The organism is Pseudomonas sp. A6, from assembly GCF_052367875.1.
In the GTDB taxonomy this organism is placed as follows: domain Bacteria; phylum Pseudomonadota; class Gammaproteobacteria; order Pseudomonadales; family Pseudomonadaceae; genus Pseudomonas; species Pseudomonas citronellolis.
In genome coordinates, this window is sequence record NZ_CP198970.1 from 669,877 (window position 1) to 725,445 (window position 55,569).

The following is a 55,569-nucleotide window of genomic DNA, read 5'->3' on the forward strand; positions in this document are numbered from 1 at the left end:
ATGATGCCGTGGGAAAAATCAGTGGGCTGGCGTCGCGGTTAGACCAAAGAACGCATCTCAGTCACGTAGCAGCAATAATGTTCGCAAAGAATTGGTGGATTGTTCCAGATAAATCTGAAAACAGTACACGATTTATTCGGCGAGAGACCTGCGACGCCCCGTCGCAGCTGGCTCCGCGTCGCAGCCTATACTCAGGCTTCAGCCTCGGAGGATCACCATGCCCATCGCCCGCGCCACCCTTGCCGACCTCGACGACCTGGTACCGCTGTTCGCCGGCTACCTGGACTTCTACGAAGTGCCGGCGCCCCCGGCGGACATCCGCGACTTCCTCGGCCAGCGCCTGGAGCGCGGCGAATCGGTGATCTACCTGGCGCGCAGCATCGACGGCGTGGGCCTGGGCTTCGTCCAGTTGTACCCCTTCTTCGCCTCCCTGGCACTGCGCCCGGCCTGGCTGCTCAGCGACCTCTACGTGATCCCCGCGGCGCGCCGCGACGGCTATGGCGAGGCGCTGATGAACGCCGCCCGCGCCCACGCCGAGGCCAGCGGCGCCTGCGGCCTGCAGCTGGAAACGGCGAAGGACAACCGCAACGCCCAGGGCCTGTACGAGCGCCTGGGCTACCAGCGGGACGAACGTTTCTACACCTACTGGCTGGACCTGGGCCAGGCCCGGGGCTGACGCATCGACTCTGGAGGCTGCCATGAATCATCTCGTGCTCACCATCATCGCCCAGGACCAGCCGGGGCTGGTGGAACGCATCGCCCAATGCATCGCCGGCCACGGCGGCAACTGGCTGGAGAGCCGCATGTCGCGCATGGCCGGGCAGTTCGCCGGGATCCTGCGGGTGGCGGTGCCGGCCGAAGGCTACGACGAACTGGTGGAAGGCCTGCAGGAACTGGGCGACCACGGCATCCGCGTGCTGCTGGCTGACAGCGGCATCGAGCCCTCCTGCAACTGGAAGCCGATCCACCTCGACCTGGTGGGCAACGACCGCCCGGGCATCGTCCGCGACATCACCCGCCTGCTGGCCGAGCACGGCGTCAACCTGGAGCGGCTGACCACCGAGGTGCTGCCGGCGCCCATGAGCGGCGAACCGCTGTTCCACGCCGACGCGGTGCTGGCGGTGCCGCTGACGTTGCCGCTGGAGCAGTTGCAGCAGCACCTGGAGGACCTGGCCGACGATCTCATGGTGGATCTGAATTTCCACAAGGAGGACTGACGCACAGGTGAAAGGCCTCCAGCCTGTGCATAAGTCTGTTGAGGAAATGTGCGTGAAGCGCTGCGAGGCCCGCCAGGCAGTGCTTTAGAGCGCAACGCTCGGCTGTGAACAGCCTGCCCGGCATTGCCCACAATTACCGTGGGTTGTCCTGTTGGTGGGCTGTGGATGGATGGCTGTAAGCCAAGCAGTACGAGGACTTTGGCGGATCGGTCAGAAAATGATCCGTGCATGGGGCGGGTTGCATGGGCGGCGATTTATCCACGTCTTTGCACAAAAACCGTGGGTCGCGCTGTGGGCAACTGCTGTATGCCTGGCTACAGGTGGCGTGGACGCTGGGTTTGCGGGAAGTGATCAAAAATGCGCCAGGGCCGTCGCAGCCCTGCACAGAAACCCGGGAAAGCCCTGTGGAAAACCCCTGGGTAGATCGCCAGAGGCCTTTATCTTCGAGCCCTGCAGGCGTTTGTACGAGTTCTGAGCAGCCATTCTCGCCGCCGTTAGGGTGTTCCGGTCGTGCGGCGGCGTTGTGGGGTTATCCCCGGCAACGCTGGATGAAGCTGTGGAAAAGTTTCGGATACCTGGCTGCAGGCCCTGCCCGTCGGGGCCTGCAGCTGGTCGCTCAGGAAATGATCAGGCGCGCCGCAGGCGGTACCAGATGTCCACGCTGTACACCACCAGCGCCAGCCAGATGCAGCCGAAGGCCACCAGGCGGGTGGAGTCCAGGTGTTCGCCGAACAGCAGGACGGCCTGCAGCAGCACCAGGGTCGGCGCGATGTACTGCAGGAAGCCCAGGGTCGCGTAGGGCAGGTGGCGGGCGGCGGCGTTGAAGCACACCAGCGGCACCAGGGTGATGGGGCCGGCGGCGGCCAGCCAGAGCGCCTGCGGAGTGGTCCAGAAGGCCAGGTGGGCGCTGGGGCCGTCGGCGAACAGCAGCAGCCAGCCCAGGGCCAGCGGCAGCAGCATCCAGGTTTCCACCACCAGGCCGGGCAGGGCGTCCACCGGCGCCTGCTTGCGGATCAGCCCGTAGAAGCCGAAGGTCAGCGCCAGCACCAGCGACACCCAGGGCAGGCTGCCCAGCTGCCAGACCTGCTGGGCCACGCCCAGGGCCGCCAGGCCCACGGCCACCCATTGCAGCGGGCGCAGGCGCTCGCGCAGCACCACCAGGCCGAGCAGAACGTTGATCAGCGGGTTGATGTAGTAGCCCAGGCTGGCTTCGAGCATGTGCCCGTTGTTCACCGCCCAGACGTAGACCAGCCAGTTGCTGGCGATCAGCACCCCGCTGGCGCCGAGCACGGCCAGGCGCCGCGGGTTGTCCAGCAGCTCGCGCCACCAGCCGGGGTGTTTCCACACCAGCAGCAGGGCGGCGCCGAACAGCGCCGACCAGATGGCCCGGTGGGTGATGATTTCCAGGGCGGGAATGCGTTCCAGCAGTTTGAAGTAGACCGGGAAGAGTCCCCAGATGACATAGGCGGTCAGGCCCAGGGCATAGCCCCGGCGGGGATTGGCGGTGGCCATCGGACGTCCTTGCGGCAGAAGAAAAGAGAGGCCGCGCCATTCTAGGGGGCGCGGCCGATGTTGTCTGTGCGTTCAGTTTCCGCCGCCGGGCGGCGCGGGGAATTGGCCGTAACGCGGACGTTACGCTTCGGCCAAACCGTAGGAGCAACCGTCTATTGGGTTATTCCCCTTCGGGCCAGCGCTTGCGCTGGCCCGAAGGGGAATAACCCAGAAAACAGCGTAAGCGGGCCCTGCCCGCGATTTCGCGCGCAGGGCGCGCTCCTACAGGGAATGGCATCGGCGCTCGGGCTTTCCCCTCACCCCAGCCCTCTCCCGGAGGGAGAGGGAGCTAGTCCGTGCCGAGAGGAGGCCTGGTTTCAGCCGGCGATCCCCGTGCTAGCCGGCTAACGCCGAAACACCCATGTACTCCGAACGGTCCCCTCTCCCTTCGGGAGAGGGTTAGGGTGAGGGGGCCGCAGGCCTGCTCGCTCGATTCCGTGCCCCTATGCGCTCCGTGAGGCACGGCGTTTCTCCCGCACCTGTAGGAGCGGGCCCTGCCCGCGAAATCGCGCGCAGGGCGCGCTACTGCATGGGCACGATGGGATGGCTCAGAACAACCGCAGCGGCTCTTCGTCCAGCGCCGCCAGCTGCTCGCGCAGCACCAGCACCTGCTCGCCCCAGTAGCGCTCGCTGCCGAACCAGGGGAAGCTCGGCGGGAATGCCGGGTCGTCCCAGCGCCGCGCCAGCCAGGCGCTGTAGTGCATCAGGCGCAGGGCGCGCAGGCCCTCGATCAGCGGCAGCTGGCGCGGGTCGAAGTCGTGGAATTCCTGGTAGCCATCGATAAGCTCGGAGAGCTGCAGCAGGCGCTCCTGGCGCTCGCCGGCCAGCATCATCCACAGGTCCTGCACCGCCGGGCCCATGCGGCAGTCGTCGAGGTCGACCATGTGGTAGACCTCGTCGCGGCACAGCAGGTTGCCCGGGTGCAGGTCGCCGTGCAGGCGGATGGAGGTGTAGCGGTTGTCGGCGAACAGGGCGTCCAGGCGCTTGAGCAGGTCGCGGGCCACCGATTCGTAGGCCGGCAGCAGGCTCTTGGGCACGAAGTTGCCTTCCAGCAGGGTGGCCAGGGATTCATGGCCGAAGTTATCCACAGTCAGTTGCTCGCGGTGCTGGAAGGGGCGGATGGCGCCCACCGCGTGCAGGCGGCCGAGCAGCTGGCCGAGGCGGTACAACTGGTCCAGGTTGCCCGGTTCCGGCGCGCGGCCGCCGCGGCGGGGGAACAGGGCGAAGCGGAAGCCGGCGAACTCGAACAGGCTTTCGCCGTCGCGCACCAGCGGCGCCACCACCGGCACCTCGCATTCGGCCAGCTCGGCGGAGAAGGCGTGTTCCTCGCGGATGGCCGCGTCGCTCCAGCGCCCGGGGCGGTAGAACTTGGCCACCAGCGGCTCGCTGTCCTCGATGCCCGCCTGGTAGACGCGGTTCTCGTAGCTGTTGAGCGCCAGCACCCGGGCGTCGCTGAGGTAGCCCAGGCTTTCCACCGCGTCGAGGACCAGGTCGGGCGTGAGGGCGGAGAAGGGATGGGACATGGCGGCGATCCAGGGCAGTGAACAGGCCCCTAGTCTACGCACACCGCCACGGGATTGCTGGCCCCTGCGCCATTACGCCTGGGGGACAAAACGATGGGTATCGCTTCGCTCAACGCCATCCTACGTTGGGGTTCTCCTGCGGGCCTGGCTTCTCGTAGGAGCGAGCTTGCTCGCGAACGGGCCCCGCAGCGGAGTCGGTTCGCGAGCAAGCTCGCTCCTACGGCGTCAGTTGCCGCAGGCGCTGAACCGGAAGCCGGCCTTTGCCAACGCCTCGGGATGCGCCTTCAGGTAGCTGAAGAAACGCTCCGCCAACTCGCGCCGCGGGCCTTCCACCAGTACCACGTAATACTGCGCGTGCGGGGCGCAGGCATAGGGCAGCGGCGCTTCGCCGCGGCCCCGGGTGTGCAGCACCTGCACGCTGTGGGCGCCGTCGTCGGCGAAGAACAGGTCGAAGGCCATGCCCTGGCCGATGTCGCGGGCCAGCTCGGCGCTGTCGCCCTCGATCAGCAGGACCTTGTTGCCGGTCTGCAACTGGTACTGGTCGGCCAGCGCCTCCAGCGCCGCCATCGGCTGGTGGCCGCTGGCTACGCGCAGGACGTCGGGGGTGGCCTGGCCGAGCGACGGCAGCAGGGCGCTGCATGTCAGCAGCAGGGGGATCAGGAAGCGGCGCATGGGCGGGGGGCTCCGGCAGTGGGATGGCCTATTGGAACCCCACGGCCGGCGCCGGCCCTTGACTCAAGGCAGGCTTCGCTCAGACCGGCGTGCCGAGGATCACCTGGGCCGGGGAGAATTGCGTGCGCACCCGGCTGCCGGGGACCAGGCGCAGGATGTCGATGCGTTCCTGGTCCACCAGGGCGCAGAGCATCTGCCCGCCGGGCAACTGGATGCGCACTTCGCTGGGGCCGTCGCCGGCCTCGCGGATGTCCTCGACCCGCCCTTCCAGGGCGTTGAGCCCGGCCGGGCATTCGATCTGCGGCAGGTCGACGTAGAGCCAGCCGGCCTTCATCAGCGCGATCACCGGCAGGCCCTCGCGCAGCTCCAGCTTCTCGGTGCTTTCGCGGGTGATGCGCGCCTGGATGCGCGCGCCGCCGGGCAGGTCGACGCCGATCCGGTCGTTCAGGCCCGCCGGCTCGATGCTGCAGACGCGCCCGTGCAATTGGTTGCGCGCGCTGGTGCGCAGCATCAGGCGGCCGATCAGCTCCAGGTCCTCGCCGTCTTCCTCGATGCTTTCGAGCATGCGCTCGCGCAGTTCCTCCAGACGCTGGTACAGCGCCAGCAGGCGTTCGCCGGCCGGCGTCAGGCGCGCGCCGCCGCCGCCCTTGCCGCCGACGCTGCGTTCCACCAGCGGGCGCTCGGCGAGGTTGTTCAGCTCGTCCACCGCATCCCAGGCGGTCTTGTAGCTCATGCCGGCGGCCTTGGCGGCCTGGGTGATGGAGCCCAGCGCGGCGATCTGCGCGAGCAGGGCGATGCGTTGCGGGCGGCGGGTGACGTGCTGGGTGAGGAGGCTGAGGCTGGTCATCGTTTTCGTTGTTGTGTTCGCGATAGGGCGAGGCTGGTAGCTGCGCGGGCAAAAGGCAAGTGGAATCCGTCGGCTGCCTACGGCGGGGTCAGCCCGGCTTCGGCGTGCGGGCCAGGCAATAGACGTCCACCCGCGCGGCGCCGGCACGCCGCAGCAGCTGCGCCAGGGCCGCGGCGGTGGCGCCAGTGGTCAGTACGTCGTCCACCAGCGCCAGGCGCAGGCCGCGCAGGGCCGCGCCGTCGTCCAGGGCGAAGGCCTGGCGCAGGTTGCGCTTTCGCTCGGCCTTGTCCAGGCCCTGCTGCGCTGGGGTGTCGCGCACCCGGCGCAGCGGCTGGCGACAGGGCAGGCCAAGGTCTGCGGCCAGGCGCCGGGCCAGCAACTCGGCCTGGTTGAAGCCGCGCTGGCGCTGCCGACGCGGAGCCAGGGGCACCGGCAGGAGCAGGTCGGGCAGCGGCAACCCCTCGGCGAAGGCGTGGCGCAGGTGGCGCCCCAGCAACTGGCCGAGCAGCCGGCCCAGGGGGCGGTCGGCTTGGTGCTTGAAGCGGGTGATGGCGCCGTCCACCGGGAAGGCGTAGCGCCAGGGCGCCAGGACCTGGTCGAAGGGCGGCGGCCGGCGCAGGCATTCGCCGCAGGTCAGGCCGTGTTCCGGCAGCGGCAGGGCGCAGGTGTTGCAGTGACTGCCCAGCCAGGGCAGGTCGGCGTCGCAGCCGGCGCACAACGCCAGGCCGGTGTCGGCCGGGCCGCCGCAGAACAGGCAGTCCGGACGCGGAACGAGGAGGGCGCGCAGGCGATCGAAGGTGAGCAGGGTGGCGTCCTCCGGGTGAAGCCCCGGCGGACGCTCAGTGGATCAGCCAGCTCATCACGATCAGGCCGAGCACGGTGAGCAGGATGCCGCCGAAGAAGGAGCGCCGGACGAAGGCGCGGATGCCACTGTAGAGCAGCAACAGGCCGAGGAAGAGTAGGACGAAGCTGAAGATCGACACGTCCATTCCGATGGCCCGGGCCAGGCCGTGGAGGAACTGGTCCATGGCCGCCCAGATGGCGCCCAGCAGGCCGGAAAGGAGGTCGACGACGAAGCGGATCGCCTTGCCGAGTGTCTGGCCGAGCCAGTCGAAAGTGCCTTCTGTTTCCATGTCCGTAGCGGTTCCCGATTGTTCCGTTCATTGGAGTGGCGCAGGGGCCGCCGGGTTCAGCGCCGTGTGCTGCTCAGCTGCGGGGCCAGGAAGGACTGCCGGAAGTATTCGCGGAACGCCTTCATCGCCGGGGTGAACTCGCGGTCGCGGTGCCAGGCCAGGCCGACGCTCATCGAAGGCACCGCGTCGACCAGGGTGAGCGTCTCGATGCGTTTGCCTTCCAGCGACCAGGGACGGTAGACGAGGTCGGAGAGGATGGCCACGCCGGAGCCGTTGGCGACCATGCTGCGCACCGCCTCCACCGAGCTTGTGCGCAGGATCACCCGTGGCTGCTGGCCGCTGTGCTGCCAGTAGCGCATGGAGGATTCGCCCGCCTCGTCGACGGTCAGCATGATGTACGGCTCGCTGGCCACGTCGGCCAGGCCCACGGCCGTGCGCTCGGCCAGCGGGTGGCGCAGCGGCAGCCAGAGGCGGCGGGTGGAGCTGAACAGCGTCTCCGCGGTTATCTGCGGCTCGGTGAGGTTGCCGGTGAGCACCACGGCCATGTCGTAGCGTCCTTCGAGCAGGCCGCGCTCGATGTCCACCCGTTCCTGCTCGTGCAGGTGCAGGCTCAGGTCCGGGTACCACTGCGCCAGGCGTTGCAGGTGGTGCGGCAGGAAGTAGCCCATCACGGTGTAGCTGGCCGCCACGTTCAGGCTGCCGCTGAGGTGGGTGTCCGGCAGCGGGCTGTTCAGGGCGTCCTCGACGCTGCGCAGGATGGAATAGGCGTGGTTGAGGAAATGCCGGCCGTTGTCGGTGAGGGTCATGCCCTGGGCCGTGCGGGTGAACAGCGCGGCGCCCAGCAGGCTCTCCAGTTCCTGGATGGCGCTGGTCACGGCCGACTGCGAGATGTGCAGGTTCAGCGCCGCCTGGGAAATCTGCCCGACTTCGGCGGTGGCCACGAAATAGCGCACCTGGCGCAGGGTGAAAGCCATGGGGCCGTGCTCCGAGAGGTATCTGTTTTTCAGAATCTACTGTATCGGATAATAAATCTACCCAATGCCACCCCTGCGACTTAAGGTCACCCCAACGACCTCAACAACAACGCATACAGGGGCCTGCGGCGATGCGGACAGTCGATCTCAATTCCGACATGGGCGAGGGCTTCGGCCCCTGGACCATCGGCGATGGCGTGGACGCGGCGATCATGCCGCTGATCAGCAGCGCCAACATCGCCACGGGCTTCCATGCCGGCGACCCGAACATCATGCGCCGCACCGTCGAGCTGGCCCTGGAACATGGCGTGGGCATCGGCGCGCACCCCGGCTTCCGCGACTTGGTCGGCTTCGGTCGGCGGCATGTGAACGCGCCGGCCACCGAGCTGGTCAACGACATGCTCTACCAGCTCGGCGCGCTGCGTGAGTTCGCCCGCCTGCAGGGCGCTAGCCTGCAGCACATCAAGCCCCACGGCGCGCTCTACATGCACCTGGCCCGCGACGAAGAGGCGGCCCACGAGTTCGTCGCCACCCTGCAGCGCCTCGACCCGCAGCTGGCGCTGTTCTGCATGGACGGCTCGGCTACCTGGCGCGCTGCCCAGGCGCTCGGCCAGCCGGTGGTGCGCGAGTTCTACGCCGACCGCGACTACGACCGCAGCGGCTCCATCGTCTTCATCCGCCGGGTGCGCGCCCTCGACCCCCGGGAGGTGGCCGCCAAGGTCCTGCGCGCCTGCCAGGAAGGCAAGGTACGTACGGTGGACGGCGGGGACATCGCCATCGCCTTCGACTCCATCTGCATCCACAGCGACACCCCCGGCGCCCTGGCGCTGGTCGAGGCCACCCGCGCCGCCCTGCTGGGCGCCGGCATCCGCATCGAGGCGCCGCGCTGAGCGCCACTCCCCATCACTGCATCTGCCATCCACACATTCGAACAATGAGGAACAGTCATGGCCGAACATCATGTGCAGTCGCCCTTGCCGGGCACCTTCTACCGCAGGCCGAGCCCGGATGCGCCCAACTACGCCGAGGTCGGCCAGCGTGTCGAGCCGGGCAGCGTGATCGGCCTGGTGGAGGTGATGAAGCAGTTCTCCGAGGTGCAGGCCGAATGCGCCGGCACCCTGAACGCCTTCCTGGTCGAGGATGGCGAGCCGATCGAGCCCGGCCAGGACCTGGCGACCATCGACGGCGACGCGTGAGGGCACGACCATGCTGAAGAAACTGCTGGTGGCCAACCGCGGCGAGATCGCCGTGCGCATCATCCGTGCCGCGCGGGCGCTGGGGATTCCCACGGTCGCGGTGTGCAGCGAGGCGGATGCCGACTCCCTGGCCGCGCGCCAGGCCGACGAGGTGCGCATCATCGGCCCGGCCCGCGCCGATCGCAGCTACCTGAATGCCGAGGCGCTGCTGCAGGCGGCGCGCGACAGCGGGGCGGACTCGATCCACCCCGGCTACGGCTTCCTTTCCGAGAATGCCGCCTTCGCCGAGGCGGTGGCCGCTGCCGGGCTGGTCTTCGTCGGCCCCAACGCGCGGACCATCCGCCGCATGGGCGACAAGGCCGAGGCGCGGCGCACGGCGATGGCGGCCGGGGTGCCGGTGGTGCCGGGCTCGCCGGGCGAGTTGGAGGATATCGAGGCGGCTTTACGCTGTGCCGAGGACGTCGGCTACCCGCTGCTGATCAAGGCTTCGGCCGGTGGCGGCGGCCGTGGCATCCGCATCGCCCACGACGCCGAGGAACTGCGCCGCGAGTTCCCCATCGCCCAGCGCGAGGCCCAGGCGGCCTTCGGCTCCGGCGCGGTGTACCTGGAGCGCTTCATCCGCCAGGCGCGGCACATCGAGGTGCAGATTCTCGGCGATGGCGAGCGGGTGGTGCATCTGTTCGAGCGCGAATGCTCGCTGCAGCGGCGCCGGCAGAAGGTCTTCGAGGAAGCACCCTCCGCGGCGCTCGACGATGCCCAGCGCGAGGCCCTCTGCGCCAGCGCCGTGCGCCTGGCCGAAAGCCTCGGCTACCGTGGCGCCGGCACCCTGGAGTACCTGTTCGATTCCCACAGCGGCGAGTTCTTCTTCATCGAGATGAACACCCGCATCCAGGTCGAGCACCCGGTCAGCGAGATGATCACCGGTGTCGACCTGGTCCAGGCCATGCTGCGCATCGCTGGCGGCGAGCCGCTGGCGCTGCGCCAGGAAGACATTCGCCTGAACGGCGCGGCGCTGGAAATGCGCATCAACGCCGAGGACCCGGCGCGCAACTTCTTCCCCTGCCCGGGCGTGGTCGAGAGCCTCGGCTGGCCCCAGGGCGACGGCGTGCGGGTGGATAGCCACCTGTACCCCGGCTACCGTGTGCCGCCTTACTACGACTCGCTGCTGGCGAAGATCATCATCCATGGCAGGGACCGCGAAGAAGCCTTCTTCCGCGCCGAACGAGCCCTGGAGGAAACCCAACTGAGCGGCATGGCCACCACCCTGTCGCTGCACCGCTGGCTGCTGTCGGAGCCGCGCGTGCGCGCCGCGCAGTTCGACACCGGCACCCTGGAAACCTGGCTGGCCGAACGCGCGGCCGCCCTGGAGGTGTGACATGCACGAGCAGATCCGCTACAGCTTCGGCGGCGACGAGCACCTGTTCGCCGAGGTCGCCGAATCCATGTCGCTGGAGGCCTTCTTCCGTGGCATGGCGGTGACCCGCGCCGTCGAGCGCCAGGCCATCCCCGGCGTGCTGGACGTGTGCCTGGCCAACGCCTCCTTCCAGATTCGCTTCGACCCCGACCAGGTGGCCCCGCAGGCGCTGCTGGAGCAGGTGCGCGAGCTGGAGTCCCATGCCACCACCGAGCGCAGCATCCACACGCGGATCATCGAGATCCCGGTGCTGTACAACGACCCCTGGACCCACGAGACGCTGATGCGCTTCCGCGACCGCCACCAGGACCCGGCCTCCACCGACCTGGAATACGCCGCGCGGATCAACGGCTACCAGGACGCCCAGGCCTTCATCGAGGCGCACAGCGGCACGCCCTGGTTCGTCTCCATGGTCGGCTTCGTCGCCGGCCTGCCGTTCATGTACCAGATGGTCGAGCGCGAGCGGCAGCTGCAGGTGCCCAAGTACCTGCGCCCGCGCACCGACACGCCGAAGCTGACCCTCGGCCACGGCGGCTGCTTCGGCTGCATCTACTCGGTGCGCGGCGCCGGCGGCTACCAGATGTTCGGCGTCACCCCGGCGCCGATCTACGACCCGCAGCAGCGCCTGGGCTACCTGCAGGACTCCATGGTGTTCTTCCGCGCCGGCGACATCGTCCAGTTCCGCCCCATCGACCGCGAGGAATACGACCGCTCCGTGGCCGAGGTGGAGGCGGGCAGCTTCGCGCTGCGCATCCGCCCGGTCGAGTTCGACCTCGACGCTTTCCTCGCCGACCCGCAAGGCTGCAAGCAACGACTGCAGGAGGTGCTCCATGTCGCTTAAGGTGCTCAAGCCCGGCCTCGCCACCTCGGTGCAGGACGCCGGCCGCGAAGGCTACTACCACCTGGGCATCCCGCCCTCCGGCGCGCTCGACCAGTACGCCCTGCGCGCGGCGAACCTGCTGGTGGGCAACCCGGCCACCGCCGCGGCGCTGGAATGCACCCTGCTCGGGCCGCAACTGGAATTCCAGCGCGACGCCCTGGTAGCGGTCTGCGGCGCGGCCATGACGCCACGCCTGGACGGCGCCGAGATGCCGCTGGATTGCGCCTTCCGCGTGCGCGCCGGGCAGGTGCTGGGTTTCGACTTCATCAAGGCCGGCGCCCGTGGCTACATCGCCATCGATGGCGGCATCGACGTGCCGGAAGTGCTGGGCAGCCGCTCCACCTACGGCCTGGGCAGCATCGGCGGCTTCGCCGGGCGGCGCCTGCAGGCTGGTGACGAATTGCCCCTGGGCGCTCCCACCGGCGCCGGTCGCGAGGGCCTGGCGCTGCCGCGCTCGTTGCAGATCAAGGTCGGTGGCGAAGTCAGCCTGCGGGTGGTGCCGGGGCTCTATCACCATCGCCTGACGGCCCGGGCCGCCGAGCAGTTCTTCGCCGACACCTGGACCGTCGGCTCTGAAGCCGACCGCACCGGCTTCCGCTTCAAGGGCGGCACGCCGCTGGCCTTCGAGCCGCGCGAGCAGCCGTTCGGCGCCGGCTCCGATCCGTCGAACATCGTCGACGCCTGCTACCCGATCGGTTCCATCCAGGTGCCCGGCGGCCTGGAGCCCATCGTCCTGCACCGCGACGCCGTGTCCGGCGGCGGCTACGCGATGATCGGCACGGTGATCAGCGCCGACCTCGACCGCATGGCCCAGCTGCAGCCCAACCAGAAGGCCCGTTTCGTCGCCATCACCCTGGAGGAGGCGCTGGCGGCGCGGCGTCGCTACAAGCAGCAGGTCGAAAACCTGTACCGCTTCTTCCTTGCCTAGATGAGCGCGGCGGCGCCTGTGCCGGGTGCCGCCTGCGTCGTGGTGCAGGCTGGTCAATTAATAGTCACTTGTCGACTTGTGACTTCAACTTGGTTGACAGCGACCAAGGCTTACATATCATGCCTCCAAAGCCTGAACCGCCACGCCCTGCCGTGGCGGCCGAGAACAACGAGGCGTCAGCCCGCGTCCGAAGGAACTCCCCATGAGTGCAACCGCATCCATCGCCACCCGCCACGACTGGACCCTCGCCGAAGTGAAGGCGCTCTTCGAGCAGCCTTTCAACGACCTCCTGTTCCAGGCGCAGACGGTGCACCGCGCGCACTTCGACCCGAACCGCGTGCAGGTCTCGACCCTGCTGTCGATCAAGACCGGCGCCTGCCCGGAAGACTGCAAGTACTGCCCGCAGTCCGGCCACTACAACACCGGCCTGGACAAGCAGAAGCTGATGGAAGTGCAGAAGGTGCTGGAAGCGGCCGCCGAGGCCAAGGCCATCGGCTCCACCCGCTTCTGCATGGGCGCGGCCTGGAAGCACCCCTCGGCCAAGGACATGCCCTACGTGCTGGAAATGGTGAAGGGCGTGAAGAAGCTCGGCCTGGAAACCTGCATGACCCTCGGCAAGCTGACCCAGGAGCAGACCCAGGCCCTGGCCGAGGCCGGGCTGGACTACTACAACCACAACCTCGACACCTCGCCGGAGTTCTACGGCAACATCATCACCACCCGCACCTACGGCGAGCGCCTGCAGACACTGGCCTACGTGCGCGAAGCGGGGATGAAGATCTGCTCCGGCGGCATCCTCGGCATGGGCGAGTCGGTGGCCGACCGCGCCGGCCTGCTGATCCAACTGGCCAACCTGCCGGAACACCCGGAGTCGGTGCCGATCAACATGCTGGTCAAGGTCAAGGGCACCCCGCTGGCCGAAGAGAAGGACGTCGATCCCTTCGACTTCATCCGCACCCTGGCCGTGGCCCGCATCATGATGCCGAAGTCCCACGTGCGCCTGTCCGCCGGCCGCGAGCAGATGAACGAGCAGATGCAGGCCCTGGCCTTCATGGCTGGCGCCAACTCGATCTTCTACGGCGAGAAGCTGCTGACCACCCGCAACCCGCAGGCCGACAAGGACATGCAACTGTTCGCCCGCCTGGGCATCAAGCCCGAGGAGCGCGAGGAGCACGCCGACGAGGTGCACCAGGCCGCCATCGAGCAGGCCCTGGTCGAGCAGCGCGATTCGCAGCTGTTCTACAACGCCGCATTGTAAAGCCGCTGAAGGCTAGAGGCTGAAGGCTGGACGAGGTCGCTCTTTCGTTTAGCCTTCAGCCTCCAGCCGCTTTTATCGAGGCGCCTCATGTCCTTCGATCTCGCCGCCCGTCTGGCCCAGCGCCAGGCGGACGATCTCTACCGCCAGCGGCCGTTGCTGGAGTCGCCGCAGGGCCCGATGGTGCGGGTGGACGGCCGGCCGATGCTGGCCTTCTGTTCCAATGACTACCTGGGCCTGGCCAACCATCCCGAGGTGATAGCCGCCTTGCGCACCGGCGCCGAGCGCTGGGGCGTGGGCGGTGGCGCCTCGCACCTGGTCAACGGCCACTGCGGGCCGCACCACGAACTGGAGCTGGCCCTGGCCGAATTCACCGGTCGGCCGCGCGCGCTGCTGTTCTCCACCGGCTACATGGCCAACCTGGGCGCGGTGACCGCGCTGCTGGGCAAGGGCGATACCGTGCTGGAAGACCGCCTCAACCATGCCTCGCTGCTGGACGCCGGGCTGCTCAGCGGCGCGCGCTTCTCGCGCTACCTGCACAATGACGCGGCCAGCCTGGCGCAGCGCCTGGGCAAGGCCGAGGGCAACACCCTGGTGGTCACCGACGGCGTGTTCAGCATGGACGGCGACCTCGCCGAGCTGCCTGCGCTGTGCGCCGAGGCCAAGCGCCACGGCGCCTGGGTGATGGTCGATGACGCCCACGGCTTCGGCCCGCTGGGCGCCCACGGCGGCGGCATCGTCGAACACTTCGGCCTGGGCCTGGACGACGTGCCGGTGCTGGTCGGCACCCTGGGCAAGGCCTTCGGCACCGCCGGCGCCTTCGTCGCCGGCAGCGAGGAACTGGTGGAGACGCTGATCCAGTTCGCCCGCCCGTACATCTACACCACCAGCCAGCCGCCGGCGCTGGCCTGTGCCACGCTGAAGAGCCTGGAGCTGCTGCGCGCCGAGAGCTGGCGCCGCGAGCACCTGGGCAGGCTGATCGCGCGCTTCCGCCGTGGCGCCGAGGCCATTGGCCTGACGCTGATGGACAGCTTCACGCCGATCCAGCCGATCCTCATCGGCGGCAGCCGCCAGGCCATGGCGCTGTCGGCCGCGCTGCGCGACCACGGCATCCTGGTCGGCGCCATCCGCCCGCCCACCGTGCCGGCCGGCAGCGCGCGGCTGCGCGTGACCTTCAGCGCCAGCCACAGCGAGGAGCAGGTCGACCGCCTGCTCGAAGCCTTGGAGCAGAGCTGGCGCCAGGTCTCCACCAGCCTGCTGGCGGAACTCGACGCCGAGGAGGGCGAGGATGCGTGACCAACTGATACTGCTGCCCGGCTGGGGCCTGGGTACCGCGCCCTTGGAGCCGCTGCGCGACGCGCTGCTGGAGCAGGCGCCGCACCTGCACGTCCACATCGAGCCGCTGCCGCGCGAGGCCGACCCGGCGCTATGGCTGGACGAACTGGACGACGAGCTGCCCGAAGGCAGCTGGCTGGCCGGCTGGTCCCTGGGCGGCATGCTCGCCGCCGAGCTGGCCGCACGCCGTGGCGACGCCTGCCGCGGGCTGATCACCCTGGCCGCCAACGCCAGCTTCCGCCAGCTCGACGACTGGCCGCAGGCCATGCCCAACAGCGTCTTCGAGGACTTCTTCGAAGCCTTCCTGCTGGAGCCGGAGCTGACGCGCAAGCGCTTCACCCTGCTGGTCAGCCAGGGCGCCCGCGACGCCCGCACCCTGGCGCGGCAACTGCAGGTGGCGCTGCCAGCGCTGGAGACCGGGGCGCTGAGCGCCGGCCTGCAACTGCTGGGGCGCCTGGACACCCGCGCGGCGCTGGAGCGCTACGACGGCCCGCAACTGCACCTGTTCGCCGGCAACGATGCGCTGGTCCCGGCCGGCGCCGCCGAGGCGTTGCTGGGCTGGTTGCCGGACGTGGAAGTGAGCACCATCGCCGGCGCCAGCCACGGCTTGCCGCTGGAACGCCCGGACGAGGTGGCCGCGGCCATCCTGACTTTCATCCACGAGGGCGACGATGTCTGATCCCCTGGGCGGCGCGCTGCCGGACAAGCGCCAGGTCGCCGCTTCCTTCTCCCGCGCGGCCGCCACCTACGATGCGGTGGCCGAACTGCAGCGCGGCGTCGGCGACAGCCTGCTGGCGCGCCTGCCGGCCGACCTGGCGGTGCGCCGCTGGCTCGACCTGGGTTGCGGCACCGGCCACTTCAGCCGCGCCCTGGCCCGGCGTTTCGGCGAAGCCGAAGGGCTGGCTGTGGATATCGCCGAAGGCATGCTGCGCCACGCCCGCGAGCACGGCGGCGCGCAGCACTTCATCGGCGGCGATGCCGAGCGCCTGCCGCTGCGCGGTGAGTGCTGCGACCTGCTGTTCTCCAGCCTGGCCATCCAGTGGTGCGCCGACCTGCCGGCGGTGCTCGGCGAGGCGTGCCGGGTATTGCGTGAGGGCGGCGTGTTCGCCTTCAGCAGCCTGTGCATCGGCACCCTGGGCGAGCTGCGCGCCAGCTGGCAGGCGGTGGACGGCTTCGTCCACGTCAACCGCTTCCGCGCCTTCGCCGACTACCAGGCGCAGTGCGCGGCCAGCGGGCTGGAAGTGCTGCAACTGGTCACCGAGGACCGCGTGCTGCACTTCCCCGATCTGCGCAGCCTGACTCACGAACTCAAGGCCTTGGGCGCGCACAACCTCAATCCCGGCCGCCCCGACGGGCTCACCGGGCGGGCGAGGGTGCGGGCGCTGATCGAGGCCTACGAACGCTTCCGCCAGCCCGAGGGGCTGCCGGCGACCTATAGGGTGGTCCACGCCATCCTGCGCAAACCCATCTCTTCGTAGGCGGGGACTCCGGCAAACATAACGTCCGTAGGATGGGTTGAGCGAAGCGATACCCATCACCGCCACCGCATGGGTTTCGCAAGCTCAACCCATCCTACGAAAGCCCCTCGGCGCAGCCGGCACCTACACGTATAGCCCTTGAGGAACCCCATGCCACACGCGTTTTTCATCACCGGCACCGACACCGAAATCGGCAAGACCACCATCGCCGCCGGCCTGCTGCACGCAGCGCGCATGGCCGGGATGTCCACCGCCGCCGCCAAGCCGGTGGCCTCCGGCTGCGAACGCCGCCCCGAGGGCCTGCGCAACGGCGACGCCCTGGCCCTGCTGGGCGAGTGCAGCCTGCCGCTGGCCTACGAGGAGGTGAACCCCTTCGCCTTCGAGCCGGCCATCGCCCCGCACCTGGCGGCCCGCGAGGTTGGCGTGGCGCTGAACGTCGACACCCTGGCCGGGCCGGTACGCCACGTGCTGGCGCGCGGCGCCGACTTCACCCTGGTGGAAGGCGCCGGTGGCTGGCGCGTGCCGCTGGCCGGCGAGGAGAGCCTGTCGGACCTGGCCATCCGCCTCGACCTGCCGGTGATCCTGGTAGTGGGCGTGCGCCTGGGCTGCATCAACCACGCGGTGCTCAGCGCCGAGGCCATCCTGCGCGACGGCCTGCCGCTGGCCGGCTGGGTGGCGAACATCGTCGACCCCAAGACCTCTCGCCTGGAAGAGAACCTGGCGACCCTCGCCGAACGCCTGCCGGCGCCCTGCATCGGCCGCGTGCCGCACCTGGCCGCGCCGACGCCCATGGCAGTGGCCGCGCACCTGGACCTGGGCATTCTCGATCTTCCGGACTGATGGCCTTTGAATATCATCGGCGATCCTGCTTGAATAGGCGGCAGGTTCCAGCGAGGAAGATCGACCATGGAAATCTCCGGTAACGCATTCAGTACCGGTCTGCAGGGGCTGCAACGCAGCCTGCAGCAGGTCGACCGTGCCGCCGCCCAGGTGGCCGCGCAGCCCGTGGCCAAGGACGACATCGCCCGGCCCATGGTGGACATGGAGATGAGCAAGTACGCCGCCCTGGCGTCCAGCCGCGTCCTGCAGACCGCCGACGAAACCCTCGGGACGCTGATCGACATCAGCGTCTGACGCCTTTCCTGCCTTCAGAATTTCCTTTCAGCAACCTCGGGTAGTCGCCTGTCGACGGCCCGCGGCTGGGCTTTACTTGTCCCTATCGATACCCGCAAACGCAGCGCTCTGGACCGTGCCCTCGCGCGTGACCGGGCGGTCGGTTGGCGCGCTTGACAAGGGTAGGGCGTAAACGTATGTTTCAAACGCCTGTTTGAGAGTCGAGGCGCGCGGCGCATCGGCTGGGCGGCCGGGAACGCTCCCGCACAGCGACCGCAAGCATCGGTCGCCCATTAACCAGAACCCTTCGTAGAGGTTTACCGCTATGCCTGATTACAAGGCCCCCTTGCGTGATATCCGTTTCGTTCGCGACGAGCTGCTGGGCTACGAAGCGCACTACCAGAACCTGCCGGGCGCCCAGGACGCCACGCCGGACATGGTCAATGCCATCCTCGAAGAGGGTGCCAAGTTCTGCGAACAGGTGATCGCCCCGCTGAACCGCGTCGGCGACCAGGAAGGTTGCACCTGGAGCCCCGAGGGTGTGAAGACCCCCACCGGCTTCAAGGCGGCCTACGAACAATTCGTCGAAGGCGGTTGGCCGAGCCTGGCCCATGACGTCGAGCACGGCGGCCAGGGCCTGCCGGAGTCCCTGGGCATGGCCATCAGCGAGATGGTCGGCCAGGCCAACTGGTCCTGGGGCATGTACCCGGGCCTGTCCCACGGCGCCATGAACACCCTGCACGCCCACGGCACCCCGGAGCAGCAGTCCACCTACCTGACCAAGCTGGTATCCGGCGAGTGGACCGGCACCATGTGCCTGACCGAGCCGCACTGCGGCACCGACCTGGGCATGCTGCGCACCAAGGCCGAGCCCCAGGCCGACGGCACCTACAAGGTCACCGGCACTAAGATCTTCATTTCCGCCGGCGAACACGACATGGCCGACAACATCGTCCACATCGTGCTGGCCCGCCTGCCCGACGCCCCGCAGGGCACCAAGGGCATCTCGCTGTTCATCGTGCCCAAGTTCCTGCCCAACGCCGAAGGCGGCGTGGGCGAGCGCAACGCCGTGTCCTGTGGCTCCATCGAGCACAAGATGGGCATCCACGGCAACGCCACCTGCGTGATGAACTTCGACGCCGCCACCGGCTTCCTGATCGGCCCGCCGAACAAGGGCCTGAACTGCATGTTCACCTTCATGAACACCGCTCGCCTGGGTACCGCGCTGCAAGGCCTGGCCCACGCCGAGATCGGTTTCCAGGGTGGCATCGCCTACGCCCGCGAGCGTCTGCAGATGCGTTCGCTGACCGGCCCGAAGGCCCCGGAAAAGGCCGCCGACCCGATCATCGTGCACCCGGACGTGCGCCGCATGCTGCTGACCGCCAAGGCGTTCGCCGAAGGCAACCGCGCCATGCTGTACTTCGCCGCCAAGCAGGTCGACATCGTCCAGCGCAGCCAGGACGAAGAGCAGAAGAAAGCCGCTGACGCGATGCTGGCCTTCCTCACCCCGATCGCCAAGGCGTTCATGACTGAAGTCGGCTTCGAAGCGGCCAACCACGGCGTGCAGATCTACGGCGGCCACGGCTTCATCGCCGAGCACGGCATGGAGCAGAACGTCCGCGACAGCCGCATCTCCATGCTGTACGAAGGCACCACCGGCGTTCAGGCGCTGGACCTGCTGGGCCGCAAGGTGCTGATGACCCAGGGCGAGGCGCTCAAGGGCTTCACCAAGATCGTGCACAAGTTCTGCCAGGCCAACGAAGGCAACGAAGCCGTCAAGGAACTCGTCGCGCCGCTGGCCGCGCTGAACAAGGAGTGGGGCGAACTGACCATGAAGGTCGGCATGGCCGCCATGAAGGACCGCGAGGAAGTCGGCGCCGCTTCGGTGGACTACCTGATGTTCTCCGGTTACGCCTGCCTGGCCTACTTCTGGGCCGACATGGCGCGCCTGGCTGCCGAGAAACTGGCTGCCGGCACCAGCGAGGAAGGCTTCTACAAGGCCAAGCTGCAGACCGCGCGTTTCTACTTCCAGCGCATCCTGCCGCGTACCCGCACCCACGTTGCCGCCATGCTGTCCGGTGCTGGCAACCTGATGGACATGGCTGAGGAAGATTTCTCCCTCGGTTACTGATGGCCAGCGGCCGCTTCCGGCGGCCGCTCCGCCTTCCGGCGTAATGCTGTTCAGTTAAGAAAGAATGCCGTTTCTCTGCTTAAGGGAAACGGCATTTTTCATTTGGGATGGGGCTAGGGCTTCGTTTGCGAATCCTGATCCCTCGCTCCGATCCTCACCCCCGTCATTCCCGCGAACGCGGGAACCCAGAGACTTCTTGTTTGGGTGTGTTTGCGCCGCTTCGGCGTGCTCGGATGTCTCTCGTTTCGCCCCCTCGGGCGAGTCCCTTTTGTCAAACGCCACAAAAGGAACCAAAAAGGCTTGCCCCAACATACGGGCCCGATGAAGCCGGGCTCCCCTCACGAATTCCCCCGCCACGGAGGCCCGCCCCGAGGGTACGTCCCTGTAGCCCGCGGGGCTCTCGCGACATCCATGTCGCATGACCTCCTGAGCGCGGGTTTCGCTCGGCCTTCTGAAGGGGCGTTTCGGTGCGTGTGGATGCTTCTTTGGAAGTCCAAAAGCCAGAGCTGAGCCGCTTTGCTCTTCGTAGGAGCGAGCTTGCTCGCGAACCCGCCAGTCACTGGGTTCCCGCGTTCGCGGGAATGACGGGCTGGGGTTAGGAGTATCAGGATGACTCCAAACTCCCCACCCACTCCGAACGGCCCCCTCTCCCTCCGGGAGAGGGCTGGGGTGAGGGAGCGGAGCCAGGCCTGGGCACCTCCGCTAATCCAACGCATCGCTTGAATGAACAACATTTCGCCATATGGCAGGCTTTTTTGCGCTGTTGCAGGCGGTGGGCGCCCTACAGCCAGAACTATCCCCGCACGCTGCGCAGCGCCTGGGACGGCGCCGGTTATGGCCGCGCATTCATCGCGCGCAGAGTGATTGCCGGGGCTTTCCGGCGCACAGTAGGTTCGGGGTTGATCCGCGCCGCTTTGGCGCCGAACCGACTGGAGAACCGCCATGCCCGAGTACAAGGCTCCCCTGCGCGACATGCGCTTCCTGATCGACGAAGTCTTCGACTTTGCCGGCCGCTACCAGGCCCTGGGAGCGACCGACGCCAGCCCGGACATGGTTTCCGCCATCCTCGAGGAGGGCGCCAAGTTCTGCGAGCAGGTGCTGGCCCCGCTGAACCGCTCCGGCGACGAGGAAGGCTGCCACTTCGACAACGGCGTGGTAACCACGCCCAAGGGCTTCAAGGAGGCCTTCGCGCAATACGTCGAGGGCGGCTGGAACGGTGTGTCCTCCGACCCGGCCTACGGTGGCCAGGGCCTGCCGCATTCCCTCGGCCTGCTGGTCAGCGAGATGATCGGCGCCGCCAACTGCTCCTGGGCCATGTACCCCGGGCTGACCAAGGGCGCCATGGCCGCCATCCACGCCCACGGCAGCGCCGAACAGAAGCAGGCCTATCTGCCGCGCATGACCGCCGGCACCTGGACCGGCACCATGTGCCTGACCGAACCGCACTGCGGCACCGACCTGGGCATCATCAAGACCCGCGCCGTGCCCAACGCCGACGGCAGCTATGCCATCAGCGGCACCAAGATCTTCATCTCCGCCGGCGAGCACGACCTGAGCGGCAACATCATCCACCTGGTGCTGGCCAAGCTGCCCGACGCGCCGGCCGGCACCAAGGGCATCTCGCTGTTCATCGTGCCCAAGTTCCTGCTCGACGCCAGCGGCGAGGCCGGCGCGCGCAACGCCGTGGCCTGCGGCTCCATCGAGCACAAGATGGGCATCAAGGCCTCGGCCACCTGCGTGATGAACTTCGACGGCGCCACCGGCTACCTGATCGGCGAGGCCAACAAGGGCCTGGCCTGCATGTTCACCATGATGAACCACGCGCGCCTGGGCACCGGCATGCAGGGCCTGTGCCTCGGCGAGGTGAGCTACCAGGGCGCCGTGAAGTACGCCCAGGAGCGCCTGCAGATGCGCGCCCTGACCGGGCCCAAGGCGCCGGACAAGCCGGCCGACCCGATCATCGTCCACCCCGACGTGCGGCGCATGTTGCTGACCATGCGTGCGTTCAACGAGGGCAACCGCGCCCTGGCCTACTTCACCGCGCAACTGCTGGACATCGAGCACCTGTCCGACAGCGCCGAGGAGCGCGAGCGGGCAGCCAACCTGCTGGCCTTCCTCACCCCGATCTGCAAGGCCTTCATGACCGACACCGGGCTGGAGGTGACCAACCACGGCATGCAGGTGTTCGGCGGTCACGGCTTCATCCGCGAGTGGGGCATGGAACAGCTGGTGCGCGACTGCCGCATCGCCCCGATCTACGAAGGCACCAACGGCATCCAGGCCCTGGACCTGCTCGGCCGCAAGGTGCTGGGCAGCCAGGGCAAGCTGCTGCTGGGCTTCACCAAGCTGGTCCACCAGCTGTGCCAGGCCAATGCCGAGCACCCGCAGCTCAAGGCCCAGGTGGCGCAGCTGGCGGCGCTGAACAAGCAATGGGGCGAGTTGACCCAGAAGGTCGGCATGGCGGCCATGAAGAACCCCGACGAAGTCGGCGCGGCGGCGGTGGACTACCTGATGTTCTCCGGCTACGTCACCCTCGGCTACTTCTGGCTGCGCATGGCCCTGGTGGCCCGGCAGAAGCTGGAGGAGGGCGCCGCCGAGGCGGACTTCTACCAGGCCAAGCTGGCCACCGCGGACTTCTACTTCGCCCGCCTGCTGCCGCGCGCCGCGGCGCACCTGGCGGCGGTGGAGGCCGGTGGCGAGACGCTGATGCGCCTGTCCGCCGAGCAGTTCGCCCTCTGATCGCGGCGCCAGCGGCCCCGGTTGCCCCAGGGTGGCCGGGGCCGCTGGCTGTCCGGTGGATAAATATTGTGACCAATAATTAATTATTCGTTCACAACATGACGCTATGTCTCTGAAGTGTTTGCGGAGTAAGCTCCGCCGGCGTACCCTTGCGTACCTTCTATCCTGAATACCGCTGGCTGCTTGTTCAGCCGTTGTTTCGCTCGAGGATTCCCAACATGGCTGACTACAAAGCACCCCTGCGCGACATGCAATTCGTCCTCAACGAAGTCTTCGAGGTCAGTAAGCTGTGGGCCGAACTACCCGGCCTGGCCGAGATCGTCGACGTCGATACCGCCGGCGCCATTCTCGAGGAAGCCGGCAAGGTCACCGCGGGCGTGATCGCCCCGCTCAACCGCAGCGGCGACGAGGAAGGCTGCAGCTGGAGCGCCGAGGGCGTGAAGACCCCGGCCGGTTTCCCCGAGGCCTACCGCACCTACGCCGAAGGCGGCTGGGTGGGCGTGGGCGGCTCGCCGGAGTTCGGCGGCATGGGCATGCCCAAGGTGATAGGCGCGCAGGTCGAGGAAATGGTCAACTCGGCCAACCTGTCCTTCGGCCTGTACCCGATGCTCACCGCCGGCGCCTGCCTGTCGCTGCTCAACCACGCCAGCGAAGAGCTCAAGGCCAAGTACCTGCCGAACATGTACGCCGGCACCTGGGCCGGTTCCATGTGCCTGACCGAACCCCACGCCGGCACCGACCTGGGCATCATCCGCACCAAGGCCGAGCCCCAGGCCGACGGCAGCTACAAGGTCAGCGGCACCAAGATCTTCATCACCGGCGGCGAGCACGACCTGACCGAGAACATCGTCCACCTGGTGCTGGCCAAGCTTCCCGACGCGCCGACCGGCTCCAAGGGCATCTCGCTGTTCCTGGTGCCCAAGGTGCTGGTCAACGAGGACGGCTCCCTGGGCGAGCGCAACGCCGTGTCCTGCGGCTCCATCGAGCACAAGATGGGCATCAAGGCCTCGGCCACCTGCGTGATGAACTTCGACGGCGCCACCGGCTGGATCGTCGACGCGCCGAACAAGGGCCTGGCGGCCATGTTCACCATGATGAACTACGAGCGCCTGGGCGTCGGCATCCAGGGCCTGGCCACCGGCGAGCGTTCCTACCAGAGCGCCGTGGAATACGCCCGCGAGCGCATCCAGAGCCGCGCGCCGACCGGCCCGGTAGCCAAGGACAAGGCCGCCGACCCGATCATCGTGCACCCCGACGTGCGCCGCATGCTGCTGACCATGAAGGCGCTGAACGAGGGCGGCCGCGCCTTCTCCAGCTACGTCGCCATGCAGCTGGACACCGCCAAGTACAGCGAGGAGCCGACCACCCGCAAGCGCGCCGAGGACCTGGTGGCGCTGCTGACCCCGGTGGCCAAGGCCTTCCTCACCGACATGGGCCTGGAAACCACCGTCCACGGCCAGCAGGTGTTCGGCGGCCACGGCTTCATCCGCGAGTGGGGCCAGGAGCAGCTGGTGCGCGACTGCCGCATCACCCAGATCTACGAAGGCACCAACGGCATCCAGGCGCTGGACCTGATGGGCCGCAAGATCGTCGGCAGCGGTGGCGCCTTCGCCAAGCTGTTCAGCGACGAAATCCGCGCCTTCACCGCCTCGGCCGGCGCCGAGCTGGCCGAGTTCACCGGCCCGCTGAACGCCGCCGTGCAGAACCTCGAAGAACTGACCGCCTGGCTGCTGGACCGCGCCAAGGCCAACCCCAACGAGATCGGCGCGGCCTCGGTCGAATACCTGCACGTGTTCGGCTACACCGCCTACGCCTACATGTGGGCGCTGATGGCCCGCGCGGCGCTGGGCAAGGAAGGCCAGGACGACTTCTACGCCAGCAAGCTGGGCACTGCGCGCTTCTACTTCGCCCGCCTGCTGCCGCGCATCCACTCCCTGACCGCCTCGGTGAAAGCCGGCAGCGAGTCGCTGTACCTGCTCGACGCTGCGCAGTTCTAAGTCGCTCAGCCTGACAGGGCCCCGCTTCGGCGGGGCCTTGTCGTTTCAGGGGCGCAACGGTTTTGTAAGCCTAGGCTTACACGCCGTGGTGTCATTTGGCGTCTATCGGCTCGTCGGCGCGAGGGGTAATCTTCTCCTCAGTCAGGACATTGCGCAGGAAGCGCCAACGACAAAACGGAAAGAAAGGGATTCCACCACGGACGGTGGCTAGCACGGACGTCAGGATATCGGTCTGCAAAACCCCGCTCGCAAGGCGGGGTTTTCTTTTGCCTGCGATTTTTGTAGGAGCGGGCCCTGCCCGCGATTCGCGCGCAGGGCGCGCTCCTACAGGGGAATGGCGCGGGTGAGGCGGCGTAGGAGCGGATCTCATCCGCGATCCGCGCCGGGACATCCGGCTATCGCGGACAAGGTCCGCTTCTATGGGGGAGGAATACCGTGCCTCCCGGCAACCTGTAGGAGCGGGCCCTGCCCGCGATTCGCACGCAGGGCGTGCTCCTACAGGGGGACGGTGCGGGTGGGGCGGCGTAGGAGCGGATCTCATCCGCGAAACGCGCCGGGACGCCCGGCTATCGCGGACAAGGTCCGCTCCTACGAAGAGCACTCCGGCGCGGCCTGCAAGACCGGTGCGCCTACGAAAAGCTCTGCACCACGCCTTCCAGCAGGGAGCGCAGCAACTCCACGGTGCTGTGCTGGCGCTGCGCATCGCGATACACCAACCCCACGCTCAGCGGAATGCGCGGCTCGCTCAACGGCTTCCACAGCAGGTCGCGGTTGCTGTGCAGTTGCCGCGCGCGGCCCGGCAGCACCGTGGCGAAGCGGCTGTGGGGCAGGCTGTCGAGGATGCCGCTCATGTGGTTCAGCTCGGCCTGCACCCGCGGCCGGCGGCCGATGGCGGCCAGTTGTTCCTGCCAGATTTGCCGGGCGCGGAATTCCTCGCCCAGCAGCAGCATCGGCAGCTCCGCGGCCTGGGCCAGGGACACCTTCTTGAATTCGCGCAGCGGGTGGTCGGCGGGGATCACCAGTTGCAGCTCGTCCGGGTACAGCTCCACGCCATGCAGCGCCGGCTGGCGTGGCGGCAGGAAGCCGATGCCGATGTCCAGCTGCCCGGCCAGCAGCCGGCGCTCGATCTCCACCCCGGACAGCTCGTAGATGCGCACCTGCAAATGCGGCTGCGCGGCGTGCAGGCGTTCCACCAGGTAGGGCACCAGGCTGGCGTTGACCGTCTGCAGCACACCGATGGCCAGGCTGCGCGCGGCCTGTCCGCGGAAGCCGCGCAGGGCCTCGTGGGCGCGCTCCAGGCCTTCGAGCAGCGGCACGGCATGGTTGTACAGCGTGTGCGCCGCCACGGTCGGCACCAGGCGTTTGCCGACGCGCTGGAACAGGGCCACGTCGAGGCTCCGCTCCAGCTGGCGGATCTGCTGCGACAGCGCCGGCTGCGACAGGGCCAGGCGCTCGGCGGCACGGCCGACGTGGCCTTCCTCGTAGAGCGCGACGAAATAGCGGAGCTGGCGGAAATCCATAAGCGCGACTTATCAACGAAACTGGAAAATCGAAATGGATAGGAGCCTATCCGAGGCTCTAGTCTAGTGTCTGTCCACTGCTGCAGACGGGTAGACAAAGGTGGAAGGCATCGTCATCCAGGGTGTTTTCATAGGCAAAGTCGAAGAGTGCTGGGGCGGCCTGGTCAGCGCCATCGACAAGCTGGAAACCCGCGAGGAAGTCTGGCTGGGCAGCGAAGGCCTGCCCGGCGACGAACAGGCCGACCTGCGCCACCATGGCGGCCTCGACCGCGCGCTGCACCACTACCCGGCCGAGCATTACCGCCACTGGCGCAAGCAGCACCCGCAACAGCGCTGGCAGCAACCGGCCTTCGGCGAGAACCTCTCGACCTTCGGCATCAGCGAGGCGGACGTGTGCATCGGCGACCTGTTCCGCTGGGGCGATGCGCTGATAGAAGTCAGTCAGCCGCGCTCGCCGTGCTACCGCCTGGGGCGCCGCTGGAACCTCCCGGAACTGCCGCTGGAGTTGCAGCAGCAGGGCCGCTGCGGCTGGTTCTACCGGGTGCGCCGCGCCGGCATGGTCAGCGCCGCCGCGCCGCTGGAGCTGGTGCAGCGGCACTACCCGCAGCTGAGCGTCGCCAGCCTGTTGCGCTGGTACTTCGGCGAACCGCTGGAGCGTTGCGGCCTGCGCCAGATGATGGCGTGCGACGCGCTCTCGCTGCGCTGGCGCAAGACCGCCGCGCAACGCCTGGCCAGTGGCGTGGTGGAAGACTGGACGGCCCGCCTGCAGGGCCCTGAATGCCTGGGCAGCGGCCCCGCCTGACGCGGCGGCTGCCCACAACCTGCCTCGCGCCCGCCCCCGGACGTCGTTTTGGTCCATCGGGGCGGCTTTTATTCCCGGCCGGGGCCTTGCGCCCCGGGGCCGGAGGCGGCCTGCCGGCCGCATCGCGGATGAATCCGCTCCTACGCTGCATCAGCCATGACGTAGCCCATGTAGGAGCGCGCCCTGCGCGCGAATCGCGGGCAGGGCCCGCTCCTACACCCTCAGGCAAGCACGCACCGTAGGATGGGTTGAGCGGAGCGATACCCATCGCCAATGACCGCATGGGTTTCGCAGGCTCAACCCATCCTACGAAAGAAACCTGGCGCGGCCATATGCCATCGGCATGCTCCCGTAGGAGCGGACTCCGTCCGCGATAAAGGCCTTACAGCTCGATCTCGCCACCCGCCAGCGCGCACAGCTCGGTGAAGTCGACGATCTCCGTCTCCCGCCCGTTGACCCGCAGCAGGCCGTTCTTCTGCAGGCGGGTGAAGCTGCGCGACACGGTCTCCACCGCCAGCCCCAGGTAGTCGCCGATCTCGTGGCGCGACATGCTCAGGCGGAAGCGCAAGGCCGAGAAGCCGCGCTCGCGGAAGTGCGCGGAGATGTTCAGCAGGAAGGCGGCGATCCGCGAGTCGGCGTTGAGCCGCGAGAGCAGCAGCTTCATCTGCTGGTCCTCGCGGATCTTGCGGCTCATCATCAGCAGCAGCTGGTGCGACAGCCCGGGAATCTGCTGCGACAGCAGCTCCAGCTGGTCGAAGGGAATCTCGCTGCACAGGGTGCTTTCCAGGGCGATGGCCGACACCGGGTAGCGGCCCTCGTCCATGCCGGAGAAGCCGAAGATCTCGTTGGCGTAATAGAAGCCGGTGATCTTCTCCAGGCCCTGCTCGTTGGTGGTCACCGTCTTCAGCGAGCCGGAACGCACCAGGTAGACGTTGTGGAAGGCGTCGCCCTGGCGGAACAGGTGGTCGCCCTTGTGCAGCAGGTGGCCGGGCTTGATGAGGGCTTCCAGCTCCTGGAGCTTGTCGTCGCTGAGGGTGGGCGGTGCCAGTCGGCAATTCTTGCAATAAGGCTGCGGCTTCAGCATCCGATTCATCCGGTTATCCCCTGTACGCCCGACCGAACCGCGTCCGGCGGCCTTTTTATCTCCTAAGAACATAGCAACAGATGGGCGTCTGTCATCCCGCGCGCACGGCCCGGCTTCCCCCTGGCTGGGCTGCCGCGGGTCGCTGTGGATTCGCGCCGGGCTGGCTTCGTGAAATTCTTTGTGTTAGTTTTCATGAAAAACAAGCATGACAATTTCACGAGGTCGCCATGTTCCTGCAATCCAGCCAGCCCGTCGGCACCTACTACGCCGCCGCCAACCCGGAATTGCTGCAGCCCCGCGCGCAGCTGACGGATGCGCTGGAGGTCGAGGTGCTGGTGATCGGCGCCGGCTTCAGCGGCCTGCACACCGCGCTGCAACTGGCCGAAGGCGGCCGCCAGGTCTGCGTCATCGAGGCCAGCCGCATCGCCTGGGCGGCGTCCGGGCGCAATGGCGGCCAGGCTCTGCCGGGCTGGTCCAGCGACCTCGGTCCGATCGAAGCCGACCTCGGCCATGAAGGCGCTTTGCGTCTGTGGCAGGGCATGCTCTGGGCCGCGCGGGAAATGCGCGACCTGCCGCAGCGCCACGGCTTCGACTGCGACTACCGCGTCGGCCACCTGTGGACCGCCGTGCTGCCGCGCCGCGTCGGCATGCTCGAGGAGTGGCAGGGCGAGGCCGCGCGCCGCTGGGGCTATGAAGGCCTGCAGATGGTTTCCCGCGCCGAGCTGCCGCAGTGGATCGCCAGCGAACGCTACCTGGCCGGCCTGTACGACCCGAACTCCGCGCACCTCAACCCGCTGAAACTGGCCTACGGCCTCGCCGGCGCGCTGGAGAAGGCCGGCGGGCGCATCTTCGAGCAGACCCGCGCGCTGCGCTACAGCGAGCAGGGCAACGGCTACCTCGTCGAGACCGAGCACGGCAGCATCCGCTGCGCCGCCCTGGTGCTGGCCTGCAACGCCTATATCGACGGCCTGGACAAGGAAGTCTCTGCGCGCATCCTGCCGGTGGGCACCTACCAGGTCGCCACCGCGCCGTTGGGCGCCGAGCTTGCGCACTCGCTGCTGCCGAAGAACTGCTGCGTGACCGACAACCAGTTCGTCCTCGACTACTTCCGCCTCACCCCCGACCACCGCCTGCTGTTCGGCGGCGGCTGCACCTACCTGGGCGGAATGCCCTCGGACATCCGCGCCGCCACCCGGCCCTACGTCGAGCGGGTGTTCCCGCAACTGCGCGGGGTGGAGCTGGAATACGCCTGGGGCGGGCACATCGACTGCAGCATGCGGCGCACCCCGGACGTCGGCCGCCGCGGCGACCTCTACTGGCTGCAGGGCTATTCCGGGCACGGCGTGCTGCCCAGCCTGGCCGCCGCCCGCGCGGTCAGCCAGGCCATGCTCGGGCATGGCGAGGAGCTCGACCTGTACCAGCGCCTGAGCAATCCCGGCTTCCCCGGCGGCCAGCGCTTCGCCGCGCCACTGGAAGCCGTCGGCAAAGCCTGGTATCGCTTGCGGGACTTCTTCTGACCCGAGCCGGACAGCGCCTATGCAAGAACACCAGAACGAACACCTCGCGACCCTGATCCGCGACCTGCGCAAGCACAAGAACCTGACCCTCGGCGCCCTGGCCGAGCGCATCGGCCGCTCGGTGGGCTTCCTCTCCCAGGTCGAGCGCGGCCTGTCGCGCCCCACCGTGGCCGACCTCACCGCCATCAGCGAAGCCCTCGGCGTGCCGACCACCTACTTCTACGCCGAGGGGCCGGCGCGCGAGCTGGCCTGGGTGACGCGCCCGGCCGACCGCCGCACGCTGTACTACGCCGGCGGCATCACCGACATCCTCGCCTCGCCGAACATGTCCGGCGGCTTCTCGATGCTCGACAGCATCCTCGCCCCCGGCGCCACCAGCGGCGAGGACCACCTCAACGACAGCTCCGAACAGGGCGGCTTCGTGCTGGAGGGCGAACTGACCCTCTGGTACCAGGACGAGACCGTCACCCTTTACCCCAACGACAGCTTCCAGCTGCCGCCGCACGCGAAATTCCGCTACGGCAACCTGACAGACAAACCAACGAGGGTGCTCTGGATCTTCACCTGAAGGCATCCGGCTGCGCCCGACACAGGCACCAAGAAGATGAACCGCCAAACCTTCCCCGACCTGCTCAGCGAAGTACGCGCCTTCCGCGCCCAGAACCCGGACGTGCACTACGTCGACCTGATCTGCCTGGACATCCCCGGGCACTTCTACGGCAAGCGCTACCCGGTGGACATGCTGGAGAAAGTCGCCGCCGGCTCGCCCCTGAAACTGCCGCAGAACTGCGTGCTGCTGGGCGTGCAGGGCGGCCTGCACCCGATCGGCGACTACTGCTTCAACGACGGTGACCCGGACGCGCCGCGCCGGCTGATCCCCGGCACGCTCAAGCCGGTGCGCTGGGAGAGCCAGCCGCTGGGGCAGATGATCATCAGCTCCGACGGCACCGAGGCGCCCATCGAGTTCGAACCGCGGGAAGTGCTGGCGCGCGTGCTCAAGCGCCTGGAAGGCAAGGGTATTCGCCCGGTGGTGGCCTTCGAGCTGGAGTTCTACCTGTTCGACAGGAAGCTCAAGGACGGCCTGCCGCAGTACCCGCGCGACCCGCTGTGCGACGACGAGGACGACCAGCCGAACATGCACATCGAGCGCCTGTCGCGCTTCTCCGATGTGCTGCATGAAATCGTCGAAGCCTCGCGCGAGCAGGGCGTGGACGCCAACGTGATCACCGCCGAGATCGGCCCGGGCCAGTTCGAGATCAACTTCGCCCACTGCGAGGACGGCCTGCACGCCGCCGACCAGGCCGCGCTGTTCACCCGCGCCACCCGTGGCGTGGCGCTCAAGCACGGGCACCGCGCCAGCTTCATGAGCAAGCCCTACCTGCACGCGCCGGGCAGCGGCATGCACGTCCACGTCAGCCTGTACGACCGCGACGGCCGCAACCTGCTCGACGGCGAGGGCCAGCGCCCGCTGCGCCACGCCGTGGCCGGCTGCCTGGAGCTGCTGCCGCACTGCATGCCGATCTTCGCCGCCAACCACAACGCCTACCGCCGCTACGGCTCGCGGGTGAACGCGGCGAGCAAGGCCAGCTGGGGCTTCGAAGACCGCGACGCGTGCATCCGCATCCCTGAGTCCGACGGCAGGAACCTGCGCATCGAACACCGTCTGGCCGGCGCCGACGCCAACCCGTACCTGGTGTTGGCGGCCATCCTCACCGGCATGGAATACGGCCTGGAAGCGGGCAAGGAACCCATCGCCCCGCTGAACGAAGACCGCGACAGCGGCATCGATTTCCCCCGCGACATGCTTGGCGCGGTGGCGGCCATGGAGAACCACCCGGTGGTCAAGGAAGGGCTCGGCAGCGAGTTCGTCTTCGTCTACTGCGAGAACAAGCGCCACGATCACCTGGAGTTCATGGACGAAGTCAGCGCTCGCGAATATCGCTGGTTCCTGTAAGGAAGGAATGCGGCGGGGAGGGTAGCCCCGCCGCGGCATCCGCCGTGTGGGTGGACGCGAGGCACGGAATGCCTGGAGGGAAAGCCGCGCTACCGGGCGGGTAGCCCCCTCGACGAGGGCGGTAGCGCGGTTCGCGCCGCAAGGGCGCGGGTGTCGCTGGCGGCGGCCGGGTAGGGCCGCCGCCGTCGCATCAGCCGATGGTCATCAGGCTGGCGTTACCGCCGGCGGCCGCAGTGTTCACGCTCAGGGCGTGCTCCACCAGCAGGCGCTCCAGCGGTACGTCGGTTTCACCCTTGCCCAGGCCGTGCACGCCAACGATGGCGCCCTTGCGCTTGGCGGCCTGTTCGCACACCTCGCGCAGCTGGTCGGAATCGCCGTGGTGCAGGATGGCGTCGAAGGCGGCTTCGGCGGCGGTCCAGTCGCTGACCAGCTCGATACGCTTCTGCACTTCCTTCGGCAGGCCGTCACGCAGCTCGCGCTGGCTCGCCGGCCATACCGCCAGGCTGCCCACCGCCAGGGTGGCGGCCAGTTGCACCAGCAGGTCGGCGCGCTCCTCGGCGAGGTTCAGCACACGCTCGCGCGGCAGCAGGGTGTAGGTGTTGCGTTCGCCGGTCGGGCCGGTCAGCACGTGGCAGGCGTAGCTCTGCGCCAGGCTGGCGAACTCGTCCGCCACCTTCGCCAGTTCCGGCTCCTGCTTGGCCGCCCAGTCGCGCAGGGCTTGCAGGGCCTTCTCGCGCTCGGCCGGGCGCGGCAGGGCCTGGACGTTGTCGCCGGTCAGCTGCCTGGCCACCGCGTCGCGCGGGCGGGTCGACAGCAGGCGGAACAGGTACAGCGGGCCGCCGGCCTTCGGGCCGGTGCCGGACAGGCCTTCGCCGCCGAACGGCTGCACGCCGACCACGGCGCCGACGATGTTGCGGTTCACGTACAGGTTGCCGACATGGGCGTTGCCCACCACCTGGCTGATGGTCTCGTCGATGCGCGTGTGCACGCCGAGGGTCAGGCCGTAGCCGGAGGCGTTGATCTGCGCCAGCAACTGGTCCAGGTCGGAGCGCTCGTAGCGCACCAGGTGCAGCACCGGGCCGAAGATCTCGCGCTTGAGCTCGTCGAAGCTGTCCAGCTCGATCAGCGTCGGTACCACGAAGGTGCCGCGCTTGAGCGCGTCGCCGTTCACCCGCGCGGCCTGGAAGACCTTGCGGCCCTTGTCGCGCATGGCCTGGATGTGGCGGTCGATATTGCCCTTGGCCTCGGCGTCGATCACTGGGCCGATGTCCACGTTCAGGTGCTCCGGCGAGCCGAGGGTGTATTCGGCCATGGCGCCCTTGAGCATCTGCACCACGCGGTCGGCCACGTCGGCCTGCACGCACAGCACGCGCAGGGCCGAGCAGCGCTGGCCGGCGCTGTCGAAGGCGGAGTTGATCACGTCCACCACCACCTGCTCGGCCAGCGCCGAGGAGTCGACGATCATCGCATTCATCCCGCCGGTCTCGGCGATCAGCGGAATGGCGCGGCCCTGGGCGTCCAGGCGGCCGGCGATGTTGCGCTGGAGGATGCCGGCGACTTCGGTGGAGCCGGTGAACATCACGCCGCGCACACGCTCGTCACCGACAAGGCGCGCGCCGACGGTCTCGCCGCGGCCCGGCAGCAGCTGCAGCACGCCGGCCGGCACGCCGGCTTCGAGCAGGATGCGCACGGCCTGGGCGGCGATCAGCGGGGTCTGCTCGGCCGGCTTGGCCAGCACCGTGTTGCCGGCGGCCAGGGCGGCGGCCACCTGGCCGCTGAAGATCGCCAGCGGGAAGTTCCACGGGCTGATGCACACCACCGGGCCCAGCGGGCGGTGGCTGTCGTTGGAGAAGGTGCGGGCCTGGGCCGCGTAGTAGCGCAGGAAGTCCACCGCCTCGCGCACTTCGGCGATGGCGTTGGCGAAGGTCTTGCCGGATTCGCGCACCAACAGGCCCATCAGCTGCTGCATCTCGCTTTCCATCTGGTCGGCGGCGCGCTCCAGCACGGCGGCGCGCTCTTCCGGCAGGGTGGACTGCCAGATCGGCCCGCTGGCCTGGGCGCTGAGCAGGGCGTTGTTCACGTCCGCCTCGCTGGCCTCGTGCACCTGACCGACGACGTCGCGGTGGTCGGCCGGGTTCTTCACCGGCTCGGCCGCGGCGGGCGCCGGGGCTTCGCCGCCGAGCACCGGCTGGGCGACGTAGGCCTGGTTGGTGCTGGTCAGCAGCGCCGAGGAGAGCGAGCCCAGGCGGTGTTCGTTGGCCAGGTCCAGGCCGGCGGAGTTGGCCCGGCCTTCGCCATACAGATCACGCGGCAGCGGGATGCGCGGGTGCGGCAGGCCGAGGGTGCCTTCCTGGGCGGCCATCTGCTCGACCTGCTGCACCGGGTCGGTCACCAGGTCCTGCAGCGAGATGCTGTGGTCGGCGATGCGGTTGACGAAGCTGGTGTTGGCGCCGTTTTCCAGCAGGCGGCGCACCAGGTAGGCCAGCAGCGTCTCGTGACTGCCCACCGGGGCGTAGATGCGGCACGGGCGGTTGAACTTGCCGTCGGCGACCTTGCCCACCACCTGCTCGTACAGCGGCTCGCCCATGCCGTGCAGGCACTGGAACTCGTACTGGCCGGGGTAGTAGTTCTGCCCGGCGATCTGGTAGATGGCCGACAGTGAGTGGGCGTTGTGGGTGGCGAACTGCGGGTAGATGGCCTCCGGCACCGCCAGCAGCTTGCGCGCGCAGGCGATGTAGGAAACGTCGGTGTAGGGCTTGCGGGTGTAGACCGGGTAGCCTTCCAGGCCGTTGACCTGGGCCAGCTTGATCTCGCTGTCCCAGTAGGCGCCCTTCACCAGGCGGATCATCAGGCGGTGGCGGCTGCGCTTGGCCAGGTCGATCACGTAGTCGATCACGTACGGGCAGCGCTTCTGGTAGCCCTGGATGACGAAGCCGATGCCGTTCCAGCCGCTCAGCGACGGCTCGAAGCACAGGCGCTCCAGCAGGTCGAGGGAGATTTCCAGGCGGTCGGCTTCCTCGGCGTCGATGTTGATGCCGATGTCATACTGCTTGGCCATCTGCGTCAGGCCCAGCAGGGTCGGGTACAGCTCGTCCATCACCCGGTCGTATTGCGCGCGGCTGTAGCGCGGGTGCAGCGCCGAGAGCTTGATGGAGATGCCCGGACCTTCGTAGATGCCACGGCCGTGGGAGGCCTTGCCGATGGCGTGGATGGCCTGCTCGTAGGAGGCCAGGTAGCGCTTGGCGTCCTCGTCGGTCAGCGCGGCTTCGCCGAGCATGTCGTAGGAATAGCGGAAGCCACGGCTTTCCATGTTGGCCGCGTTGGCCAGGGCTTCGCCGATGGTCTCGCCGGTGACGAACTGCTCGCCCATCAGGCGCATGGCCATGTCCACGCCCTTGCGGATCAGCGGCTCGCCGCTCTTGCCGATGATGCGGTTGAGCGAGGAGGTCATGCCCGCCTCGGTGTGGGTGGACACCAGCTTGCCGGTGATCAGCAGGCCCCAGGACGCGGCGTTGACGAACATCGACGGGCTCTGGCCCAGGTGCTGGCTCCAGTTGCCGTTGCTGATCTTGTCGCGGATCAGCGCGTCGCGGGTGGCCTTGTCCGGAATGCGCAACAGCGCCTCGGCCAGGCACATCAGCGCCACGCCCTCCTGGGACGACAGCGAGAACTCCTGCAGCAGGCCCTGCACCAGGCCCTGACGGCCGCCGGCGCTCTTCTGGTTGCGCAGCTTCTCGGCGATGCCCAGGGCCATCTTGTTGGCGGCCTCGGCCTTGTCCTGCGGCAGGCGGGCCTGCTCCAGCAGCATCGGCAGCGCTTCGGTTTCCGGGCGGCGGTAGGCGGAAGTGATGGCGGCGCGCAGCACGGACTGCGGCAGGATGCTCTCGGCGAAGTCCAGGAACACCTGCAGGCCCTGCTCGTTCAGCGCCTCCAGCGATTCCTCGCCGGCCGCGGCGGCCAGGCCGGACTGCGCGGCGGGGGAGAGACCACCCTCGATCTGCTCCAGATAGTTGAAGATCGCCTGCTTGATGATCCAGTGCGGCGTGCGCTCGATGGCTTGGGCGGCTTGCTTCAGACGTTCACGGGTGGCGTCGTCCAGCTTCACGCCAAGGGTGGTGGTGGCCATGGTTGTACCTGTTATTGAAAGTGGGCACGGCGGAAATGTGGCGAGAATTTAAACGCCGGACGACAAAGGTGCAACCAGGTGCAACCAGCCATTGGTCGAACTCGACGGACTGTGTAGAAAGGTGACCATGCCGGCGGATGCAGCGGATGCCCGGCGATCGTTGCAAGAAGCGGACCTTGCCTTGCATTTTAGGAGAGCGGGCATCTGCGCGCTGGGGCGGGAGCGGGGTTGCACCTTTTCGGTACGCAGCGGCCTGACACTGCCCGCAACCATGGCCCGCAAAAGGATTGAACGCCAGCGAAGCGGCCGTGGTCGATGCTGGTGTCAGTAGCCACAGTTACAAGGAGCACCCGCCATGGACCTGATCCGCATCCTCATCGCCATCATCCTCCCGCCCCTGGGCGTGTTCCTCCAGGTCGGCTTCGGCGGGGCGTTCTGGCTGAACATCCTGCTGACGCTGCTGGGGTATATCCCGGGCATCGTGCATGCGGTTTACATCATTGCGAAGCGGTGAAGGCTGCTGCATGGCTGGGGGCGTCGTCGCCGGGGTGGCGTTCGGCAACCCTCTCCCTGAAGGGAGAGGGGACCGTTGGGCAGATGCGGGCGTTTTGGAGTTAGCCGGTTAGCCAGGTAGGTTTCGGCTGAAACCATTATCTCTCTCGGCACGGACAAGCCCCCTCTCCCTTCAGGGAGAGGGCTGGGGAGAGGGAACCCAAGTTAAAAACCGCACCTGACCCAACCTTGACCCCCGTAGGATGGCGTTGAGCGCAGCGATACCCATCACCATGAATACCGCCCCCAACCCTACGACTCCCGCCGAACCTCCCGCTCCATCAACCCCACCGCATCCCCAAACCGCACCCACAACTTCCCCTGCCAATCCAGCACGCTCAACTGCTGCCCCTGCACCCGCTTCACCCTTCGCCGAGGCAAATCCGGATCGCCCTGCCGAGCATCCCGCAACGCCGGCACCACCTCATTGCTCAACCACTGCCGCAAGCCCCGGTTCTCCGGGTGATAGAAATGCACCATCAGCAACGCATACACGCCGCTCTCGCTGACCAGCCACTCACGCGTCACCTCGCCGCCGGCCACCTGCAGGCACTCGAACCGCTGTTGATCGGCATCCAGTTTGTGGATAACCCGCGTGGACACATGGCTGTTGGTCAGCCGCGCCAGGTCACGCCCGACGAACCATGCCTGGTTCTCGATCAGCACCGCCCGCAGGGGCCGGCGATGACGCAGGAACACGGAAGGGACGAGGACGGAATCGGAAGTGGAAGAAAGGCTCATGCTGTCGCTCCTTGCTGCATCGAAGAAGCCGCCACCCAGGCAATCCGGAGAAGGGAGGCGGACCGTGCAAGGGTGGAATCCCGGAAGCAACCAACCGGTCGGGCAAAAGCCCGCCTCGCACGGCCCGCCATAGACAGCCGAAGATCGTTCGGTGAACGCCGAAGAACTCCGCTATGGCGTGTATTGCGATGGTTGCTAGCAGGATTCCACACCTGGCCACGTCTGATCCGTGGCAGGTGGAACGCTACGCAGCCGTCTCGTAAGACAGCAACGCCAATGCCTCGTAGGCAATTTCCCAGATTTCCGCTCCCGCCAACCCCCTCGCACCGCCCAAAGCCTCGGCGCTCTTCAATTGCGGCGGAGCGCCTGACGGCAAGGTCGAAAGTTGGGTGTGTAGTGTGTGTAGATAATCACAGCCTTGGTGTGTAGCATACACACCAAGGCTGGGCGGAGGGACGATGCGCAGTCGAGAAATCATGGAGTTGATCCGGGCGGATGGCTGGTTCCTGGTTGAGGTGAAAGGCAGTCATCACCAGTTCCGGCATTTCACCAAGAAGGGGCGGGTGACGGTTCCCCACCCCAGGAGCAACCTGCCGATCGGGACCGTGAACAGCATTCTGCGCCAGGCCGGCCTGCGATGAGTCGGCCGTCAGCCCAGGAGGAGGGCATCAACATGAAATTCCCCGTGGTTCTGCACAAGGACGCCGACTCGGATTACGGCGTGACCATCCCTGACGTGCCTGGCTGCTTCTCCGCCGGCGGCACCGTCAGCCAGGCGCTGGAAAACGTCCAGGAAGCCCTGGCCCTGCACTTCGAAGGCCTGGTGGCCGACGGCGAGACGCTCCCTCAAGCCCAGGAGGTGGACACTCACATGGGCAACCCCGACTACGCCGGCGGTGTCTGGGCGGTGGTCGACTTCGACGTCACCCCCTACCTGGGCAAGGCTGTGCGCTTCAACGCCAGCCTCCCGGAAAACCTCCTGCAACGCATCGACGAACGCGTGAAGCGCGACCATCGCTACGCCTCTCGCTCCGGCTTCCTGGCTACCGCCGCGCTGCGTGAGCTGTCTTCGAACTGAGCCAGACGCTGTGTAATCAAGCGGCTTTTCGCGGGGGAGCGAAAAGTGCATGGCAAGCCCTTCTGGGAGGATGAGCCGAATAATCAGATTATTCGGCTCATTTCATGAATCGATTGTGCGAGCTATCCAGAGATGCGGGAGGTACCGCCATGACCATCACGACCCTATCCAGTCGAGAACTTGACCAGGATGTTACCCGCGCAAAGAAGGCGGCCAAGCAAGGGCCGGTGTTCATCACGGATCGTGGCAAGCCCGCTCATGTGTTGTTGAGCATCGAGGAATACCAGCGGCTTACGAAGCAGCGTCGCAACATTGCCGATTCTCTGGCTATGCCGGACGTTGCGGACATCGAGTTTGAAGCACCACGTGTGACCATCGGCACCCAGCCGGCTGACTTCTCATGATGTTCGTTCTCGACACCAACGTGGTGTCCGAAGTGCGAAAGGTTCGGGCCGGCAAAGCTGACCCGAACGTTGCGGCATGGAGTGAAAGCGTCGATGCCGCCGAGCTTTTCGTGTCTGCCATCGCCATCATGGAACTGGAGCTCGGTGTTTTGCCGATTGAGCGAAAAGACGCCACCCAAGGGGCCTTTGGGGAATGTCGAGCACTCCCAGAACGGCTGCTCTGCTTTCGGGCCTGATTTCACCGTACTGATCACCAAGGCGCTGCCGCATCCGCTGCGCTGCGCGAACTGTCTTCGGGCTGCACAATCACGCGACTTTTCGTGGGGGATTCAGCGCTCTTCGCGGTCGTCCTGTCGCTTGTCTATCTGTACTTCCATCACCGTGGGGAGTCTGCTCGAGATCATGAAGAATGATTTGGTCGCGTCGCAAGCACCTCGCTACAGTCAGCGGTAAATGACAAAGCGGCGCTTCCAGAGTGGAGCGCCGCTTTATCTTTCCTGATGTCGTGGGTTGGTCCTGTGTACACCCTTCAGGGCTACAACAGCGCTTTATGCATCCATCCTTCGTTGGTCAGAACCAGAACGGCCTTGTCTGGAGTGTCGTTTTTGATCTTCTTGGCAAATTCGCCGTAGGCCGACTGCAGGCTCTCCGAATTGGCCCAGTCGGCGGGCTCCTTGACCTTATATCGGAAGTTTACCTGTGACATCTTTGCGCCCAATATGTCGCTCGGCTCGGTGAAATTGTCGATTCCGACTATGGTGTATTTTCCTGTGCAAAAGCCGGCCTCAGCGAAAAAGCCGGTGGACTCTCCGGTAACGAGGTACTTCTTGCCCAGGTCGGTGACTTGGTACTCGCTGGCAGACTTCACTTTGCTCCAAGACTTCGGCTTGACATCGGCGGCGTGCTTGACCAGCAGCCCTGCCTCAACCAGGGCATCCGCTTGCTTGTTCTGTCGGTTCGGTTTGTCCGAGTTTTCTAGAGTGAACGGAAGTTTCCTGGTCGGAACCTCCACGCATAAGCCCTTCTGGGTGTCCAGATAGGCTTGGATGGCGTTTTCAAAGTTGCCCTCGTTTGCGTCTTTGGCGCTGCCGCACGCAGCAAGAGCCAGGGCCAGGCAGCTGAAGGCGGCAATTTTCAAGGTGGTGTGCAAACGCAATACCTCCATAGGTCAAGGAACTGTATGAGCGGCATCCTTTCAGGGGGCACCAGGGCGCCTCTGCTTCGAAGCAATTGAGTTCACTCTGTAAGGTGCGCCGCTGGTGAGCCAGGTTTCCGCACTTTGTGTACCTGACTCATGGCAGGGCAAACGCTACGTAGCTCTCTTGTAGGACGGCAATGTCAATTTCGAGTAGGGGGCTTCCTGGTTTTTTGGCAGTTGCTGACTCGCACGGATATTCGTGAAACCGCACGGTCTTGAATGACCGAAGCCAGTAAAGGGCAAGTTCGAGCGTGTATGGTGTGTAGATAGACCTGCCCTTGGTGTACGAACTCTTCCAGCTGAGCCAGACACTGTGCACTCAAACGGCTTTTAGGGGGATCAGGAGTCGTCGCGGCTGTCCTGTCGCTTGGCTGGCAGCAGGGGCGAGGTAGGCCAATTGATCTGGTACCGAGTGCTGCGCCCGCCGCCTGGCAGGCGGACCAGGCAGCCCTTGTCGAGCAGGTCGCCCAGATGGCGGGTTGCGGTTGCCTTGGAAACCTTCGCCACGGCCTGGTACTGGGCGGCGCTGATGCCTTGCTCGAACCCGCCGCGTTCGCCCAGCAGGTCGCCATCGAGCAGGCGGTTGAGCACCTTCAGCTGTTCGGCTGAAAGCGCCTGCTCGCGGTGCGCCTGCCAGAAGCGCGCCTTGTCCGGTACCCGGTCGATACGTGCCAGCGCCTGCTCCAGGCTTTTCAGCAGGGTGGCCAGGAACCACTCCAGCCAGGCGGTGATATCGAGCGAAGCCTTCTGGCTGCTTTCCAGTATCCGGTAGTAGCCGCGCCGATCCTCAAGAATACTGGCCGACATGGCATAGAAGCGGATGGCCTGCTGCTCGTCCTGAGCCAGGGCCAGGTCGGTGATGGCGCGAGTCAGCCGCCCATTACCATCATCGAAGGGATGCAGGGTCACGAACCAGAAGTGCGCGATGCCGGCTCGCAGCAGTGGGTCCAAAGCAACATCGGCACGGCTGCTGGCGAACCAGTCGAGAAAGGCCTGAAGCTGCACTTCCAGCCCCGCGCGTGGCGGTGCCTCGAAATGCACCGTGGGCCGATCGAGCCGGCCGGAGACCACCTGCATTGGCTCATCGCCCCGCAGATCGCCGACGTGGATTCGGGCGTGTGGAGACGTATCGCTCATTGGGAAAAGCAGGCGGTGCCAGTGCAGCAGGCGTTCCAGCGTCAGTGGCTGAGCATGGCCGCGCGTGGCATCCAGCATCAGTTCGGCCAGGCCCTCGGAGCGCGGCGTACTGCGCCCGCCATTCTCCAGGCCCAGCCGCCGCGCCAGGGAGGAGCGCACCGACTCGACATTCAGTTGCTCTCCCTCGATGGCGGAGCTGGTGACGATATTCTGCAGCAACGCATCCAGCGCATTCTCCGCATCACTGCCGGCATCGATCGTCCCGGCCATGCCCAGCAGACGCCCCTGGGCCTGGGCGCAACTGCGTAGTAGCGGGGCAAGACGCTCGGCCTGCCAGCGGAAATCCGGCCAGTCAGGCTGCTGCCAGATCCATAGGGGCTCGTTCATGGCAAGTCTTCCAAGGGCGGGGAGCCGAATAAATGGATTATTCGGCTCATTGAATGAGCCGATTGTGCGAGCTATTCGGCTCAGCGTCCAGTCAGGTGATGTCCTCCTGGTTGTTCATCTTGCTCCGCATGCCTCATTCGGTGCTGTCGGAGGCTGATAGTTTTGCCCGTACGGTGGTTTACTTCGGCGACAACCAGACGATCTTCCCGGACCACGGTGCCAAGGAAATGGGCGAAGGGCTGAGGAAGAAAATAATCGAAAATAATCAAAGACTTGGGGCTCAAGGATTGAGATCCGGCCCTGCTAGAGGTGGCGAGCTATGTTTGACTATCCCGTGACCGTGCATCATGAGGCGGGCAGCGTGTGGGTCAGCAGTGATGACGTGCCCGAGTTGGCCAGTGCAGGGGATACGGAAGAGGAAGCGCTGCTGGATGCCATCGATGGCCTTGAGACGGCCCTGTCGATGTATGTGGAGCGCAAAGTACCGATTCCGCTTCCCTCGCGAGCTGCGCCAGGCCAGCCAGTGGTGTGCTTGCCTGCGCTTACTGCAGCCAAGGCTGCCCTCTGGAATGCCATGCAGGCACAGGGCGTGAGCAAGGCCGAAATGGCTCGCCGGCTGGGGGTGAACCGTCCTCAGGTGGACCGCTTGGTGGATCTGCTGCACCGCTCGAAGATCGAGCAGGTAGAGCACGCGCTGGCGGTACTGGGCCAGCGGATTGCGCTGACAGTTATTGCGGCCTGATGGCGCAGGTTCCTGGCCCATCTCTCAAAGATTCTGCATCGTCCGGCACTTGGGAAAAGTCGAGCAGCCCCAGAACTGCTGCCCTGCTTTCGGGCCTGATTTCACCGTACGGATCACCAAGGCGCTGCCGCATTTGGGGCATTGCCGCTCTGCCGTTGGGTCACTGCGCCGCTTGAGGTTCTGCACGTGCTCGCGGTGGGTGGCGTATGTCGGCGTGCGGCGCCCTGTTTGCAGGGCATTCAGCATGGTTTCGACTTCGGTCGTACTGAACACCGGTTGCCGGAATGACTTGATGCAGCGGATAAAACCGATGCCCTGGGTGACGTTGGCTGGCAGTTCGGTTTTGAAAGTGCTGCCGCCGACGAAGGTGATGACCGAATGCAGGTGCTCGGGGTTGACGCCAAGGGTGGCTTCCAGGGCCTTGAGGTGTTTGTAGTTCTGCCGCAGCGGGTTCTGGAATTTGAAGGTGCGTTTGTAGATCTTCTGCGTCCACTGCGCCTGCTTCTCGTTGCCGAAGATCCATCCGCTCATGTTCTTCGTTTCCAGCACGAAGATGCCGTAGGGCGAGAGGAACACGTGGTCGATCTGGGTGGTGCCGTCTGGCGTGCTCAGGGTGACATTGTGCAGGCGGCGGTAGGTTTGCTTGTCCAACTGCCAGTGGGCAAACAGCTGCACCAAGAGTTCGCCGATGTGGCCCTTGGCCCACGGCGATTTGAGCAGGCCAATCAGCAGTATCAGCGGGATGAACCAGGCGGCAGTGCCCCAGACCTGAGCGATGATGGGGGTGAAGTCCATTTCTTGACCTTCGGCGATCCTTTGATTGTGCGGATATTACCGAAAGTAAGCGCGAAGGACTTCACGGGCACGCTGGCGTAACGGCGCTGTACCGTTTTCGTACCTTGGGACCAAAGCGCTGATCTAGATACTACGGCTGTAGAAAGCGCAAAGCCGCGCAATGCGCGGCTTTGAAGGTGGTGGGCCCACACGGACTCGAACCGTGGACCAAAGGATTATGAGTCCTCTGCTCTAACCGACTGAGCTATAGGCCCCCAGAAGGCCGGCGGATTATACCGGCGTCCCTTGCGCGGTGCCAATCGGATGCAGCGGAGTGAGGAAGCGGGCTGCGAATTGTTCGGCAGGCAGGGGCGGGCTGAGGGCGTAGCCCTGGACCTGGTCGCAGCCTTCTTCGGCCAGGAAGCGTTCCTGTTCTTCGCGTTCCACGCCTTCGGCGATGATGGTCAGGTTCATGCTGCGGCCCAGGGCGATGATGGCGCGGGCGATAGCGGCGTCGTGCGGGTCGTCCGGCAGGCCGTGGACGAAGGACTGGTCGATCTTGAGGATGTCCAGCGGCAGCTGCTTGAGGTAGCTGAGCGAGGAGTAGCCGGTGCCGAAGTCGTCGATGGCCAGTTGCACGCCCAGGCGCTTCAGGGCGTGCAGGGTGGTCAGGGCCTCGTCGGTCTGGTGCATCAGGAAGTTCTCGGTGATCTCCAGTTGCAGCCTGGGGGCGTGCAGGTTGTAGCGCTGCAGCAGCTCGCGCACCTGGTCGACCACGTCGTGCTGGTAGAGCTGGGCGCCGGCCAGGTTCACCGACAGCGGGCCGAAGGCGGCGTGGCTCTGTTGCCAGCGGCTCATCTGCCGGCAGGCCTCTTCCAGCACCCAGGTGCCCAGGGGCAGGATCAGCCCGGTTTCCTCGGCCAGGGGGATGAAGCGGTCTGGCGGGATGGCGCCGTATTTGGGGTGGCTCCAGCGGATCAGCGCCTCGGCGCCGACCAGCGCGCCGGTGTCCAGGGCCTGCTTGGGCTGGTAGTACAGCTGCAACTGGTGGGTTTCCAGGGCGCGGCGCAGTTCGTGTTCCAGGGCCACGCGTTCGTTGGCCTGGAAGGTCAGCTCGCGGGTGTAGAACTCGACGCGGTTGCGGCCTTGGGCCTTGGCCCGGTACATGGCGGCGTCGGCGTTCTTCACCAGGGTGGCGACGTCCTTGCCGTCCACCGGGAACAGGCTGATGCCGATGCTGGCGCTGACGAAGAATTCCTTGTCGTCGGCGACGAAGGCGTGGCTGAAGCAGTTCAGCAGTTTTTTCGCCACGTGCTCGGCGTCGGCGCTCTGGTGCAGGCCGGGCAGCAGGATGATGAATTCGTCGCCGCCCTGGCGGGCTACGGTATCGATGTCGCGCAGCTGTTCGCGCAGGCGCCGGGCGATGGATTTCAGCAGTTGGTCGCCGACTGGGTGGCCGAGGCTGTCGTTGATGTGCTTGAAGCGGTCCAGGTCGAGGAACAGCACGGCGCCCAGCTGCTGTTCTTCCTGGCTTTCCTTCAGGGCGGAGGTCAGGCGCGATTCGAACAGCAGGCGGTTGGGCAGGCCGGTGAGCGGGTCGTGGTGGGCCTGGTAGTCGAGGCGGGCCTGGGCGTACTTGAGCGTGGAGATGTCGGCGAAGACGCCGACGAAGTGGCTGGTTTCGCCGTTGTTGCCCCGCACGGCGCTGATGGTCAGCCATTCCGGGTAGAGTTCGCCGCTCTTGCGCCGGTTCCAGATCTCGCCCTGCCAGTGGCCTTCGGCGTTTAGGTGGTGCCACATGGCGACGTAGAAGCTGCTGTCGTGCTGCCCCGAGGCCAGCAGGCGCGGTGACTGGCCCAGCACTTCGTCCTCGCCGTAGCCGGTGATTTCGCTGAAGGCGCGGTTGACTGCGATCATGCGCTGGCTGGCGTCGGTGATCATCACGCCTTCGGCGGTGCTTTCGAACACGGTGGCGGCCAGGGTGAGCTTTTCCTGCATCTGCTGGCGTTCGGTGATGTCGCGGGCGATGGTCAGCAGGCAGTCTTCGCCGCTGATGACGATGTGGTGCGCCGAGAGTTCGCAGAGCCGGGCGGCGCCTTCGCGGGTGCGGATGAAGGCGGTGAAGTCCTGCACCGTCGAGCGTTCGTGGATCATCTGCAGCAGGCGCTCGCGGTCCTGCGGGTCGGCCCACAGGCCCAGTTCCAGGGTCGAGCGCTCGCTGGCGCTCTCGCGGCCGTAGCCGGTGATGCGGGTGAAGCCTTCGTTGGCCTCCAGCAGCAGGCCGTCGCGGATGCGGGTGATGAGCATGCCGTCGGGGGAGGCGTGGAAGGCCTTGGCGAATTTTTCCTCGGAGGCGCGCAGTTGCTCCTGGGTCTGCTTGAGCTGGGAGATGTTGCGCGCCACCACCACCAGGGCGGGCGTGTCGTCCAGGGCCACGCGCTGGGCCGAGAGCAGGGCGGTGAAGCGGGTGCCGTCGCGGCGGTGCAGGCTGATCTCGATGTTGTTGAGGTTCTCGCCCTGCAGGCGTTCGAGCATGCGCGGGCCCATGCCCGGTTCGCTCCAGATGTTCAGCTCGGTGGCGGTCTTGCCCAGGGCTTCGCTGGCGGGGATGCCGACCTGTTGTTCGAAGGTGCTGTTCACCGCCAGCAGGCGCCCGTCGATGCGCCGGGCGAGGACGATGATGTCCGGGCAGTGGTGGAACACCGAGGCGAATTTCTGCTCGGACAGGCGTAGGGCCTGCTCGGTGCGCTTGGCCTCGGTGATGTCGATCATCAGGCCGCGCAGGATGAGTTCGTCGCCGTGGCGGATGAGGGTGACGATGTCGCGTATCCACACCACGCGGCCGTCGGCGGCGAGCATCCGGTAGTCCAGGCTGTGGTTGCGCCCGGCGCGGCTCTCGGAGAAGCAGAAGCTCACCGCCTGTTCGGCGTCGGCCGGGTGCAGGGTGCGCTGCCAGAACCCCGGCTGTAGCCATTCGTGCTGCGGGTAGCCCAGCAGTTCCTGGGCGTGGGGCGAGACGTAGGTGAAGCGGTTTTCCGACAGGCGCATTTCCCAGGCGATGGCGGCCATGCTCTCGACCAGACCGCGGAAGTGCTGCTCACTGTCGCGCAGGGCCTGTTCGAGCCTCACCCGCCGCGCCACTTCGCCGCGCAGGCGGCGGTTCATCGCTACCAGGGTGGCGACGATCGCCAGGCTCACCAGCAGGGCCGGCAGGCCGATGGTCAGCAGGTGGTGCGACCAGGCCGTGCGGTTGTCCAGCAGGCCGCCGACCCAGGGTGTCTGCAGGGCTTCGACCTCGTCGCTGGTGAGTTCGGCGAAGAGTTTGTCGAGGATGCCGGCGAGCATCGCGTCGCTGCGCGGCACCGCCATGGCCAACTGGTAGCGATAGGGCGTCTCGCCGCTGATCTGGATGCCTTCGAGCTTTAGCTGGCGCAGGCTCCAGACGCTGGAGGCGAAGTCGCCGACGAAGGCGTCGACCTGCCCGGTGGCCAGGGCCTGCAGGGCCGCCGCGACGCTCGGCAGGGGCAGCAGGTTGAGGTCCGGGTGCTTGGCGATCAGCAGTTCATGGGGCGCGTAGTGGTCGACCACGCCGACCTTCAGGCCGTACAGCGCCCGCAGGTTTTCCGGGTTGGGGCCATCCTTGCGGGCAAGGATGACGATGGGGAAGTCCAGGTAGGGGCGGGTGAAGGTCAGGTATTCGCTGCGTTCGGGCGTGGCCATGATACCTGGCAGCAGGTCGACCTGGCCGTTGCGCGCCTGCTGCAGGACTTCGTTCCAGCTGCTCGGTTCGCTGGGCTGCATGCCGACCTGCAGGCGGTCGCTGATCAGTTGCACGTAGCTGGCGGCGAGCCCCTGGTAGCGGCCCTGGTCGTCACGGAACTCGAAGGGCGGCCAGGAGGCGTCCACGCCCAGGCGCAGCTGCGGATGCTGGCGCAGCCAGGCCTGTTCTTCCGGCGTGAGGGTGAGCGCCTGCGCCTGGAGGACCCAGCATGCCAAGCACAACAGAAGAGCCTGCAGACGCGGCATGGGGAGCCTCGGACCCGGGGAGTGGATATGCCGAAGTGTAGTCGGGCCCCGGCCGCTCCAGTAGCCCCCTGCCAGTATCCCTGAAAGAAAAACCCCCGGGCTGTGCCGGGGGTTCTTCGATCACTCGTCGAGGAAGGAGCGCAGGTGCTCGCTTCGCGACGGGTGGCGCAGCTTGCGCAGCGCCTTGGCTTCGATCTGGCGGATACGCTCGCGGGTCACATCGAACTGCTTGCCGACTTCCTCGAGGGTGTGGTCGGTGTTCATGTCGATGCCGAAGCGCATGCGCAGCACCTTGGCTTCCCGGGCGGTGAGGCCGGCGAGGACTTCGCGGGTGGCTTCCTTGAGGCTCTCGCTGGTCGCCACTTCGATGGGCGACTGCATGGTGGAGTCCTCGATGAAGTCGCCCAGGTGCGAGTCTTCGTCGTCACCGATCGGGGTTTCCATGGAGATCGGTTCCTTGGCGATCTTCAGGACCTTGCGGATCTTGTCTTCCGGCATGTCCATGCGTTCGCCCAGCTCTTCCGGGGTCGGTTCGCGGCCCATTTCCTGCAGCATCTGGCGGGAAATGCGGTTGAGCTTGTTGATGGTCTCGATCATGTGCACCGGGATACGGATGGTGCGCGCCTGGTCGGCGATCGAGCGGGTGATCGCCTGGCGGATCCACCAGGTGGCGTAGGTCGAGAACTTGTAGCCGCGGCGGTATTCGAACTTGTCCACCGCCTTCATCAGGCCGATGTTGCCTTCCTGGATCAGGTCGAGGAACTGCAGGCCGCGGTTGGTGTACTTCTTGGCGATGGAGATCACCAGACGCAGGTTCGCCTCGACCATTTCCTTCTTGGCGCGGCGGGCCTTGGCCTCGCCGATGGACATGGCGCGGTTGACGTCCTTGATTTCCGAGACCTTGAGGTCGACGTTGCTTTCCAGCGCGGACAGCTTCTGCTGGTTGCGGATGACGTCGTCCTTCACGCGCTCCAGGGCTTCGGCGTACTTCGGCTTGGCCTTGAGCACGCTGTCGACCCAGGCTTCGTCGGTTTCCCGGCCGGGGAACAGGCGCAGGAAATCGGCGCGCGGCATGCGGGCGTCACGCACGCACAGTTGCATGATGGCGCGTTCCTGGCGGCGCACCTGGTCCAGGGCGTCGCGCACGCGGGTGACCAGGGCGTCGAACTGCTTGGGCACCAGCTTGATCGGCATGAACAGCTCGGCCAGGGCGAGCATTTCCGCATCGGCCTGCTTGCTGCCGCGGCCGTGCTTCTTCAGCGCCTTCTTGGTCTTGTCCAGCTGGTCGGCGACCAGGCCGAAGCGGCGCGCGGCCTCTTCCGGGTCCGGACCGCCGTCGCCTTCGTCTTCGCTGTCGTCGTCGGACTCCTCGTCCTCTTCCTCGTCATCCTTGGCCTTGGCGTCGCCGCCCTTGTCCTTGAGGTCGAGTTCGACTTCCTCGGCGGGAACCGAGCCGTCGTCCGGGTCGATGTAGCCGCTGAGGATGTCGGACAGGCGGCCGCCTTCGCTGACCACCCGCTGGTATTCGTCGAGGATGCCGTCCACCGCGCCAGGGAACTGGGCGATGGCGCTCATGACTTCGCGGATGCCTTCCTCGATGCGTTTGGCGATTTCGATCTCGCCTTCGCGGGTCAGCAGTTCCACGGTGCCCATTTCGCGCATGTACATGCGCACCGGGTCGGTGGTGCGGCCGACGTCGCTCTCCACCGCGGCCAGGGCGGCGGCGGCCTCTTCGGCTGCGGCTTCGTCGGTATCGGTTTCGGCCAGCAACAGGGCATCCGCATCCGGGGCTGTCTCGAATACGTTGATCCCCATGTCGTTGATCATGCGGATGATGTCTTCCACCTGTTCCGGATCGGAAATATCCTCCGGCAGGTGGTCGTTGACCTCCGCGTAAGTCAGGTAGCCCTGCTCACGACCACGGCTGATCAACTCTTTGAGACGAGATTGCTGTTGCGCTTTTCCGGACATAACACCCTATCCACTGAAGGTCTTGGCGGGCTGAAATAAGCCGAGGATTATACCAGATTCGAGGCTTCAGGCGCCAGTTCAGCTCTGGGGGCCTGGTGAAGAGGCATTGCTGAAGTGTTCCCTCAATAGAGCTTTCTCTTCGTCAGTCAGTTCACTGGGGCTCTTCTGCATCACGTTGCGCAGCCGCGCCTCGCGGCTATTGTGCAGCTGACTGTGTGCAAGTGTAGTAATGGTGTCGCAGAACTGCTTTTCAAGATTGCCCTGGTCGATCAGCCATTCCTTTTCCGCCAGGGCCTGCAGCAGGCGTCCTTGCGGGGTGCCGTGCCAGCGCGCGATCAGTTGCATCGAGCGCTGCTTCGGGTTTTTCTGCAGCGCTTCGACGAGCGCTGCCAGCAGCTGCGAGTAGGTCTGCCCTTCGTTGGCGAAATGGCTGGCGTCCTCGACCTTCTGCGCCAGCTGCGGGTGGTGCAGCAGGGTGCGCAGCGCGGTCAGGGTGGGCGATTCGACGCTGATCTCGGTGCGTGGCTGGCGCGGGGCGAAGTCGCCGCGCTTGCCGCCCTTGCCTCCTTTGCCGTCCCATTTGCGCTCGCCTTTCCAGGGCTTCTTGCCCGCTTTGCCGCCAGCGAAATCCGACGGCGCCTCGAAATAGCTGGCGCTGTCCTGGTAGCTGGGCTCGCCGTGATCGGCGAAGTGGCCTACATCGTAGTCGCTGTATTCGTGCGCATGGCTGTCCAGGGCGGCGCTTGGCGTGGCCTGGCCGTGCCCTTGGCCATGGCTTTGGCCGCCGCTTGCGCGCGGCGCGTTCAACTGGTTCAGCGCCTCGCCGCTCAGGCCGGTGAGCTGGCCCAGGCGCTGGCGCATCAGCAGACGCAGGGTGTTGCCGGGGATCTTCTCCAGCAGCGGGCCGGCCAGGGTCGCCAGGTGCGCCTTGCCTTCCAGGGTGCTGGGGTCGGCTTCCTGCATCAGCTGCTGGAAGAAGTAGTCGGCCAGCGGCTGGGCCTGCTGTACCAGGCGCGCGCGGAAGGCGTCGGGGCCTTCGGCGCGGACCAGGCTGTCCGGGTCCTCGCCTTCGGGGAGGAACAGGAAGCGGATCTTGCGCCCGTCCTGCAGGTTCGACAGGGCCGATTCCAGCGCGCGCCAGGCGGCCTTGCGTCCGGCCTGGTCGCCGTCGAAGCAGAACAGGATGTTCGGCACCAGGCGGAACAGGCGCTTGATGTGTTCCTCGCTGGTGGCGGTGCCGAGGGTGGCCACGGCGTTGCGGATGCCCTGTTGCGCCAGGGCGATCACGTCCATGTAGCCTTCCACCACCATGATCTCGTCGAGGTCGCGGTTGTTCTTGCGCGCCTCGAACAGCCCGTAGAGCTCCTGGCCCTTGTGGAATACCGGGGTTTCCGGGGAGTTCAGGTACTTGGGCTTGTCGTCGCCCAGCACCCGGCCGCCGAAGGCGATCACCCGCCCGCGGCTGTCGCGGATGGGGAAGATCACCCGGTCGCGGAAGCGGTCGTAGCGCTTGCCGCTGTCGGGGTTCTCCACCAGCAGGCCGGCGTCGAGCATGGCCTTGAGCTGCAGGTTGTCGCCGCCCAGGTGCTTGACCAGGTTGTCCCAGCCCGGCGGGGCGAAGCCCAGGCCAAAGTCGCGGGCGATCTCGCCGGTCAGGCCGCGGCCCTTGAGGTATTCCACCGCGGCCTTGCGCGCCGGGTGGCTCTTCAGCGCCTGGCGGTAGTAGTCGGCGGCGGCGCTCAGCAGCGGGTACAGCGGCGAGTCGGTCGGCTGCCGCGGCTTGCCGCGCCGGCCTTCCTCACGGGGGATGTCCATGCCGGCGCGCTTGGCCAGGTCCTCCACGGCCTGGACAAAGTCCAGGTTGTCGTGGTCCATGATGAAACCCAGCGCGTTGCCGCCGGCGCCGCAGCCGAAGCAGTAGTAGAACTGCTTGTCGGGGCTGACGGTGAAGGAGGGTGTCTTCTCCTTGTGGAACGGGCAGCAGGCGCTGTAGTTCTTGCCGGTCTTCTTCAGCTGGATGCGCGAACTCACCACATCGAGGATGTCGGTGCGGTTGAGCAGGTCATCGATGAAGGATTGCGGAATCAGGCCGGCCATAGACTCGTCGGGACGCAGGATGGACCCAGGCATACACCCAAGGCTGGCTTGGAGTATGGCATTTCATGGGGCGTGAAAAGCAAAAAAACTCCGAGCTTCGCCAGGTGCGAATCGGAGTGCGGTGTAGCTTTTCAGGCACTCGCCCGGCGAGTGGGCCGGGCGATGTGCAGAGCGTGCGGCTGAGTCGAACTCAGTACAGACGCTCGCGGCGGCGCTGTTCGCGCTGCACTTTCTTGGCGTGACGCTTGACAGCGGCAGCGGCCTTGCGCTTGCGCTCGGCGGTGGGCTTCTCGTAGAACTCGCGGCTACGGACTTCAGCCAGTACACCGGCTTTTTCGCAGGAGCGCTTGAAACGACGCAGGGCTACGTCGAAGGGTTCGTTCTCTTTAACTTTGACGGCGGGCATCCAGGTCGTACCTTCAATGATTACCGGGGATTTATCGCGCTCCTGGCAGTAGGCACTGGAGACGGCGGTTTTCAAGGGTTGCGGATATTAACGGTTCGGGCTCAGGAATGCAAAGCCTCCGATCGAAAAACGCTGGTCGGTACCCGCAGCGGGCGATTATCATGCGCCGCTTCCCATTTGCCCAGAGTTGAAGGCTCGAACCCATGCGTGTGCTGGGGTTGGAAACCTCCTGCGACGAAACCGGCGTCGCCCTCTACGACAGCGAACACGGCCTGCTGGCCGACGCGCTGTTCAGTCAGATCGATCTGCATCGCGTCTACGGCGGGGTCGTGCCCGAGCTGGCCTCGCGCGACCACGTCAAGCGCATGCTGCCGCTCATCCGCCAGGTGCTCGACGAGGCCGGCTGCCAGCCGGAGCAGATCGACGCCATCGCCTACACCGCCGGCCCCGGCCTGGTGGGCGCGCTGCTGGTCGGCGCCTCCTGCGCCCAGGCCCTGGCGTTCGCCTGGGGCATACCGGCGGTCGGCGTGCACCACATGGAAGGCCACCTGCTGGCGCCCATGCTGGAAGAGCAGCCGCCGCAGTTCCCGTTCGTCGCCCTGCTGGTCTCCGGCGGCCACACCCAGTTGGTGCGGGTGGATGGCATCGGCCGCTACCAGCTGCTCGGCGAGTCCCTGGACGACGCCGCCGGCGAGGCCTTCGACAAGACCGCCAAGCTGCTCGGCCTGGGCTACCCCGGTGGCCCGGAGATCGCCCGCCTGGCGGAAAAAGGCACGCCGGGGCGCTTTGTCTTCCCGCGGCCGATGACCGATCGTCCGGGCCTGGACTTCAGCTTCAGCGGCCTGAAGACCTTCGCCCTGAACACCTGGCAGCGTTGCCGGGAGGCGGGCGACGACGGCGAGCAGACGCGCTGCGACATCGCCCTGGCGTTCCAACAGGCGGTGGTCGAGACGCTGACCATCAAGTGCCGCCGCGCCCTCAAGCAGACCGGCCTGAAGAACCTGGTGATCGCCGGCGGGGTGAGCGCCAACCGCGCCCTGCGCGAGCACCTGCAGAAGATGCTCGGCGAACTCCGCGGCCAGGTGTTCTATGCCCGTCCGCGGTTCTGCACCGACAACGGCGCGATGATCGCCTACGCCGGCTGCCAGCGCCTGCTGGCCGGCCAGCACGACGGCCCGGCGATCGACGTGCGCGCGCGCTGGCCGATGGAGTCGCTGCCGGCGGTATAAAAAGATGGCTGCAAGCGACAGGCGGCAAGCTGCCAGCGGCGTGCCGCCACTTTTCGCTTGCAGCTTGTCGCTGGTGGCTTGAAGCTCCCTGTCCTAGAAATGTCGCTCGCGCCCGGCCACGAGATCGCGCAGGTTGCCGCGGTGGCGCCAGACGATGAGCCCGGTGAGCAGTGTCATCGGCAGCAGCGCCGCCGGCAGTTGCCAGGCCAGCAGCGGCAGGGTGAGCGGGGTGGCGACCAGCGAGGCGAGCGAACTGGTGCGCGAGAGCTTGAAGGTGAGCAGCCAGGCCACCGCGGCGAGCAGCGCGGCCGGCGGGTAGAGCGCCAGGAGCATGCCGGCGGCAGTGGCCACGCCCTTGCCGCCACGGAAGTTGAAGTACAGCGGGTAGAGGTGGCCGATCACCGCCGCCACGCCGACCCAGGCCTCCTGCATCGCGCCCAGGCCGAACAGGCGGGCGACGAGCACCGGCACCAGGCCCTTGGCCAGGTCGCCGACGAGGGTGAGGATGGCGGCCTTCTTCCCGGCCAGGCGCAGCATGTTGGTGGCGCCGGGGTTGCCGGAGCCGCCGGCGCGCGGGTCGGCGGTGCCGAAGAGGCGACTGAGGAGTACCGCGAAGGACAGCGAGCCGAGCAGGTAGGCGAGGATCGCCAAGAGCCAGACCATGGTTTCCACCGGGGACGAGACTGTCCCCGATTCTAGCGGGGTGGCGTACGCTTGTCGTGCACTGGCCTTGGAGCAGCAGTAAGTGGACAAAGTTTTTATCGAGGGCCTGGAAGTGGACACCGTGATCGGCGTCTACGACTGGGAGCGGGGGATACGCCAGTGCCTGCGTCTGGACCTAGACCTGGGCTGGGACATCCGCCCGGCGGCGGCCGACGACGACATCGCCAAGGCGCTGGACTACGCGGTGCTCTCCGAGCGCATCGGCGAGTTCGCCCGTGACGCGCACTTCCAACTGGTGGAAACCTTCGCCGAGCGCCTGGCCGCGCTGCTGATGGGCGAATTCGGCATCCGCTGGCTGCGCCTGCGGGTGACCAAGCCGGGTGCGGTTGCCGCTGCTGCCGGCGTTGGCGTGGAGATCGAACGCGGATGCCGCTGACCACCGTTTTCCTCGGCCTGGGGAGCAATGTCGAGCGCGAGCGTCATCTGCACGCCGGGCTTGAGGCGCTTACCGGCTTCGTCCGCAACCTGCGCTGCTCGCCGGTGTTCGAAAGCGAGCCGGTGGGCATCCGCAGCGGCCCCTTCATCAATCTGGTGGTGACCGGCGAGACCGAGCTGCCGCTGGCCGAGCTGAGCCTGCGGCTCAAGCACATCGAGGCCGACAACGGCCGCTACGCGCCGGAGCGCAAGGGCCTGCCGCTGGATATCGACGTGCTGCTCTACGGCGACCTGCACGGCGAGTTCGACGGCCTGGTGCTGCCGCGCGCCGAGGTGCTGAAGAACGCCTTCGTGCTCTGGCCCCTGGCGCTGTTGGCACCCGATGTGCGTCATCCGGGCGCCGGGCGTGACTTCGCCAGCCTTTGGGCCGAGGCGGACATCGACCAGCGCCTGTGGCCGGTGCCCTTCCAGTGGCGCGGCGCCGAGCTGACGCCGGCGGAATTGATCGCGGCGCACCCGGCGGCCTGATCCCGTCTGCCTTTCGTAGGAGCGAGCTTGCTCGCGAACCCGCATTCCCTCGTTCACGGAGGAAAGCGTTCGCGAGCAAGCTCGCTCCTACAAGAGGGCGGGGTGTAGGGCGGATAACGTTCGACGTTATCCGCCGTTTGACCTGGGCTCCAGGCCACTCCGGGTTTGGCCTTGGAGTTGGCGGTGGTTTGGGGTGTGGCGGCGTATAACCGCGAACGGTTATACGCCCTACGGTTGGGCTTCCTTGTAGGCCTTGAGTGCCTTCAGGCGTTCGCGCTTGAGGGCTTCGCCCAGTTCCGCGCCCTTGAAGCCCTTTTCCAGCAATGGCTGTACCGCCACTTCGCGGGCCGCCTTGGCGGCGCCGCGCAGGTAGTCGGCCTGTGGATAAGCGCGGTTTTCCAGGCCGTGGCGGCCGCGGGCGTCCATTTCGCTGGCGGCGATGAATTCCTCGAAGCGCTGCGGCCGGCGGTAGACGTCGAAGGCCTGCAACAGCTCCAGCAGGGTGTTGGGCCGCAGTTCCAGGGCGCGGTGGGCGTGGGTGTGGTATTCGCCGACCAGGCGCGCCAGTTCCTGGCAGTCGCGCGGCGCCTTGAAGCGGGTGTTGACCGCGTCGATCAAAGGCAGGCCCAGGTGTTCGTGGGCGATGTGCCGGGGCCAGTCCTCGCGGCGGGTGCGCGCCTTGCCCAGGTCGTGGAGCAGGCAGGCCCAGCGCACGGCCAGCGGCTGGCGGTGCTCGGCGCACTGGCGCAGCACGGCCAGCAGGTGTTCGCCGGTGTCGATTTCCGGGTGGTGCTGGGCTGGTTGCGGCACGCCGAACAGGGCATCTACCTCGGGCATCAGCACGGCCAGGGCGCCGCAGTCGCGCAGCACCTGGATGAACACGTCGGGGCGGGCTTCCATCAGCGCGCGGGCGATTTCCTTCCAGCTGCGTTCGGGCGTCAGGGCTTCCAGCTCGCCGGATTCGGACAGCTCGCGCATCAGCGCCAGGGTTTCGTCGGCGACCTTGAAGCCCAGCGGCGCGAAGCGCGCGGCGAAGCGGGCCACGCGCAGCACGCGCAGCGGGTCTTCGACGAAGGCCGGGGAGACGTGGCGCAGCAGGCGGGCTTCGAGGTCGCGCTGGCCGCCGTAGGGGTCGATCAGCCGGCCGTTATCGTCCTCGGCCATGGCGTTGATGGTGAGGTCGCGGCGCACCAGGTCTTCTTCCAGGCTCACGTCGGGGCTGGCATAGAAGGTGAAGCCGCCGTAGCCGCGGCCGCTCTTGCGTTCGGTGCGGGCCAGGGCGTATTCCTCGCCAGTCTTGGGATGGAGGAATACCGGAAAGTCCGCGCCCACCGGGCGGTAGCCCTTCTCGAGCATGTCTTCGGCGCTGGCGCCGACCACCACCCAGTCGGTATCGCTGACCGTTTGGCCGAGCAGACGGTCGCGAACGGCGCCGCCTACCTTGTAGATCTGCATGAAGCTTTCTCCTGTCAGGGGGGTAGCTTCGGGCTTCGGAGAGCAGGGGGCAAGCCTGTAGGCGCGCGCCCTGCGCGCGAATCGCGGGCAGGGCCCGCTCCTACAGGGAATTGCGTGGGTGGGGCGGCGTAGGAGCGGATCTCATCCGCGAATCGCGCCGGAACCTCCGGCTATCGCGGACAAGGTCCGCTCCGGCAAACGCGCACCGTAGGATGGTGTTGAGCGAAGCGATACCCATCGCCACGACCGCATGGGTATCGCAAGCTCAACCCATCCTACGGGGTGGCCTGGGGAATCTGGCTTACCAGCGTCTCGACCGCGTGGCGCAGCAGCTCGCTGCTGGCGTGGGCCGGGCTCAAG

Annotated in this window: 49 protein-coding genes, 1 tRNA gene and 1 pseudogene (1 of these 51 only partly in view); 29 read left to right on the plus strand and 22 right to left on the minus strand. The window is 66.9% G+C overall.

The annotated features are described in order from the left end of the window. The first annotated feature begins 217 nt into the window (after positions 1 to 217). Both ACTWJ5_RS02985 and ACTWJ5_RS02990 read left to right on the plus strand, forming a co-directional pair. On the plus strand, positions 218 to 676 hold the full coding sequence (locus ACTWJ5_RS02985) for a GNAT family N-acetyltransferase (RefSeq protein WP_116425480.1): 459 nt from the start codon (positions 218 to 220) through the stop codon (positions 674 to 676). A gap of 22 nt (positions 677 to 698) precedes the next feature. Next, the gene (locus ACTWJ5_RS02990) at positions 699 to 1,217 is read left to right on the plus strand and encodes a glycine cleavage system protein R (RefSeq protein ID WP_043319174.1); all 519 of its coding nucleotides are present in this window, start codon (positions 699 to 701) and stop codon (positions 1,215 to 1,217) included. 627 nt (positions 1,218 to 1,844) lie between these two features. Here ACTWJ5_RS02990 and rarD read toward each other — a convergent pair. From rarD to ACTWJ5_RS03025, 7 genes are all read right to left on the minus strand, one after another. Then, positions 1,845 to 2,729, minus strand: coding sequence for an EamA family transporter RarD (gene rarD / locus ACTWJ5_RS02995; protein ID WP_074984122.1), 885 nt, complete (start codon positions 2,727 to 2,729; stop codon positions 1,845 to 1,847). A gap of 587 nt (positions 2,730 to 3,316) precedes the next feature. After that, entirely contained in the window at positions 3,317 to 4,291 is a 975-nt protein-coding gene (locus ACTWJ5_RS03000; protein WP_444437446.1) for a serine/threonine protein kinase, read from the minus strand. Between the two features lie 225 nt (positions 4,292 to 4,516). Further along, the gene (locus ACTWJ5_RS03005) at positions 4,517 to 4,963 is read right to left on the minus strand and encodes a substrate-binding domain-containing protein (RefSeq protein ID WP_256514040.1); all 447 of its coding nucleotides are present in this window, start codon (positions 4,961 to 4,963) and stop codon (positions 4,517 to 4,519) included. A 79-nt stretch (positions 4,964 to 5,042) separates the two neighbouring features. Next, the gene (locus tag ACTWJ5_RS03010) at positions 5,043 to 5,810 is read right to left on the minus strand and encodes a TOBE domain-containing protein (RefSeq protein WP_444437447.1); all 768 of its coding nucleotides are present in this window, start codon (positions 5,808 to 5,810) and stop codon (positions 5,043 to 5,045) included. A gap of 88 nt (positions 5,811 to 5,898) precedes the next feature. Continuing rightward, positions 5,899 to 6,615, minus strand: a complete 717-nt coding sequence (locus tag ACTWJ5_RS03015) for a ComF family protein (RefSeq protein ID WP_444439519.1) — start codon at positions 6,613 to 6,615, stop codon at positions 5,899 to 5,901. Between the two features lie 34 nt (positions 6,616 to 6,649). Next, positions 6,650 to 6,943 carry a hypothetical protein gene (locus tag ACTWJ5_RS03020; protein ID WP_009615487.1) on the minus strand — a complete coding sequence of 98 codons (294 nt, stop codon included), beginning with the start codon at positions 6,941 to 6,943 and terminating at the stop codon, positions 6,650 to 6,652. A 56-nt stretch (positions 6,944 to 6,999) separates the two neighbouring features. Next, positions 7,000 to 7,917 carry a LysR family transcriptional regulator gene (locus ACTWJ5_RS03025; RefSeq protein WP_253391627.1) on the minus strand — a complete coding sequence of 306 codons (918 nt, stop codon included), beginning with the start codon at positions 7,915 to 7,917 and terminating at the stop codon, positions 7,000 to 7,002. 131 nt (positions 7,918 to 8,048) lie between these two features. Between ACTWJ5_RS03025 and ACTWJ5_RS03030 the strand changes: the two genes are divergently transcribed. The 14 genes from ACTWJ5_RS03030 to ACTWJ5_RS03095 all read left to right on the plus strand — a co-directional run bounded on the left by ACTWJ5_RS03030 (position 8,049) and on the right by ACTWJ5_RS03095 (position 24,383). Next, complete coding sequence (locus tag ACTWJ5_RS03030) at positions 8,049 to 8,807, plus strand: 5-oxoprolinase subunit PxpA (protein WP_444437448.1); 759 nt, start codon at positions 8,049 to 8,051, stop codon at positions 8,805 to 8,807. Between the two features lie 57 nt (positions 8,808 to 8,864). Then, positions 8,865 to 9,113, plus strand: coding sequence for an acetyl-CoA carboxylase (locus ACTWJ5_RS03035; protein WP_444437449.1), 249 nt, complete (start codon positions 8,865 to 8,867; stop codon positions 9,111 to 9,113). A gap of 10 nt (positions 9,114 to 9,123) precedes the next feature. Next, positions 9,124 to 10,488 carry an acetyl-CoA carboxylase biotin carboxylase subunit gene (locus ACTWJ5_RS03040; RefSeq protein WP_444437450.1) on the plus strand — a complete coding sequence of 455 codons (1,365 nt, stop codon included), beginning with the start codon at positions 9,124 to 9,126 and terminating at the stop codon, positions 10,486 to 10,488. 1 nt (position 10,489) lies between these two features. After that, positions 10,490 to 11,368, plus strand: a complete 879-nt coding sequence (locus ACTWJ5_RS03045; RefSeq protein ID WP_444437451.1) for a 5-oxoprolinase subunit B family protein — start codon at positions 10,490 to 10,492, stop codon at positions 11,366 to 11,368. After that, positions 11,358 to 12,335, plus strand: coding sequence for a biotin-dependent carboxyltransferase family protein (locus ACTWJ5_RS03050; protein WP_444437452.1), 978 nt, complete (start codon positions 11,358 to 11,360; stop codon positions 12,333 to 12,335). Before ACTWJ5_RS03045 ends, ACTWJ5_RS03050 begins: the two co-directional genes overlap by 11 nt. A gap of 202 nt (positions 12,336 to 12,537) precedes the next feature. After that, a complete protein-coding gene (gene bioB, locus ACTWJ5_RS03055; RefSeq protein ID WP_074984094.1) occupies positions 12,538 to 13,593 on the plus strand; it encodes a biotin synthase BioB in 1,056 nt (351 codons plus the stop codon). Between the two features lie 87 nt (positions 13,594 to 13,680). Next, positions 13,681 to 14,886, plus strand: a complete 1,206-nt coding sequence (bioF, locus tag ACTWJ5_RS03060) for an 8-amino-7-oxononanoate synthase (protein WP_253410906.1) — start codon at positions 13,681 to 13,683, stop codon at positions 14,884 to 14,886. Next, positions 14,879 to 15,604 (plus strand): alpha/beta fold hydrolase, encoded by a 726-nt coding sequence (locus tag ACTWJ5_RS03065; RefSeq protein ID WP_253410908.1) that lies wholly within the window; start codon positions 14,879 to 14,881, stop codon positions 15,602 to 15,604. The genes bioF and ACTWJ5_RS03065 overlap by 8 nt, the downstream gene beginning before the upstream one ends. Beyond that, positions 15,597 to 16,403: a malonyl-ACP O-methyltransferase BioC gene (gene bioC, locus ACTWJ5_RS03070; protein ID WP_444437453.1), complete on the plus strand. Its 807-nt coding sequence runs from the start codon at positions 15,597 to 15,599 to the stop codon at positions 16,401 to 16,403. Before ACTWJ5_RS03065 ends, bioC begins: the two co-directional genes overlap by 8 nt. Positions 16,404 to 16,553: 150 nt before the next feature. Continuing rightward, positions 16,554 to 17,243 carry a dethiobiotin synthase gene (gene bioD / locus ACTWJ5_RS03075; RefSeq protein WP_043269354.1) on the plus strand — a complete coding sequence of 230 codons (690 nt, stop codon included), beginning with the start codon at positions 16,554 to 16,556 and terminating at the stop codon, positions 17,241 to 17,243. A gap of 66 nt (positions 17,244 to 17,309) precedes the next feature. After that, positions 17,310 to 17,537 carry a hypothetical protein gene (locus ACTWJ5_RS03080; RefSeq protein ID WP_444437454.1) on the plus strand — a complete coding sequence of 76 codons (228 nt, stop codon included), beginning with the start codon at positions 17,310 to 17,312 and terminating at the stop codon, positions 17,535 to 17,537. A 304-nt stretch (positions 17,538 to 17,841) separates the two neighbouring features. Then, the gene (locus ACTWJ5_RS03085) at positions 17,842 to 19,647 is read left to right on the plus strand and encodes a phenylacyl-CoA dehydrogenase (RefSeq protein WP_074984082.1); all 1,806 of its coding nucleotides are present in this window, start codon (positions 17,842 to 17,844) and stop codon (positions 19,645 to 19,647) included. 942 nt (positions 19,648 to 20,589) lie between these two features. Further along, positions 20,590 to 22,386 (plus strand): acyl-CoA dehydrogenase C-terminal domain-containing protein, encoded by a 1,797-nt coding sequence (locus ACTWJ5_RS03090; RefSeq protein WP_253410912.1) that lies wholly within the window; start codon positions 20,590 to 20,592, stop codon positions 22,384 to 22,386. 218 nt (positions 22,387 to 22,604) lie between these two features. After that, entirely contained in the window at positions 22,605 to 24,383 is a 1,779-nt protein-coding gene (locus ACTWJ5_RS03095; protein ID WP_253410914.1) for an acyl-CoA dehydrogenase C-terminal domain-containing protein, read from the plus strand. 629 nt (positions 24,384 to 25,012) lie between these two features. Here the strand turns inward: ACTWJ5_RS03095 and ACTWJ5_RS03100 are convergent. After that, positions 25,013 to 25,903, minus strand: a complete 891-nt coding sequence (locus ACTWJ5_RS03100; protein ID WP_043319194.1) for a LysR family transcriptional regulator — start codon at positions 25,901 to 25,903, stop codon at positions 25,013 to 25,015. A 100-nt stretch (positions 25,904 to 26,003) separates the two neighbouring features. Between ACTWJ5_RS03100 and ACTWJ5_RS03105 the strand changes: the two genes are divergently transcribed. Then, positions 26,004 to 26,705, plus strand: coding sequence for an MOSC domain-containing protein (locus ACTWJ5_RS03105; RefSeq protein ID WP_074984382.1), 702 nt, complete (start codon positions 26,004 to 26,006; stop codon positions 26,703 to 26,705). Positions 26,706 to 27,087: 382 nt separating this feature from the next. Here the strand turns inward: ACTWJ5_RS03105 and ACTWJ5_RS03110 are convergent, their stop codons facing one another. Then, on the minus strand, positions 27,088 to 27,789 hold the full coding sequence (locus ACTWJ5_RS03110) for a transcriptional regulator FNR (protein ID WP_009615508.1): 702 nt from the start codon (positions 27,787 to 27,789) through the stop codon (positions 27,088 to 27,090). Positions 27,790 to 28,016: 227 nt separating this feature from the next. Here ACTWJ5_RS03110 and ACTWJ5_RS03115 point away from each other — a divergent pair, with 227 nt between their 5' ends. From ACTWJ5_RS03115 to ACTWJ5_RS03125, 3 genes are read left to right on the plus strand one after another with little or no spacing between them, the layout of a single operon-like run. Then, the gene (locus tag ACTWJ5_RS03115; RefSeq protein WP_249917993.1) at positions 28,017 to 29,306 is read left to right on the plus strand and encodes an NAD(P)/FAD-dependent oxidoreductase; all 1,290 of its coding nucleotides are present in this window, start codon (positions 28,017 to 28,019) and stop codon (positions 29,304 to 29,306) included. Between the two features lie 19 nt (positions 29,307 to 29,325). Beyond that, the gene (locus ACTWJ5_RS03120; protein WP_043319201.1) at positions 29,326 to 29,874 is read left to right on the plus strand and encodes a helix-turn-helix domain-containing protein; all 549 of its coding nucleotides are present in this window, start codon (positions 29,326 to 29,328) and stop codon (positions 29,872 to 29,874) included. A 36-nt stretch (positions 29,875 to 29,910) separates the two neighbouring features. Next, positions 29,911 to 31,260 carry a glutamine synthetase family protein gene (locus tag ACTWJ5_RS03125; RefSeq protein WP_444437455.1) on the plus strand — a complete coding sequence of 450 codons (1,350 nt, stop codon included), beginning with the start codon at positions 29,911 to 29,913 and terminating at the stop codon, positions 31,258 to 31,260. Between the two features lie 190 nt (positions 31,261 to 31,450). On the opposite strand, the gene putA is transcribed toward ACTWJ5_RS03125, so the two are convergent. Next, entirely contained in the window at positions 31,451 to 35,386 is a 3,936-nt protein-coding gene (gene putA, locus ACTWJ5_RS03130; RefSeq protein WP_444437456.1) for a trifunctional transcriptional regulator/proline dehydrogenase/L-glutamate gamma-semialdehyde dehydrogenase, read from the minus strand. A gap of 355 nt (positions 35,387 to 35,741) precedes the next feature. On the opposite strand from putA, the gene ACTWJ5_RS03135 reads away from it, so the two are divergent. After that, positions 35,742 to 35,900 (plus strand): YqaE/Pmp3 family membrane protein, encoded by a 159-nt coding sequence (locus ACTWJ5_RS03135; RefSeq protein WP_009615518.1) that lies wholly within the window; start codon positions 35,742 to 35,744, stop codon positions 35,898 to 35,900. A 290-nt stretch (positions 35,901 to 36,190) separates the two neighbouring features. Here ACTWJ5_RS03135 and ACTWJ5_RS03140 read toward each other — a convergent pair whose 3' ends face one another. Next, positions 36,191 to 36,679, minus strand: coding sequence for a BRO-N domain-containing protein (locus ACTWJ5_RS03140; protein ID WP_058073292.1), 489 nt, complete (start codon positions 36,677 to 36,679; stop codon positions 36,191 to 36,193). A gap of 458 nt (positions 36,680 to 37,137) precedes the next feature. On the opposite strand from ACTWJ5_RS03140, the gene ACTWJ5_RS03145 reads away from it, so the two are divergent. From ACTWJ5_RS03145 to ACTWJ5_RS03160, 4 genes and pseudogenes are all read left to right on the plus strand, one after another. Then, positions 37,138 to 37,320 (plus strand): type II toxin-antitoxin system HicA family toxin, encoded by a 183-nt coding sequence (locus tag ACTWJ5_RS03145; RefSeq protein WP_009615522.1) that lies wholly within the window; start codon positions 37,138 to 37,140, stop codon positions 37,318 to 37,320. Between the two features lie 32 nt (positions 37,321 to 37,352). After that, entirely contained in the window at positions 37,353 to 37,757 is a 405-nt protein-coding gene (locus tag ACTWJ5_RS03150; RefSeq protein WP_009615524.1) for a type II toxin-antitoxin system HicB family antitoxin, read from the plus strand. A gap of 149 nt (positions 37,758 to 37,906) precedes the next feature. Beyond that, entirely contained in the window at positions 37,907 to 38,161 is a 255-nt protein-coding gene (locus tag ACTWJ5_RS03155; RefSeq protein ID WP_249917990.1) for a type II toxin-antitoxin system Phd/YefM family antitoxin, read from the plus strand. Continuing rightward, a pseudogene (locus ACTWJ5_RS03160) lies at positions 38,161 to 38,346 on the plus strand (VapC toxin family PIN domain ribonuclease); the annotation flags it as partial. The gene ACTWJ5_RS03155 and the pseudogene ACTWJ5_RS03160, both read left to right, overlap by 1 nt. Before the next feature lie 350 nt (positions 38,347 to 38,696). Here the strand turns inward: ACTWJ5_RS03160 and ACTWJ5_RS03165 are convergent. Together ACTWJ5_RS03165 and ACTWJ5_RS03170 are read right to left on the minus strand one after the other, a co-directional pair. Further along, positions 38,697 to 39,311, minus strand: a complete 615-nt coding sequence (locus tag ACTWJ5_RS03165) for a hypothetical protein (protein WP_253391641.1) — start codon at positions 39,309 to 39,311, stop codon at positions 38,697 to 38,699. A 387-nt stretch (positions 39,312 to 39,698) separates the two neighbouring features. After that, the gene (locus tag ACTWJ5_RS03170) at positions 39,699 to 40,883 is read right to left on the minus strand and encodes a Fic family protein (protein WP_253410921.1); all 1,185 of its coding nucleotides are present in this window, start codon (positions 40,881 to 40,883) and stop codon (positions 39,699 to 39,701) included. A 319-nt stretch (positions 40,884 to 41,202) separates the two neighbouring features. Between ACTWJ5_RS03170 and ACTWJ5_RS03175 the strand changes: the two genes are divergently transcribed. Next, positions 41,203 to 41,625, plus strand: coding sequence for a helix-turn-helix domain-containing protein (locus ACTWJ5_RS03175; protein ID WP_253410923.1), 423 nt, complete (start codon positions 41,203 to 41,205; stop codon positions 41,623 to 41,625). Positions 41,626 to 41,649: 24 nt separating this feature from the next. On the opposite strand, the gene ACTWJ5_RS03180 is transcribed toward ACTWJ5_RS03175, so the two are convergent. The 6 genes from ACTWJ5_RS03180 to rpsU form a co-directional block, all read right to left on the minus strand. Continuing rightward, positions 41,650 to 42,420, minus strand: a complete 771-nt coding sequence (locus tag ACTWJ5_RS03180) for a nuclease-related domain-containing protein (protein ID WP_253410925.1) — start codon at positions 42,418 to 42,420, stop codon at positions 41,650 to 41,652. A 177-nt stretch (positions 42,421 to 42,597) separates the two neighbouring features. Continuing rightward, positions 42,598 to 42,674 (minus strand) — tRNA-Ile (locus ACTWJ5_RS03185). A gap of 16 nt (positions 42,675 to 42,690) precedes the next feature. Then, the gene (locus ACTWJ5_RS03190) at positions 42,691 to 46,425 is read right to left on the minus strand and encodes an EAL domain-containing protein (RefSeq protein WP_444437457.1); all 3,735 of its coding nucleotides are present in this window, start codon (positions 46,423 to 46,425) and stop codon (positions 42,691 to 42,693) included. A 120-nt stretch (positions 46,426 to 46,545) separates the two neighbouring features. Beyond that, positions 46,546 to 48,396, minus strand: coding sequence for an RNA polymerase sigma factor RpoD (gene rpoD, locus ACTWJ5_RS03195; RefSeq protein WP_009615539.1), 1,851 nt, complete (start codon positions 48,394 to 48,396; stop codon positions 46,546 to 46,548). Between the two features lie 78 nt (positions 48,397 to 48,474). Continuing rightward, positions 48,475 to 50,493 (minus strand): DNA primase, encoded by a 2,019-nt coding sequence (gene dnaG, locus ACTWJ5_RS03200; RefSeq protein WP_444437458.1) that lies wholly within the window; start codon positions 50,491 to 50,493, stop codon positions 48,475 to 48,477. 190 nt (positions 50,494 to 50,683) lie between these two features. Further along, positions 50,684 to 50,899 (minus strand): 30S ribosomal protein S21, encoded by a 216-nt coding sequence (rpsU, locus tag ACTWJ5_RS03205; protein ID WP_003085057.1) that lies wholly within the window; start codon positions 50,897 to 50,899, stop codon positions 50,684 to 50,686. 203 nt (positions 50,900 to 51,102) lie between these two features. Between rpsU and tsaD the strand changes: the two genes are divergently transcribed. After that, entirely contained in the window at positions 51,103 to 52,128 is a 1,026-nt protein-coding gene (tsaD, locus tag ACTWJ5_RS03210) for a tRNA (adenosine(37)-N6)-threonylcarbamoyltransferase complex transferase subunit TsaD (protein ID WP_116425450.1), read from the plus strand. A 93-nt stretch (positions 52,129 to 52,221) separates the two neighbouring features. Here tsaD and plsY read toward each other — a convergent pair whose 3' ends face one another. Next, positions 52,222 to 52,791, minus strand: a complete 570-nt coding sequence (gene plsY, locus ACTWJ5_RS03215; RefSeq protein ID WP_074984348.1) for a glycerol-3-phosphate 1-O-acyltransferase PlsY — start codon at positions 52,789 to 52,791, stop codon at positions 52,222 to 52,224. A gap of 82 nt (positions 52,792 to 52,873) precedes the next feature. On the opposite strand from plsY, the gene folB reads away from it, so the two are divergent. Continuing rightward, a complete protein-coding gene (folB, locus tag ACTWJ5_RS03220; protein WP_043269307.1) occupies positions 52,874 to 53,227 on the plus strand; it encodes a dihydroneopterin aldolase in 354 nt (117 codons plus the stop codon). Then, positions 53,218 to 53,754 (plus strand): 2-amino-4-hydroxy-6-hydroxymethyldihydropteridine diphosphokinase, encoded by a 537-nt coding sequence (gene folK, locus ACTWJ5_RS03225; RefSeq protein WP_249917982.1) that lies wholly within the window; start codon positions 53,218 to 53,220, stop codon positions 53,752 to 53,754. Before folB ends, folK begins: the two co-directional genes overlap by 10 nt. A gap of 228 nt (positions 53,755 to 53,982) precedes the next feature. Here the strand turns inward: folK and ACTWJ5_RS03230 are convergent, their stop codons facing one another. Beyond that, positions 53,983 to 55,209, minus strand: coding sequence for a multifunctional CCA addition/repair protein (locus tag ACTWJ5_RS03230; RefSeq protein WP_444437459.1), 1,227 nt, complete (start codon positions 55,207 to 55,209; stop codon positions 53,983 to 53,985). 275 nt (positions 55,210 to 55,484) lie between these two features. Next, on the minus strand, positions 55,485 to 55,569 hold the end of the coding sequence (locus ACTWJ5_RS03235; protein ID WP_444439521.1) for a DUF4136 domain-containing protein. Its footprint extends 425 nt past the window's final position; 85 of the gene's 510 nt are visible here — the last part of the coding sequence; the start codon falls outside the window, past its right edge — the gene reads right to left on this strand; it ends in the stop codon at positions 55,485 to 55,487.

Bases quoted from the DNA above. Each gene is read 5' to 3' on its own strand.
- ACTWJ5_RS03065 (WP_253410908.1), top strand. From the start codon at position 14,879: ATGCGTGACCAACTGATACTGCTGCCCGGCTGGGGCCTGGGTACCGCG.
- bioF (WP_253410906.1), top strand. From the start codon at position 13,681: ATGTCCTTCGATCTCGCCGCCCGTCTGGCCCAGCGCCAGGCGGACGAT.
- ACTWJ5_RS03095 (WP_253410914.1), top strand. From the start codon at position 22,605: ATGGCTGACTACAAAGCACCCCTGCGCGACATGCAATTCGTCCTCAAC.
- ACTWJ5_RS03180 (WP_253410925.1), bottom strand. From the start codon at position 42,420: ATGGACTTCACCCCCATCATCGCTCAGGTCTGGGGCACTGCCGCCTGG.
- ACTWJ5_RS03140 (WP_058073292.1), bottom strand. From the start codon at position 36,679: ATGAGCCTTTCTTCCACTTCCGATTCCGTCCTCGTCCCTTCCGTGTTC.
- ACTWJ5_RS03120 (WP_043319201.1), top strand. From the start codon at position 29,326: ATGCAAGAACACCAGAACGAACACCTCGCGACCCTGATCCGCGACCTG.
- bioC (WP_444437453.1), top strand. From the start codon at position 15,597: ATGTCTGATCCCCTGGGCGGCGCGCTGCCGGACAAGCGCCAGGTCGCC.
- ACTWJ5_RS03115 (WP_249917993.1), top strand. From the start codon at position 28,017: ATGTTCCTGCAATCCAGCCAGCCCGTCGGCACCTACTACGCCGCCGCC.
- bioD (WP_043269354.1), top strand. From the start codon at position 16,554: ATGCCACACGCGTTTTTCATCACCGGCACCGACACCGAAATCGGCAAG.
- ACTWJ5_RS03125 (WP_444437455.1), top strand. From the start codon at position 29,911: ATGAACCGCCAAACCTTCCCCGACCTGCTCAGCGAAGTACGCGCCTTC.
- ACTWJ5_RS03150 (WP_009615524.1), top strand. From the start codon at position 37,353: ATGAAATTCCCCGTGGTTCTGCACAAGGACGCCGACTCGGATTACGGC.
- ACTWJ5_RS03190 (WP_444437457.1), bottom strand. From the start codon at position 46,425: ATGCCGCGTCTGCAGGCTCTTCTGTTGTGCTTGGCATGCTGGGTCCTC.
- ACTWJ5_RS03145 (WP_009615522.1), top strand. From the start codon at position 37,138: ATGCGCAGTCGAGAAATCATGGAGTTGATCCGGGCGGATGGCTGGTTC.
- ACTWJ5_RS03030 (WP_444437448.1), top strand. From the start codon at position 8,049: ATGCGGACAGTCGATCTCAATTCCGACATGGGCGAGGGCTTCGGCCCC.
- ACTWJ5_RS03020 (WP_009615487.1), bottom strand. From the start codon at position 6,943: ATGGAAACAGAAGGCACTTTCGACTGGCTCGGCCAGACACTCGGCAAG.
- ACTWJ5_RS03230 (WP_444437459.1), bottom strand. From the start codon at position 55,209: ATGCAGATCTACAAGGTAGGCGGCGCCGTTCGCGACCGTCTGCTCGGC.
- ACTWJ5_RS03005 (WP_256514040.1), bottom strand. From the start codon at position 4,963: ATGCGCCGCTTCCTGATCCCCCTGCTGCTGACATGCAGCGCCCTGCTG.
- ACTWJ5_RS03110 (WP_009615508.1), bottom strand. From the start codon at position 27,789: ATGCTGAAGCCGCAGCCTTATTGCAAGAATTGCCGACTGGCACCGCCC.
- ACTWJ5_RS03000 (WP_444437446.1), bottom strand. From the start codon at position 4,291: ATGTCCCATCCCTTCTCCGCCCTCACGCCCGACCTGGTCCTCGACGCG.
- ACTWJ5_RS02990 (WP_043319174.1), top strand. From the start codon at position 699: ATGAATCATCTCGTGCTCACCATCATCGCCCAGGACCAGCCGGGGCTG.
- bioB (WP_074984094.1), top strand. From the start codon at position 12,538: ATGAGTGCAACCGCATCCATCGCCACCCGCCACGACTGGACCCTCGCC.
- ACTWJ5_RS03035 (WP_444437449.1), top strand. From the start codon at position 8,865: ATGGCCGAACATCATGTGCAGTCGCCCTTGCCGGGCACCTTCTACCGC.
- ACTWJ5_RS03100 (WP_043319194.1), bottom strand. From the start codon at position 25,903: ATGGATTTCCGCCAGCTCCGCTATTTCGTCGCGCTCTACGAGGAAGGC.
- ACTWJ5_RS03085 (WP_074984082.1), top strand. From the start codon at position 17,842: ATGCCTGATTACAAGGCCCCCTTGCGTGATATCCGTTTCGTTCGCGAC.
- rpoD (WP_009615539.1), bottom strand. From the start codon at position 48,396: ATGTCCGGAAAAGCGCAACAGCAATCTCGTCTCAAAGAGTTGATCAGC.
- ACTWJ5_RS03025 (WP_253391627.1), bottom strand. From the start codon at position 7,917: ATGGCTTTCACCCTGCGCCAGGTGCGCTATTTCGTGGCCACCGCCGAA.
- tsaD (WP_116425450.1), top strand. From the start codon at position 51,103: ATGCGTGTGCTGGGGTTGGAAACCTCCTGCGACGAAACCGGCGTCGCC.
- dnaG (WP_444437458.1), bottom strand. From the start codon at position 50,493: ATGGCCGGCCTGATTCCGCAATCCTTCATCGATGACCTGCTCAACCGC.
- ACTWJ5_RS03010 (WP_444437447.1), bottom strand. From the start codon at position 5,810: ATGACCAGCCTCAGCCTCCTCACCCAGCACGTCACCCGCCGCCCGCAA.
- rpsU (WP_003085057.1), bottom strand. From the start codon at position 50,899: ATGCCCGCCGTCAAAGTTAAAGAGAACGAACCCTTCGACGTAGCCCTG.
- folK (WP_249917982.1), top strand. From the start codon at position 53,218: ATGCCGCTGACCACCGTTTTCCTCGGCCTGGGGAGCAATGTCGAGCGC.
- putA (WP_444437456.1), bottom strand. From the start codon at position 35,386: ATGGCCACCACCACCCTTGGCGTGAAGCTGGACGACGCCACCCGTGAA.
- ACTWJ5_RS03090 (WP_253410912.1), top strand. From the start codon at position 20,590: ATGCCCGAGTACAAGGCTCCCCTGCGCGACATGCGCTTCCTGATCGAC.
- ACTWJ5_RS03155 (WP_249917990.1), top strand. From the start codon at position 37,907: ATGACCATCACGACCCTATCCAGTCGAGAACTTGACCAGGATGTTACC.
- ACTWJ5_RS03170 (WP_253410921.1), bottom strand. From the start codon at position 40,883: ATGAACGAGCCCCTATGGATCTGGCAGCAGCCTGACTGGCCGGATTTC.
- ACTWJ5_RS03050 (WP_444437452.1), top strand. From the start codon at position 11,358: ATGTCGCTTAAGGTGCTCAAGCCCGGCCTCGCCACCTCGGTGCAGGAC.
- ACTWJ5_RS02985 (WP_116425480.1), top strand. From the start codon at position 218: ATGCCCATCGCCCGCGCCACCCTTGCCGACCTCGACGACCTGGTACCG.
- ACTWJ5_RS03045 (WP_444437451.1), top strand. From the start codon at position 10,490: ATGCACGAGCAGATCCGCTACAGCTTCGGCGGCGACGAGCACCTGTTC.
- ACTWJ5_RS03040 (WP_444437450.1), top strand. From the start codon at position 9,124: ATGCTGAAGAAACTGCTGGTGGCCAACCGCGGCGAGATCGCCGTGCGC.
- ACTWJ5_RS03175 (WP_253410923.1), top strand. From the start codon at position 41,203: ATGTTTGACTATCCCGTGACCGTGCATCATGAGGCGGGCAGCGTGTGG.
- plsY (WP_074984348.1), bottom strand. From the start codon at position 52,791: ATGGTCTGGCTCTTGGCGATCCTCGCCTACCTGCTCGGCTCGCTGTCC.
- rarD (WP_074984122.1), bottom strand. From the start codon at position 2,729: ATGGCCACCGCCAATCCCCGCCGGGGCTATGCCCTGGGCCTGACCGCC.
- ACTWJ5_RS03135 (WP_009615518.1), top strand. From the start codon at position 35,742: ATGGACCTGATCCGCATCCTCATCGCCATCATCCTCCCGCCCCTGGGC.
- ACTWJ5_RS03080 (WP_444437454.1), top strand. From the start codon at position 17,310: ATGGAAATCTCCGGTAACGCATTCAGTACCGGTCTGCAGGGGCTGCAA.